Origin of the sequence: Rhodococcus sp. JS3073, assembly GCF_026810085.1 — a bacterium.
In the GTDB taxonomy this organism is placed as follows: domain Bacteria; phylum Actinomycetota; class Actinomycetes; order Mycobacteriales; family Mycobacteriaceae; genus Rhodococcus_F; species Rhodococcus_F wratislaviensis.
Genome location: NZ_CP113951.1, coordinates 6168650 through 6226320, shown reverse-complemented (window position 1 = coordinate 6226320; position 57671 = coordinate 6168650). Strand labels below are relative to the sequence as shown.

General features: G+C 67.5%; 52 protein-coding genes (2 of these 52 running past the window's edge). 31 read left to right on the top strand and 21 right to left on the bottom strand.

Annotated features, from left to right (window positions below):
* The 3 genes from OYT95_RS28115 to OYT95_RS28105 form a co-directional block, all read left to right on the top strand.
* A protein-coding gene (locus tag OYT95_RS28115; RefSeq protein WP_268789701.1) for a DUF2231 domain-containing protein crosses the window boundary here: on the top strand, positions 1-328 show its 3' portion. 230 nt of this gene lie to the left of the window's left edge; only the last 328 of its 558 coding nucleotides appear in the window; the start codon falls outside the window, past its left edge; it ends in the stop codon at positions 326-328.
* A 16-nt stretch (positions 329-344) separates the two neighbouring features.
* Entirely contained in the window at positions 345-500 is a 156-nt protein-coding gene (locus OYT95_RS28110; RefSeq protein WP_005251863.1) for a DUF6131 family protein, read from the top strand.
* A gap of 174 nt (positions 501-674) precedes the next feature.
* On the top strand, positions 675-1889 hold the full coding sequence (locus tag OYT95_RS28105) for a glycosyltransferase (RefSeq protein ID WP_440480788.1): 1215 nt from the start codon (positions 675-677) through the stop codon (positions 1887-1889).
* Between the two features lie 22 nt (positions 1890-1911).
* Here the strand turns inward: OYT95_RS28105 and OYT95_RS28100 are convergent, their stop codons facing one another.
* The gene (locus OYT95_RS28100; protein WP_235214677.1) at positions 1912-2208 is read right to left on the bottom strand and encodes an STAS domain-containing protein; all 297 of its coding nucleotides are present in this window, start codon (positions 2206-2208) and stop codon (positions 1912-1914) included.
* Positions 2209-2578: 370 nt separating this feature from the next.
* Positions 2579-3343, bottom strand: a complete 765-nt coding sequence (locus OYT95_RS28095; protein WP_268789699.1) for a GAF and ANTAR domain-containing protein — start codon at positions 3341-3343, stop codon at positions 2579-2581.
* Positions 3344-3564: 221 nt separating this feature from the next.
* On the opposite strand from OYT95_RS28095, the gene OYT95_RS28090 reads away from it, so the two are divergent.
* Both OYT95_RS28090 and OYT95_RS28085 read left to right on the top strand, forming a co-directional pair.
* Positions 3565-3999, top strand: a complete 435-nt coding sequence (locus tag OYT95_RS28090) for an ATP-binding protein (protein WP_268789698.1) — start codon at positions 3565-3567, stop codon at positions 3997-3999.
* A complete protein-coding gene (locus tag OYT95_RS28085; RefSeq protein ID WP_037237929.1) occupies positions 3996-4793 on the top strand; it encodes an RNA polymerase sigma factor SigF in 798 nt (265 codons plus the stop codon). Before OYT95_RS28090 ends, OYT95_RS28085 begins: the two co-directional genes overlap by 4 nt.
* Position 4794: 1 nt before the next feature.
* On the opposite strand, the gene OYT95_RS28080 is transcribed toward OYT95_RS28085, so the two are convergent.
* From OYT95_RS28080 to aceA, 4 genes are all read right to left on the bottom strand, one after another.
* Complete coding sequence (locus tag OYT95_RS28080) at positions 4795-5835, bottom strand: NAD(P)-dependent alcohol dehydrogenase (RefSeq protein ID WP_268789697.1); 1041 nt, start codon at positions 5833-5835, stop codon at positions 4795-4797.
* Between the two features lie 82 nt (positions 5836-5917).
* Positions 5918-8212 (bottom strand): 5-methyltetrahydropteroyltriglutamate--homocysteine S-methyltransferase, encoded by a 2295-nt coding sequence (metE, locus tag OYT95_RS28075; protein WP_268789696.1) that lies wholly within the window; start codon positions 8210-8212, stop codon positions 5918-5920.
* Between the two features lie 123 nt (positions 8213-8335).
* Positions 8336-9232, bottom strand: a complete 897-nt coding sequence (locus OYT95_RS28070; protein WP_005261077.1) for a 3-hydroxybutyryl-CoA dehydrogenase — start codon at positions 9230-9232, stop codon at positions 8336-8338.
* A 119-nt stretch (positions 9233-9351) separates the two neighbouring features.
* The gene (gene aceA / locus OYT95_RS28065; RefSeq protein ID WP_037237932.1) at positions 9352-10641 is read right to left on the bottom strand and encodes an isocitrate lyase; all 1290 of its coding nucleotides are present in this window, start codon (positions 10639-10641) and stop codon (positions 9352-9354) included.
* 332 nt (positions 10642-10973) lie between these two features.
* Between aceA and OYT95_RS28060 the strand changes: the two genes are divergently transcribed.
* The 14 genes from OYT95_RS28060 (at position 10974) to atzF (ending at position 28391) form a co-directional block, all read left to right on the top strand.
* A complete protein-coding gene (locus OYT95_RS28060) occupies positions 10974-11333 on the top strand; it encodes an FmdB family zinc ribbon protein (RefSeq protein WP_128641538.1) in 360 nt (119 codons plus the stop codon).
* Between the two features lie 21 nt (positions 11334-11354).
* Positions 11355-12614, top strand: coding sequence for a formamidase (fmdA, locus tag OYT95_RS28055; RefSeq protein WP_037237936.1), 1260 nt, complete (start codon positions 11355-11357; stop codon positions 12612-12614).
* A 139-nt stretch (positions 12615-12753) separates the two neighbouring features.
* Positions 12754-14166: an acetate metabolism transcriptional regulator RamB gene (gene ramB / locus OYT95_RS28050; RefSeq protein ID WP_007301354.1), complete on the top strand. Its 1413-nt coding sequence runs from the start codon at positions 12754-12756 to the stop codon at positions 14164-14166.
* 261 nt (positions 14167-14427) lie between these two features.
* The gene (urtA, locus tag OYT95_RS28045) at positions 14428-15681 is read left to right on the top strand and encodes an urea ABC transporter substrate-binding protein (protein WP_005563339.1); all 1254 of its coding nucleotides are present in this window, start codon (positions 14428-14430) and stop codon (positions 15679-15681) included.
* A 44-nt stretch (positions 15682-15725) separates the two neighbouring features.
* Complete coding sequence (gene urtB, locus OYT95_RS28040) at positions 15726-16610, top strand: urea ABC transporter permease subunit UrtB (RefSeq protein WP_268789694.1); 885 nt, start codon at positions 15726-15728, stop codon at positions 16608-16610.
* Positions 16607-17725, top strand: coding sequence for an urea ABC transporter permease subunit UrtC (urtC, locus tag OYT95_RS28035; protein ID WP_037237938.1), 1119 nt, complete (start codon positions 16607-16609; stop codon positions 17723-17725). Before urtB ends, urtC begins: the two co-directional genes overlap by 4 nt.
* Entirely contained in the window at positions 17722-18567 is an 846-nt protein-coding gene (gene urtD / locus OYT95_RS28030) for an urea ABC transporter ATP-binding protein UrtD (protein WP_037237940.1), read from the top strand. The genes urtC and urtD overlap by 4 nt, the downstream gene beginning before the upstream one ends.
* Positions 18554-19267 (top strand): urea ABC transporter ATP-binding subunit UrtE, encoded by a 714-nt coding sequence (urtE, locus tag OYT95_RS28025; RefSeq protein ID WP_268789693.1) that lies wholly within the window; start codon positions 18554-18556, stop codon positions 19265-19267. The genes urtD and urtE overlap by 14 nt, the downstream gene beginning before the upstream one ends.
* Positions 19267-19965 (top strand): GntR family transcriptional regulator, encoded by a 699-nt coding sequence (locus tag OYT95_RS28020; RefSeq protein WP_005251830.1) that lies wholly within the window; start codon positions 19267-19269, stop codon positions 19963-19965. The genes urtE and OYT95_RS28020 overlap by 1 nt, the downstream gene beginning before the upstream one ends.
* 98 nt (positions 19966-20063) lie before the next feature.
* On the top strand, positions 20064-20900 hold the full coding sequence (locus OYT95_RS28015; RefSeq protein WP_037237944.1) for an SDR family NAD(P)-dependent oxidoreductase: 837 nt from the start codon (positions 20064-20066) through the stop codon (positions 20898-20900).
* Complete coding sequence (locus OYT95_RS28010) at positions 20897-21430, top strand: carboxymuconolactone decarboxylase family protein (RefSeq protein WP_037237946.1); 534 nt, start codon at positions 20897-20899, stop codon at positions 21428-21430. Before OYT95_RS28015 ends, OYT95_RS28010 begins: the two co-directional genes overlap by 4 nt.
* 33 nt (positions 21431-21463) lie before the next feature.
* The gene (locus OYT95_RS28005; RefSeq protein ID WP_112301729.1) at positions 21464-22903 is read left to right on the top strand and encodes a short-chain fatty acid transporter; all 1440 of its coding nucleotides are present in this window, start codon (positions 21464-21466) and stop codon (positions 22901-22903) included.
* 92 nt (positions 22904-22995) lie between these two features.
* On the top strand, positions 22996-26646 hold the full coding sequence (uca, locus tag OYT95_RS28000; RefSeq protein ID WP_268789692.1) for an urea carboxylase: 3651 nt from the start codon (positions 22996-22998) through the stop codon (positions 26644-26646).
* Complete coding sequence (gene atzF / locus OYT95_RS27995) at positions 26646-28391, top strand: allophanate hydrolase (protein ID WP_268789691.1); 1746 nt, start codon at positions 26646-26648, stop codon at positions 28389-28391. The genes uca and atzF overlap by 1 nt, the downstream gene beginning before the upstream one ends.
* Here the strand turns inward: atzF and OYT95_RS27990 are convergent.
* The gene (locus OYT95_RS27990) at positions 28388-29245 is read right to left on the bottom strand and encodes an SDR family oxidoreductase (protein WP_268789690.1); all 858 of its coding nucleotides are present in this window, start codon (positions 29243-29245) and stop codon (positions 28388-28390) included. The two genes, atzF and OYT95_RS27990, sit on opposite strands and share 4 nt — an antisense overlap.
* Before the next feature lie 122 nt (positions 29246-29367).
* On the opposite strand from OYT95_RS27990, the gene OYT95_RS27985 reads away from it, so the two are divergent.
* Positions 29368-29778 (top strand): winged helix-turn-helix transcriptional regulator, encoded by a 411-nt coding sequence (locus tag OYT95_RS27985; RefSeq protein ID WP_268789689.1) that lies wholly within the window; start codon positions 29368-29370, stop codon positions 29776-29778.
* On the opposite strand, the gene OYT95_RS27980 is transcribed toward OYT95_RS27985, so the two are convergent.
* Both OYT95_RS27980 and lpdA read right to left on the bottom strand, forming a co-directional pair.
* Positions 29771-30220, bottom strand: coding sequence for a DUF5709 domain-containing protein (locus tag OYT95_RS27980; RefSeq protein WP_268789688.1), 450 nt, complete (start codon positions 30218-30220; stop codon positions 29771-29773). The two genes, OYT95_RS27985 and OYT95_RS27980, sit on opposite strands and share 8 nt — an antisense overlap.
* Positions 30221-30332: 112 nt before the next feature.
* Positions 30333-31733 (bottom strand): dihydrolipoyl dehydrogenase, encoded by a 1401-nt coding sequence (lpdA, locus tag OYT95_RS27975; protein ID WP_011594956.1) that lies wholly within the window; start codon positions 31731-31733, stop codon positions 30333-30335.
* A 124-nt stretch (positions 31734-31857) separates the two neighbouring features.
* Between lpdA and OYT95_RS27970 the strand changes: the two genes are divergently transcribed.
* A complete protein-coding gene (locus OYT95_RS27970; protein ID WP_268789687.1) occupies positions 31858-33879 on the top strand; it encodes a prolyl oligopeptidase family serine peptidase in 2022 nt (673 codons plus the stop codon).
* 39 nt (positions 33880-33918) lie between these two features.
* On the opposite strand, the gene OYT95_RS27965 is transcribed toward OYT95_RS27970, so the two are convergent.
* A complete protein-coding gene (locus OYT95_RS27965; RefSeq protein ID WP_005251814.1) occupies positions 33919-34752 on the bottom strand; it encodes an alpha/beta hydrolase family protein in 834 nt (277 codons plus the stop codon).
* Positions 34753-34825: 73 nt separating this feature from the next.
* On the bottom strand, positions 34826-35869 hold the full coding sequence (locus OYT95_RS27960; RefSeq protein ID WP_268789686.1) for an alpha/beta hydrolase: 1044 nt from the start codon (positions 35867-35869) through the stop codon (positions 34826-34828).
* Positions 35870-36653: 784 nt separating this feature from the next.
* Here OYT95_RS27960 and OYT95_RS27955 point away from each other — a divergent pair.
* The gene (locus tag OYT95_RS27955) at positions 36654-36860 is read left to right on the top strand and encodes a PspC domain-containing protein (protein WP_005251806.1); all 207 of its coding nucleotides are present in this window, start codon (positions 36654-36656) and stop codon (positions 36858-36860) included.
* Positions 36861-37440: 580 nt separating this feature from the next.
* On the opposite strand, the gene OYT95_RS27950 is transcribed toward OYT95_RS27955, so the two are convergent.
* The 6 genes from OYT95_RS27950 to OYT95_RS27925 all read right to left on the bottom strand — a co-directional run bounded on the left by OYT95_RS27950 (position 37441) and on the right by OYT95_RS27925 (position 43915).
* Positions 37441-38433 carry an alpha/beta hydrolase gene (locus OYT95_RS27950; protein WP_442972525.1) on the bottom strand — a complete coding sequence of 331 codons (993 nt, stop codon included), beginning with the start codon at positions 38431-38433 and terminating at the stop codon, positions 37441-37443.
* A 246-nt stretch (positions 38434-38679) separates the two neighbouring features.
* Positions 38680-40305 carry a chaperonin GroEL gene (groL, locus tag OYT95_RS27945; RefSeq protein WP_005251801.1) on the bottom strand — a complete coding sequence of 542 codons (1626 nt, stop codon included), beginning with the start codon at positions 40303-40305 and terminating at the stop codon, positions 38680-38682.
* Positions 40306-40533: 228 nt separating this feature from the next.
* Entirely contained in the window at positions 40534-41088 is a 555-nt protein-coding gene (locus tag OYT95_RS27940; RefSeq protein ID WP_037237967.1) for a DUF6764 family protein, read from the bottom strand.
* An 80-nt stretch (positions 41089-41168) separates the two neighbouring features.
* Complete coding sequence (locus tag OYT95_RS27935) at positions 41169-41948, bottom strand: HAD-IIA family hydrolase (protein ID WP_128641526.1); 780 nt, start codon at positions 41946-41948, stop codon at positions 41169-41171.
* Between the two features lie 59 nt (positions 41949-42007).
* Positions 42008-42901 (bottom strand): universal stress protein, encoded by an 894-nt coding sequence (locus OYT95_RS27930; protein WP_268789685.1) that lies wholly within the window; start codon positions 42899-42901, stop codon positions 42008-42010.
* Between the two features lie 12 nt (positions 42902-42913).
* The gene (locus OYT95_RS27925) at positions 42914-43915 is read right to left on the bottom strand and encodes a zinc-binding alcohol dehydrogenase family protein (RefSeq protein ID WP_268792286.1); all 1002 of its coding nucleotides are present in this window, start codon (positions 43913-43915) and stop codon (positions 42914-42916) included.
* A gap of 147 nt (positions 43916-44062) precedes the next feature.
* On the opposite strand from OYT95_RS27925, the gene OYT95_RS27920 reads away from it, so the two are divergent.
* Both OYT95_RS27920 and OYT95_RS27915 read left to right on the top strand, forming a co-directional pair.
* Positions 44063-45226 (top strand): PucR family transcriptional regulator, encoded by a 1164-nt coding sequence (locus tag OYT95_RS27920; protein ID WP_268789684.1) that lies wholly within the window; start codon positions 44063-44065, stop codon positions 45224-45226.
* Positions 45227-45311: 85 nt separating this feature from the next.
* Entirely contained in the window at positions 45312-46568 is a 1257-nt protein-coding gene (locus OYT95_RS27915; RefSeq protein WP_268789683.1) for an NAD(P)/FAD-dependent oxidoreductase, read from the top strand.
* Positions 46569-46575: 7 nt separating this feature from the next.
* Here the strand turns inward: OYT95_RS27915 and OYT95_RS27910 are convergent, their stop codons facing one another.
* Together OYT95_RS27910 and hutH are read right to left on the bottom strand one after the other, a co-directional pair.
* A complete protein-coding gene (locus OYT95_RS27910; protein WP_268789682.1) occupies positions 46576-47439 on the bottom strand; it encodes an alpha/beta fold hydrolase in 864 nt (287 codons plus the stop codon).
* A gap of 58 nt (positions 47440-47497) precedes the next feature.
* Positions 47498-49045, bottom strand: a complete 1548-nt coding sequence (hutH, locus tag OYT95_RS27905) for a histidine ammonia-lyase (protein WP_268789681.1) — start codon at positions 49043-49045, stop codon at positions 47498-47500.
* A gap of 477 nt (positions 49046-49522) precedes the next feature.
* On the opposite strand from hutH, the gene OYT95_RS27900 reads away from it, so the two are divergent.
* The 6 genes from OYT95_RS27900 to OYT95_RS27875 all read left to right on the top strand — a co-directional run bounded on the left by OYT95_RS27900 (position 49523) and on the right by OYT95_RS27875 (position 55396).
* Positions 49523-49978 (top strand): SRPBCC family protein, encoded by a 456-nt coding sequence (locus tag OYT95_RS27900; protein ID WP_112300894.1) that lies wholly within the window; start codon positions 49523-49525, stop codon positions 49976-49978.
* 34 nt (positions 49979-50012) lie between these two features.
* A complete protein-coding gene (locus OYT95_RS27895) occupies positions 50013-50537 on the top strand; it encodes a hypothetical protein (RefSeq protein ID WP_128641522.1) in 525 nt (174 codons plus the stop codon).
* A complete protein-coding gene (locus tag OYT95_RS27890; RefSeq protein ID WP_268789680.1) occupies positions 50512-51549 on the top strand; it encodes a DNA polymerase III subunit beta family protein in 1038 nt (345 codons plus the stop codon). Before OYT95_RS27895 ends, OYT95_RS27890 begins: the two co-directional genes overlap by 26 nt.
* 62 nt (positions 51550-51611) lie before the next feature.
* Positions 51612-52325 (top strand): phosphatidylserine decarboxylase, encoded by a 714-nt coding sequence (locus tag OYT95_RS27885; protein ID WP_037240659.1) that lies wholly within the window; start codon positions 51612-51614, stop codon positions 52323-52325.
* On the top strand, positions 52322-53185 hold the full coding sequence (gene pssA / locus OYT95_RS27880) for a CDP-diacylglycerol--serine O-phosphatidyltransferase (protein WP_037240657.1): 864 nt from the start codon (positions 52322-52324) through the stop codon (positions 53183-53185). The genes OYT95_RS27885 and pssA overlap by 4 nt, the downstream gene beginning before the upstream one ends.
* A gap of 27 nt (positions 53186-53212) precedes the next feature.
* Positions 53213-55396, top strand: coding sequence for an AAA family ATPase (locus OYT95_RS27875; RefSeq protein ID WP_037240654.1), 2184 nt, complete (start codon positions 53213-53215; stop codon positions 55394-55396).
* Positions 55397-55435: 39 nt separating this feature from the next.
* On the opposite strand, the gene OYT95_RS27870 is transcribed toward OYT95_RS27875, so the two are convergent.
* On the bottom strand, positions 55436-56188 hold the full coding sequence (locus tag OYT95_RS27870) for an isocitrate lyase/PEP mutase family protein (RefSeq protein ID WP_037240651.1): 753 nt from the start codon (positions 56186-56188) through the stop codon (positions 55436-55438).
* Positions 56189-56300: 112 nt separating this feature from the next.
* On the opposite strand from OYT95_RS27870, the gene OYT95_RS27865 reads away from it, so the two are divergent.
* Entirely contained in the window at positions 56301-57641 is a 1341-nt protein-coding gene (locus tag OYT95_RS27865; protein WP_268789679.1) for a hypothetical protein, read from the top strand.
* On the opposite strand, the gene OYT95_RS27860 is transcribed toward OYT95_RS27865, so the two are convergent.
* Positions 57638-57671 carry the final stretch of an NUDIX hydrolase gene (locus OYT95_RS27860; protein WP_005264381.1) on the bottom strand. 383 nt of this gene lie beyond the right edge of the window, so 34 of the gene's 417 nt are visible here — the last part of the coding sequence; the start codon falls outside the window, past its right edge — the gene reads right to left on this strand; its stop codon occupies positions 57638-57640. The genes OYT95_RS27865 and OYT95_RS27860 overlap by 4 nt on opposite strands.

The following is a 57671-nucleotide window of genomic DNA, read 5'->3' as shown; positions in this document are numbered from 1 at the left end:
ACGCAGGCTGATCGGCCTGGGACTGCTCGCCGCTCCCCCGACGTTGGTGACCGGCTGGGCGGACTGGGCCGAACGCGATACGCGTCAGCGCCGCGTCGGCTTGATCCACGCCGAGGCCAACGCCATCGGCATCACGGCCATGCTCGCGTCCTATCTTCGCCGCAGGCACGGAACGGACGCACGCGCTGTCGTCACGAGCACCGCGGGACTACTCGCGATCGGCGTCGGCGGCGCGCTCGGCGGGCATCTGACCTACGCAATGGGCGCAGGAGTCGACGGGGTGCGGGAGGGTCCGGGATCGGACACTCTACTCGCCCCGGTGGGATGAAGAATCGAGGAACGTCATGATCGTGCTCGGACTGATCTTGCTCCTGATCGGATGGCTCACCGGTCTCACCTGGCTGTGGACTATCGGCATCATCCTCCTGGTGATCGGCGCGATCCTGTGGATTCTCGGCGCCACCGGGCGTGCGGTCGGCGGCAGGCGGCGTTGGTATTAGAACGCAACACCGGCCTGCCCGTGCCACCTGTCCTGTGACAGAGTGCTAGCCGGTCGGTTTACAAACCCGAAGTTCGGGAATCCCCGTGGCATGACGGCCACTCATCGCGAACCCAGACCTCCCGTGTGCGGCGGGCAGACGATGAGAACGGCAGCCGTCGGCAACTCGAGACGATTGAGGATTTCGATGGTCTCGGCCAACGCCAGTCCTCTCGACGTATCGGACGGCGCCGACGTCGGGGGGCAGAGCATTCACCTCGCCGAACTGTCGGCCGCCCTCACGCGAGAGGGGCACGACGTCACCGTCTACACCCGGGCGGACAGCGCGGACGCCCCGGAGCGGGTCACCACCCCGGGCGGGTACACCGTCGTGCACGTGCCGGTCGGGCCGGCGCGCCGGATGTCCGAGGCCGAGATCCTGCCGCTGATGGGGGCATTCGGCAGCTTCCTCAAGACCGAATGGGAATCCGAACGGCCCGACATCGTCCACGCCCACTACTGGATGTCCGGGATCGCGACGCAACTCGCCGCCCGCACGCTCGGCATTCCGGTGGTCCAGACGTTCCACGCGCTGGGAGTGGTCGAGCAGCGATTCGAGCGCGCGGATTCGTCGAGCACCCACAACCGAATTCACTTGGAACAGTTGATCGCCCGCGGAGCCACCCGGGTGGTGGCAACCTGCACCGACGAGGTCTTCGAACTCTCCCACCTCGGCCTGCCGCGCTCGCGGACGTCCGTGGTTCCGTCCGGCGTCGACGTCGCCGAGTTCACGCCCGACGGCCGCGCCGACGAGAAGGGCAAACGTCATCGCCTCGTCATGGTCGGCCGGCTGGCGCCGAGCAAGGGGTTCGACACCGCCATCGAGGCGCTCACGCACTTCCCCGACACCGAACTCGTCATCGCGGGCGGGCCGGCCGCAGACGACGTCGCCGACGACCCCGAAGCGTCGCGACTGCTGACACTGGCCCGCGAGGCGAAGGTGCGCAACCGGGTACGGATCGTCGGGCGCGTGCCGAGAAATGCCATGCCCTCGTTGCTGCGCTCGGCGGATGCCGTCGTGTGCACCCCGTGGTACGAGCCGTTCGGCATGGTTCCGCTCGAGGCGATGGCTTGCGGCACCCCGGTGGTGGCGTCCGCCGTCGGGGGTATGCGGGACACGGTGGTCGACGGAATCACCGGACGCCTCATCTCACCGCGCAACCCGGTCCGCCTGGCCGAGGCCCTGCGACAGATCTTCGACGACGACGCCCTGCGCACGGGATACGGCATGGCGGGCTGCGATCGCGCCCGCGCCCGCTACTCGTGGGACCGGGTCGCCACCGACACCCTCCGTGCCTACGGCCGCTGCGTGTCGGCCCCTCCGCGCACGAGTCGAACCGGCGCCCACTGACGTCGGGCGCCGGTTCGGACGGTCAGGCCGTTCGGCCGTGCCAGGCCCCGAGGGCACTGTCCACGGAAGCGAAGCAGGGGTAGCTCGACTCCTGACCCGCGGCTCTGAGCAGCCGATACACCGGCCGGCCGCAGATCATCGCCCACGTCCGCCCGTCCCGGACGTTCGTCGCGTGCACAGTGTCGAGCACCGACAAACCCGCGGTTCCGATGAAATCCACCTTCGACATGTCGAGGATGAACTGCCCCTCGGGCGAGATCCGCGTGCACACGTAGTCGCGGAACTCCGGTGCACTGAACAGGTCGATCTCGCCTCGCACCCCTACCAACATCACCCCGGAACCGAGTCGCTCGGAAGTGAATTCCGCGCTCGCACAGCGTGTCGGAGCGGAACCGACGGCCGAGAGCGTTACCCTCGGCTTGTACGTGGTACCGAACTCCGTGCCCGAACACGCCATTTCAGGTTCTGGGACCCCTGGACCAACAGACATGGCTCACCCCATCTCGAACATTGAGTGGGGAAGCGGAGCACCTGCAGACAGACCCGACCTCGGACACATGACACCGTCTGCTACGGCAGCGCTTCCCGACATCGGCTGTGTGTTCAACCTCGATTCGAGACTACTCCCGCCTGTGATGTGTCACAAGGAAATAACAGATACTCGAGCTCTCATTTGCCCTGGTGAGCGATTACAAACCGTTACGCACGGTTGTACGCGCCGAAACAGCCGCGACGACACGTTCTGCGACGACGCGCAGTTTGACGTTCTCCCGCTGCGAACGCGTGACGAGGACGTCGAACGCGGTCTCGGCGTCGAGACCTCGCAACGCCATCACGATTCCCTTGGCCTGGTCGATGACGGCGCGGGACCGGAGGGCGATACGAAGTTGCTCGATCAGATTCCTCGCCTCGCTGTACCGCCGCGCGGTGCGCACCGCGACCGCCGCCGCCTCGACGTACAGCTCGAGCACGGACTCGTCCATTTGGTGGAAGGCGTGCGGCAGCACTCCGTACAGATTCAGCGCGGCGGACTGCTCCGCGACGGGCAGGGGTATCGACAGATAACTGTGGATGCCGGCCGGTTCGGAGTTCGCGGCGTACGCCGGCCACCTCTCGTGCGCGGCGGCACGGTCGGCCCGCACGGTGTCGCGGGAGCGTACGGCGTCGAGTGCCGGGCCCTCGCCGAAGCGGTACTGCAACTCCTCGAGATCCATGACCTCGTCCGGCGTCGCCGCCACCGTGACGGGGCCCGTCGCCCGGAGAACGGTGATCGAGGCCATCGCCGCGCCCGGGAACGCCTGGACCACCCGGCGGCACAGCGTGTGCAGCACGACGTCGGTCTCGTCCTCCGGCTCGAGCAACTCGAGCACGGAGTCGAGCGACACGGCGACCGCGTCGGCGTCCGCGGTCTCGACGTCACTCGTCAACGTGTGCAGGTGAATCTCGTCAGGCATCCCACTCGTCTCCCGTGACCACCATGACCCTGCCGAGGGCCTCAGGAACGCTGATCGTGCCGCCAACATTACCCGGGCAAACGTACTGATCGGACTGGTTTGATCGGTCCTGTTCTGCGGTATTCCACCTGCGGTGTCGCCGGATCGCTACCCTGACTTCTCAGCAGCGCGAGCCGACCCACCGCCCGCCGACAGCACGGTACGCCCGACCCGGAGGTCTCATGGCCATCGCCAAGACAATCGAACCCGACCAGGATCACACACATCCCGTCGTCGAACTGCGCGTGCGAGCAACGCCCGATCAGCTCTCCGTACTGCGCGCCCTGGCAGCAACCGTTGCCATCCACGAAGATTTCGACCTCGACTCCATCGCCGACATCAAACTGGCCATGGACGAGATCTGTACCCAGCTGATCGTCCGCGCGACACCGGGCGCGGTCCTGGTGTGCCGGCTGCAGTATCTCGACAACACCCTGCGAGTCGACGTATCGAGCACCACCACCTCGGTCGACTCCCTCGGCGAGCGCTCGTTCGCCTGGCACGTCCTCAACGCCCTCACCGATTCGGTCGATCTGAAACAGGAGCCCGACCCCGCCACCGCGGGTTTCGTGACCACCATGGAATTCACCAAGGTGAAGAACGGCCTGAGTCTGTGACGTCCCATACTCACAGTGGGGGGCACACGGCCCGTTGGCCGGACGAGTATCAGGACGTCACAGCACTCTTCGAACAGATGGCCGCCCTCGACCTGCACGATCCCCGGCGCAGCAGACTGCGCGACGCCGTCGTGACGCGCTGCCTTCCCCTCGCCGAGCACATCGCCCGCCGTTTCGACGGCCGCGGCGAGGCGCACGACGATCTGGTTCAAGTCGCGCGCCTCGGGCTGGTCAACTCGGTGGACCGGTTCGACGTCGAGCGGGGATCCGACTTCGTGTCGTTCGCCGTCCCCACCATCATGGGTGAGGTGCGACGCCACTTCCGCGACACCGGGTGGGCCGTTCGAGTACCCCGCCGGATGAAGGAACTGCACCTCGCGCTCAGCCAGGCCGTCGCCGAACTGTCCCAGAGCCTCGGCCACGCCCCCACCGTCAGCGAACTCGCCGAACACCTGGACCTCGAACAGGAGGAGGTGGCGCAGGGACTCCTCGCCGGCAACGCCTATCAGACCGTCTCCGTCGACAACACGTCGTCGGACCGGACCGGCGAGCTGTCCATGGTGGAGACGCTCGGCGACTACGACGCCGCGATGGACGACGTCGAGAATCACGAAACCCTGCGGCCCCTGCTCCAATCGCTGCCCGAACGGGAGCGGACCGTCCTCATGCTGCGGTTCTTCGGCAACATGACACAGACCCAGATCGCCGACCGAGTCGGTATCTCGCAGATGCACGTGTCCCGCCTGCTGGCGAAGACACTGGCATCACTGCGAGATCAACTCGGCGACGCGTAGGTCAGATCGTTGCCGTGTCGATCACGAATCGGTACCGCACGTCGCTGCCGACCACGCGGTCGTACGCGCCGTCGATCTCGTCCGCCGAGATCACCTCGATCTCGGCACCGATGCCGTGCTCGGCGCAGAAGTTCAGCATCTCCTGCGTCTGAGCGATGCCGCCCACCATCGAACCGGCCAGGCTGCGGCGGTTGGCTGCGAGACTGAACGCGCGCACCTCGATGGGCTTCTCCGGCAACCCCAGTTCGACGAGGGTGCCGTTGATCGCGAGCATCGACAGGTACGCGTCGATGTCGAGATTCACCGAGACGGTGTTGACGATGAGGTCGAATTCTCCGCGCAACTGCCTGAACGTGGTCGGATCCGAGGTGGCGTAGTAATGGTCGGCACCGAACTTCAGGCCGTCGTCCTTCTTGCCGAGCGACTGGCTGAGCACCGTGACCTCGGCTCCCATCGCGTGCGCGATCTTCACACCGACGTGTCCGAGGCCGCCCATCCCGATGACGGCGACCTTCTTGCCCGGTCCGGCTCCCCAGTGTGCGAGCGGTGAGTACAGGGTGATCCCCGCGCAGAGCAGCGGCGCCGCGACGTCCAGTTCCAGGCCGTCGGGGATCGACAGGACGAATCGTTCGGTCACGACGATGTGCGTCGAATAGCCGCCCTGCGTCCACTCGCCGTCGCGCCCCTTGGCATTGTACGTGCCGGTCACCCGGTTGGCGCAGTACTGCTCCTCGTCGGCCCGGCAGGCGTCGCAATCGCCGCAGGAGTCGACGAAGCAGCCGACACCGACCCGGTCGCCGACCCGGTGCGTCGTGACGTCGGAACCCACCGCGCTCACCACGCCCGCGATCTCGTGACCGGGCACGACCGGATAGTGCGTGCTGCCCCACTCGTTGCGGGCGGTATGAATGTCGGAGTGGCAGATGCCGGCGTACTTGATCTCGATGAGCACGTCGAGCGGTCCGAGCTCGCGGCGTTCGATGGTGGTTTTCTCGAAGGAGCCTTCGCTGGACGTGACTGCGTATGCGGCTGCGGTAACCATGCTTACATGCCTACATGTTTGCGCGACCGAACGCACGTTCGGGGCCACCGCTGACGCGGTGACCCCGAACACGCCTGAGGAATCAGTCCTCGAATTCTTCCTTCTCGGACCGCCGGCGAAGGCGCCTCGCCGCCGCCACCATATTGCGCAGCGACGGCTCGAGCTGCCAGTAGTGACGCGTCTTCAGACCACCGTCGGGGTTGGCCCACAACCGCTCGAGCGAGACCGACTCGCTGGCCTCCGTGAGCAGTTCGTCCAACTCGTCGATGTCCGGAATCCGGGCCGACCGACTCTCGTACACGCCCGGACCGACGCCGTGGGTCAGCGCCCGCTCCTTGATGGCACCGAGCACCCACGTGATGGAGCGCGTCGCCACGATCGCTGTCACGTCCGCATCGAGCCGTTCGATGGCGTCGACCACCGACGCCCGGCTCGTGTACGTCAGATGCGTGTGGATCTGCGTCTCCGGCTTCGCCCCGCCCGTCGCGAGACGGAAGGCGTCGACCGCCCATTCGAGATAGGCCTCGCGGCCGTTCTCGCGCAACGGCAGCAGTTCCCGTATCGCCGGCTCGTCGACCTGGATGATCGCGATACCCGCAGCCTCGAGGTCGGCGATCTCGTCACGGATCACCAGCGCCAACTGATCAGCCGTCTCGTACAGCGGCTGATCCTGGCGGACGAACGACCGCGCGATCATCGTCACCGGACCCGTGAGCATGCCCTTGACCGGCTTGTCCGTCAGCGACTGCGCGTACGAGATCCACTCGACGGTCATCGGCTTCGGCCGCGACACGTCCCCGTAGAGGATCGGCGGACGTGTACACCGCGAGCCGTAAGCCTGCACCCACCCGTTGTGGGTGAAGGCATACCCCTCGAGAAGCTCCGCGAAGTACTGCACCATGTCGTTGCGTTCGTGCTCACCGTGCACGAAGACGTCGAGACCGATGTCCTCCTGCAACCGGATCGTGCTTTCGATCTCGGCCTGGATCCGCTTGTAGTACTCGTCCCACTCGAGGCGACCCTCACCCAGCTCGTACCTCGCCTGCCGGATCGCGTCCGTCTGCGGGAACGAGCCCAGCGTCGTCGCAGGAACCAGAGGCAGGTTCAGGCGCTCCTGCTGGGCGACCCGCCGCTCCTCGTACGGAACCCGGATGCGGTCACCCGGCTTGATCGCGTTGACCCGTGCGCGCACCGCATGCTTGAGCTTGAAGTGCACCGACGTGGGACGCTTGCGCCACTTGTCGGACGGACCCTCGGTGAGCGCCTTCGCCAGCGACACCACCTCGCCGACCTTCTGCTTCGCGAACGCGAGCCGGTCCGCGACATCACCGGGGATGTCGTACTCGGACAACACGTCGTACGGCACGTGCAGCAACGACGTCGACGTCGAGACCACGAGATCCGGCACGACATCCTTCAGCGTGTTCAGGTACGTCAACGTGTTGTACCGGTCGACGCGCCACACGTTGCGGCCGTCGACGACACCGGCGTAGATGCGCTTGCGCTTCATGCCCGGGATCTTCGCCAGCTCGTCGGCGCTCAGCCGGTGACTGACGAGGTCGAGGCCGAGAGCCTCCACCTTGGTGGCGGCGAGAATGGCAAGGGCCTCCCCGAGATGCCCGTACGGACCGGTGACGAGGATGCGGGGACGCAGCGGTGCGTGCGACAGCGTCTCGTACGCCTTGGCCAGCGCGGCCAGTTCTTCCGGTGTGCGGTCCTCGGTGAACGACGGCTCGTCCAGCTGGACGCACGTGGCGCCGGCCTTCGCGAGCTGCTCGAACAGCCGCTCGTACTCCGGCAGCAGCTTGTCCAGCAGGTCGAGGGTCGAGAAGCCGTGCCGCTTCGACGTCGGGCCGACCTTCGACAGCAGGAGCAGCGACACGGGTCCCAGCACGACGGGACGCAGTTCGATCCCGCGCGCCTTCGCCCGCTCGAACTCGTCCATCACGGTCTCGGACCGCAGCGAGAACTCGGTGTTCTCGTCGAGTTCGGGCTGACGGTAGTGGTAGTTGGTGCCGAAGAACCGCACCAGTTCGAGCGGCGGGAAGTCCGGCCGGCCACGTGCCATCGTGAAGTAGAAGTCCAGCGGATCGAGCTGGCTCTCGAGCGCTGTGAACCGCTCGGGCACGGCACCGAACAGCAGCGCGTTGTCGAGTACGTGGTCGTAGTAGGAGAACGTGTTGCCCGGGACCTGGGTCAGACCGGTCGCGGCGAGCTCACTCCACGTCTCCTCCTGGAGGTCCCGGGCGACGGCGACGAGTTCTTCCTTCGTGCTCGTGCCGTGCCAGTAGGACTCGAGGGCACGCTTGAGTTCGCGGCGAGGTCCGATGCGGGGATACCCCAGGATGCTGGATCCGTATGCTGCGGTGCTGGACATGCGGTCGACCTTTCTGGGCTCAGTCCAGTGGCTGAGAATGCCTCTGGGCTCGATGCACCTGTGCGCCTCTCACAACCGCCAGTGGTCGTGAAAGGCGCACAGGTGTAGTCGCCTACCTACCTACTAGCTGGCCTTCTTGCTGGCACGGCCGTTGTCGCCGTACTCGTAGAAGCCCGCGCCGGACTTCTTGCCGACCAACCCGGCCTCGACCATGCGCAGCAGCAGCGGCGGCGCCGAGTACAGGGGCTCCTTGAACTCTTCGTACATGGAGTCGGCGATCGACTTGACCGTGTCCAGGCCCACCAGGTCGGTCAGCGCGAGCGGACCCATCGGGTGTGCGAGGCCGAGAACCGTTGCCTTGTCGATGTCTTCCTTGGTGGCGAACCCGGACTCCACCATGCGGATCGCGGAGAGCAGGTACGGCACCAGGAGGGCGTTGACGACGAATCCGGAGCGGTCCGCGGAACGGACGACCTGCTTGCCCAGCACATCGCTCGCGAAGGCCTCGGCCCGCTCGGACACCGACTTGCTCGTCTTGAGCGTCGTCACCAACTCGACGAGGGGAAGCACCGGAACGGGGTTGAAGAAGTGCATCCCGATGACCCGTTCCGGGGACTTCGTGGCGATGCCCAGCTTCATGATCGGGATAGACGACGTGTTGGACGCCAGCACGGCGTTCGGATCCGTCACGACCTGGTCGAGTTCGGTGAAGATCTCGCTCTTCACCTTCTCGTCCTCGACGACGGCCTCCACGACGAGCTGCCGATCGGCGAAATCACCGAGATCGGAGGTGAACCGCAACCGCCAGGCAGCCTGCTCACGTTCCCGCTCGGTGATCTTGCCGCTGCTCACTCCGCGGTCGAGCGAACGCAGGATGCGCGAACGTCCCGCCGCCGCAAGTTCGCGGGTCTGCTCGAACACCAGAACGTCGACGTGCGCGCGAGCGCACACCTCTGCGATTCCGGCACCCATGATCCCGGCGCCGATCACGCCGACGCGCTGAATCTTTTCGCTGGTCACGTCAGCTCCTTTTCGTCTAGTGGAGTCGTCGCCCGGGGAGGGGCCCTGTTACAGGCCCCTCCCCGGGGTCGGGTTGATCAGGTGAAACCTTGATCGGTCGAAGCCTTGGAGGACAAGGCTCAGTGGAACTGACCCTCTTCGGTGGAGCCCTTCAGAGCAGCCGTCGAGGTGTTGGGGTCGACCGTGGTGGCGATGCTGTCGAAGTAGCCGGCACCGACCTCACGCTGGTGCTTGATGGCGGTGAAGCCACGCTCCTCGGCGGCCTTGAACTCGCGCTCCTGCAGGTCGACGAAGGCGGTCATGCCCTCGCGGGCGTAGCCGTGCGCCAGGTCGAACATGCCGTAGTTGAGCGAGTGGAAGCCGGCCAGGGTGATGAACTGGAACTTGAAGCCCATCGCGCCGAGTTCCTTCTGGAACTTCGCGATGGTCGAGTCGTCCAGGTGCGCCTTCCAGTTGAAGGACGGCGAGCAGTTGTAGGCGAGCAGCTGGTCCGGGAACTCGCTGCGAACGGACTCGGCGAACTTCTTGGCGACCTCGAGGTCCGGCACGCCGGTCTCCATCCAGATGAGGTCGGCGTACGGGGCGTAGGCCTTGGCGCGAGCGATGCAGGGCTCGATGCCGTTCTTGACACCGAAGAAGCCCTCGGCGGTGCGGGTTCCGTCCAGGAACTGCTGGTCGCGCTCGTCGACGTCGGACGTGATGAGGGTCGCGGCCTCGGCATCGGTGCGGGCGATGACCACGGTGGGAACGTCCGCGACGTCGGCGGCGAGGCGAGCCGAGGTCAGGGTGCGGATGTGCTGCTGCGTGGGGATGAGCACCTTGCCACCGAGGTGGCCGCACTTCTTCTCCGACGCGAGCTGGTCTTCCCAGTGCGAACCGGCGACGCCGGCCGCGATCATGGCCTTCTGCAGCTCGTAGACGTTGAGAGCGCCACCGAAGCCTGCTTCGCCGTCGGCGACGATCGGGGCGAGCCAGTTGTCGACGGAGGTGTCACCCTCGACCTTGGCGATCTCGTCGGCGCGCAGCAGCGCGTTGTTGATGCGGCGCACGACCTGCGGGACCGAGTTGGCCGGGTAGAGGCTCTGGTCCGGGTAGGTGTGTCCGGACAGGTTCGCGTCACCGGCGACCTGCCAACCGGACAGGTAGATGGCCTTGAGGCCTGCACGGACCTGCTGAACGGCCTGGTTACCGGTCAGCGCGCCCAGCGAGTTGATGTAGTCCTCGTTGTTCACGAGGTCCCAGAGGATCTCGGAACCACGGCGTGCGAGGGTCTGCTCTTCGACAACGGTGCCCTGGAGCTTGGTGACCTGCTCCGCCGTGTAGTTGCGGGTTACTCCCTTCCAGCGCGGGTTGGTGTCCCAATCCTGCTGGATTTCAGCTGCGGTCTTCGGGGTGCCGGTGGTCGACATCAAGACTCCACTCTCTTCGATCTGCTGGTCCGGTACGGATGTACTGCTTCACATCCTTGCCAGGCCCTTCGTATGTACTTACCGAGAATGACACAAGCAAAAAGTGCCGTCTACCTGTTGCTACTGCCAATCTTGGCTAGCTTTTCACAGCCGATTGCAAAGACTGTTAATAAAGTTCGGCGCCACACCTGCCCGATCGGAGAGGAAAAATACTCGCCAGTAGCAAAAAGCCGCAGGTGGTGAACCAAATGCACGCAACTCGCCGTACACAGATATTTCCGCCCCTGCGACCCTCGCCTTCCCGCCGCGGCACACCCCTCGACGCGCCCGTTGTGACTGCAATCACCAATCAGGTCGGTTACCGTGACCTCGAATGGTCTCCTCCGGCGAAGGGCACCACGATGCCGCTGTACGAATTCCGATGCGCCGCCGACTGCGGCCCGTTCGAGCGGTCGTTCCCGATGGCCGACGTACCCGGCACCACGCGCTGCCCCCGGTGCGACCGCGACGCCGTCCGGCGCGTGTCCCCGCCGCGACTCGGACACGGGTCGTCGTCCGCGATGAACCTCCTCGACCGCACGAAGAGGTCGGCTCACGAACCGGACGTCGTGACCGGTCCGCCGCCCTCGACCACGGCCGGGCGTTCAGCCGTCACGAGCAATCCGCTGCACCGCCGACTTCCTCGTCCCTGACCGGCTACCGAAGGAGCGCACATGCCCGAACTGCTGTTTCCGCTCGATTCCTCGAAGAAGTTCACCGATCAGGCGATCGTCGGCCACAACCGCTGGCACCCCGACATCCCGGCCGCGGTCACGGTGAAACCGGGCGACTCCTTCCGTGTGCACTGCCGCGAATGGTTCGACGGCGCCATCCACAACGACGACTCCGCCGACGACATCCTGAATGCGCCCCTCACCACGGTCCACACACTGTCGGGACCCTTCGCCGTGGAGGGCGCGAAACCCGGCGACCTGCTGATCGTCGACATCCTGGACGTCGGACCCATCCCCCAGGAGGATTCCGGCCCGCTGGCCGGCCAGGGATGGGGATACACGGGGATCTTCTCCCGCCACAACGGCGGCGGATTCCTCACCGAGCAGTTCCCCGACGCCTACAAGGCGGTCTGGGACTTCTCCGGGCAGACCGCCACGTCGCGGCACGTCCCGCACGTCTCGTTCACCGGCATCGTCCACCCCGGACTGATGGGCACCGCGCCGTCGGCCGCCCTCCTGTCGAAGTGGAACGCGCGGGAGGGCGCGCTCATCGCCACCGACCCGGGCCGGGTTCCCCCGCTCGCCCTGCCGCCCGAACCGCAGGACGCCGTCCTCGGGTCCCTGCCGGACGCCGACTTCGACCGCGTCGCCGGCGAGGCCGCCCGCACCGCGCCTCCACGCGAGAACGGCGGCAACCAGGACATCAAGAACCTCACGAAGGGCAGCCGCGTCTTCTACCCGGTGTTCGTCGACGGCGCGAACCTGTCCGTCGGCGATCTGCACTTCTCCCAGGGCGACGGTGAGATCACGTTCTGCGGAGCCATCGAGATGGGCGGATTCATCGACCTGCGCGTCGACATCATCAAGGGCGGCATGGACACGTACGGCGTGTCCGAGAACGCGATCTTCATGCCCGGCAACACGGACCCGCAGTACTCGGAATGGCTCGCGTTCTCCGGAACGTCCGTCACCCTCGACGGGGAACAGAAGTACCTCGACTCGCACCTGTCGTATCAGCGCGCCTGTCTCCACGCGATCGACTACCTCACCAAGTTCGGGTACAGCCCCGAACAGGCCTACCTCCTGCTCGGCGCCGCACCGATCGAGGGCAGGCTGTCGGGTGTCGTGGACATCCCGAACTCCTGCTCGACGGTGTACCTGCCGACGGCGATGTTCGACTTCCCCGTCGCACCGTCCGCGTCGGGTCCGTTCCAGATCGACCCGGGCGTCGGCGCGCCGCGCTCGGAGAACAAGACCTGAACTGCGGGCGAATGTACCTTTCAGCGCCTCCAATGCGCCCACAGGTACGTTCGCCCCGCGTCACCGCGTCCCGACCCGCGCGAGTAAATCTTGCGAAGGTTCCGTTCGCACATCTGACCTGCGCCGGTACCATTGCCGTATGTCCAAGACCTTCGTCGGCACCCGGTTGCGTCAGCTCCGAACCGAGCGTGGACTGAGCCAGGCGGCGCTGGCGAAGACGCTGGAGATCTCCGCCAGCTACCTCAATCAGATCGAGCACGACGTCCGGCCGCTGACGGTGCCGGTGCTGCTGCGGATCAGCGAGGTGTTCGGCGTCGACACCACGTTCTTCTCCTCCCAGGACGACACGCGCCTGATCGCGGAGATGCGCGAGGTGGCGCTGGACCAGGAGATGGGCATCGACGCGGACGCCCAGGAGATCGCCGAGATGGTGGCGTCGCATCCGGGGCTGGCGAAGGCCATGGTCAACATGCATCGCCGCTTCCGCAACACCACCGCGCAGCTGGCTCTCGCCACGGAGGACCGCTACAGCGACGGCAGCGGCAGCGGCTCGATCACGATGCCGCACGAAGAAGTTCGCGACTACTTCTATCAGCGGCAGAACTATCTACACGAACTGGACACGGCGGCGGAGGAACTGACTGCGCGCATGCGATTCCACCGCGGCGACGTCGGCGGTGAGATCGCCCGCCGGTTGCAGACCGTGCACGACGTGCAGATCGTCAAGCGCATCGACCTCGGCGAGAACGTCCTGCACCGGTACGACCCCGAATCCCGGCTGCTGGAGATCTCGCCGCACCTGTCGGGCGGGCAGCAGGTGTTCAAGTTCGCGACCGAGCTGGCGTTCCTCGAATACGGCGACCTGCTCGACAAGCTGGTGGCGGAGGGCGGCTTCACCAGCGACGAGTCCGTGGCGCTCGCCCGGCTCGGGCTGGCCAACTACTTCGCTGCGGCCACGGTGCTGCCCTACGGACAGTTCCACGACGTGGCCGAGGACTTCCGGTACGACATCGAGCGGCTGTCCGCGTTCTACTCGGTGAGCTACGAGACGATCTGCCACCGCCTCTCGACGCTGCAGCGTCCGAAGCTGCGCGGTGTCCCGTTCATGTTCGTCCGCGTCGACCGGGCCGGGAACATGTCGAAGCGGCAGTCCGCCACCGGGTTCCACTTCTCCACCAGCGGCGGCACGTGCCCGCTGTGGAACGTGTACGAGACGTTCGCGTACCCCGGCAAGATCATGAACCAGATCGCGCAGATGCCGGACGGCCGCCGGTACCTGTGGATCGCCCGCACCGTCGAACGTCGAGCCCAGCGCTACGGTCAGCCTGCGAAGATCTTCGCGATCGGACTCGGCTGCGAGATCCGGCACGCCCACCGCCTCGTCTACGGCGACGGTCTCGACCTCGACGATTCCAACCCGGGCACTCCTATCGGCGCCGGCTGCCGGGTATGCGAACGCGTCAACTGCCCGCAGCGCGCCTTCCCGCCGCTCGGCAAGCAACTCGACATCAGCGAGCACCAGAGTTCGGTCTCCCCGTACCTGATCCGCTGACTCACCAGTGTCACATCGGTTCAATCCGACTGAACCGGTGTGACATTGGCCGCAGCGGAAGCAGTATCCGGACCCGCCGGGAGCACTGTGAGCGCTTGTTCACGCAACCGTAATTCGCGTCACGAACACGTCACCGACAGACATTCAGGCGCAACAACGGCCGCTTAATGTTCGCCCCACGAATACACCTCTGTATACGTGGGGCGGATACATGTCCCGGGTTGCGGAGGTCACCAAGTCCTCCGACGGAAAGGCCCGTACATGCGCACCTTCTCCAAGCGCGCCCTCGCTGCACCGACCGCGCTCGCCGCCATCGGGCTCGTGCTGACCGGTTGCGGCAGCAAGGCGTCCGACACGGCCGGCGAGTCCACCGCGGCGTCCTGTGTGGACACCTCCGGGGACACTATCAAGGTCGGGTCGCTGAACTCGCTGTCCGGCACGATGGCCATCAGCGAGGTGACCGTCCGGGATTCGATCGCACTCGCGGTCGACGAGATCAACAACTCGGGCGGCGTGCTCGGCAAGAAGATCCAGATCGTCGCGGAGGACGGGGCCTCGGAGCCCACCGTGTTCGCCGAGAAGGCGGAGAAGCTGATCAGCAGCGACTGCGTCGCAGCCGTGTTCGGCGGCTGGACGTCGTCGAGCCGCAAGGCGATGCTGCCGGTGTTCGAGGACAACAACTCGCTGCTCTACTACCCCGTGCAGTACGAGGGGCTCGAGGATTCGAAGAACATCTTCTACACCGGGGCCACCACCAACCAGCAGATCGTGCCCGCCCTCGACTACCTGAAGGAGAAGGGCGTCAAGTCGCTGTACCTGGTGGGCAGCGACTACGTGTTCCCCCAGACCGCCAACCGCATCATCAAGGCGTACGCGGAGGCCAACGGCATCGAGATCAAGGGCGAGGACTACACCCCGCTCGGCTCCACCGACTTCTCCACCATCGTCAACAAGGTCCGCTCCGCAGATGCGGACGCCGTCTTCAACACCCTCAACGGCGACTCCAACGTCGCGTTCTTCCGCGAGTACGCGAACGTCGGCCTGAAGCCCGCCGACATGCCCGTCGTCTCCGTGTCGATCGCCGAGGAGGAGGTCGGCGGTATCGGCGTCCAGAACATCGAAGGCCAGCTGACCGCCTGGAACTACTACCAGACCATCGACACGCCGGAGAACAAGAAGTTCGTCGACGCGTACAAGGCCCGGTACGGCGCGAACAAGCCGACGTCCGACCCGATGGAAGCCGCGTACACGTCCGTGTACCTGTGGAAGAACACCGTCGAGAAGGCGAACTCCTTCGCCACCAAGGACATCCAGGACAACGCGGACGGCGTCACGTTCGCCGCGCCGGAGGGACTGGTCACCATCGACGGGTCCAACCACCACATCACCAAGACCGCGCGCATCGGCGAGATCCGGAACGACGGCCTGATCTACACGGTCTGGGATTCGGGCACCCCGATCCAGCCGGACCCGTACCTGAAGTCCTACCCGTGGGCCGAGTCGCTGGGTAGCTAGAACACGGTCCGACGAGCACGAGGGAAGAGAGAGGACATACATCGATGGATGTAGTGATCGGACAGCTGTTCACCGGGTTGAGCATCGGATCGATCCTGTTGCTGGCAGCGCTGGGGCTGTCGTTGACGTTCGGCCAGATGGGCGTCATCAACATGGCCCACGGCGAATTCATCATGGCCGGCTCGTACACGGCATACGTGGTGCAGCAGGTGGTGTCGAGCGCCACCGGTTCTCTGTTCATCTCTCTGCTCGTCGGCTTCGTGGTCGGTGGCGCGATGGGTGTCCTCCTCGAGATCACCCTCGTCAAGCGGATGTACCACCGGCCGCTGGACACACTGCTGGTGACGTTCGGGGTGGGGTTGATCCTGCAGCAGCTGGCGCGGGACGTCTTCGGTGCACCCGCCGTCAACGTCGCCGCACCGGAGTGGCTCTCCGGCGGTGTGGAGATCCTGGGCGCGGTGGTGCCGAAGACGCGCCTGTTCATCCTGGTGCTGGCCGTCGTGGCCGTCGTCGCATTGTCGCTGGCAATGCAGAAGTCCCCGATGGGACGTCGCATCCGCGCCGTCGTGCAGAACCGCGACCTCGCGGAGACCAGCGGGATCTCCAGTCGCCGAACCGATGTGACGACGTTCTTCATCGGTTCCGGCCTGGCGGGCGTCGCGGGTGTGGCGCTCACCCTGATCGGCTCGACGAGCCCGACCATCGGGCAGAGCTACCTCATCGACGCGTTCCTGGTGGTCGTGGTCGGCGGCCTGGGTCAGATGAAGGGCGCGGTGATCGCCGCGTTCGCCCTCGGCATCCTCAATTCGTTCGTCGAGTACTCGACCACGGCGTCGATCGCCAAGGTCATCGTGTTCGTGGTCATCGTGGTGTTCCTCCAGGTTCGGCCGCAGGGCCTGTTCGCCGTCAAGACGAGGAGTCTCGTATGAGCATCCTGACGAGTGGCCGCTACCGCGCGTGGGCGGGATTCGCACTGGCCGCACTGCTTCTGTTCGTCGTCGCCCCCGCGGTTCTCAGCGACTTCCGGCTGAGTCTGCTCGGCAAGTTCCTGTGCTTCGCGATCGTCGCGGTCGGTATCGGCCTGGCGTGGGGCCGCGGCGGCATGCTCACCCTCGGCCAGGGTGTCTTCTTCGGGCTGGGCGCCTACATGATGGCGATGCACCTGAAGATCGCCGACGCCGAACTCCGCGGCGACACCGTGCCCGACTTCATGCAGATCGCGGGCATCCGCGAACTGCCGGGCTACTGGGTGCCGTTCACGTCGCCGATCGTGACGATCCTGGGAATCCTGCTGATCCCGGCGCTGGTGGCGTTCGTCCTCGGGCTCGGCGTGTTCAAGCGCCGCGTCAAGGGCGCCTACTTCGCGATCCTCAGCCAGGCGCTCGCCGCCGCGTTCGCCATTCTGCTGGTGGGTCAGCAGAGCACCGGAGGAAGCAACGGCCTCAACCGGTTCCGCACGTTCTTCGGTTTCAATTTGAACGATCCGGCCAACAAGCAGATGCTGTTCTTCATCGCCGCCGGCGTGCTGCTGGCCGTGGTCGCCGTCACCCGGCAGCTGATGAACAGCCGTTACGGCGAACTGCTCGTCGCCGTCCGGGATCAGGAGGAGCGCGTGCGCTTCCTCGGATACGACCCGGCGAACATCAAACTCGTCGCCTACGTGACGGCCGCGTTCTTCGCGGGCCTTGCCGGCGCGCTGTTCGTGCCGATCGTCGGCATCATCTCCCCCGCCGACGTCGGGATCGTCCCGTCGATCGCGTTCCTGATCGGGGTGGCCATCGGCGGACGTTCCACACTCCTCGGCCCGGTCCTCGGCGCCATCGGGGTGGCGTGGGCGCAAAGCGCGTTCTCGGAGTCGTTCCCGTCCGGCTGGACGTACGCGCAGGGCCTGCTGTTCATCGTGGTCGTCGGCTTCTTCCCGGCCGGTGTCGCAGGACTGTTCGCGCTGCTCAAGCGGAAGAAGAAGGCCTCCGCCGACGAACCTGCCCCGCCCGGACCGGAAGACGAAACCGAGGCGACGGAACGAATGGAGATGGCCCGATGACGATTCCTGCCACGGCCAAGGAGCCCGTCCTCGGCGGCAACGCCGGAATGTCCAGCGAGTACCTCGAGGTCCGGGACCTTCGGGTCAGCTTCGACGGCTTCAAGGCGGTCGACGGCGTCGACCTCACCCTGATGCAGGGTGACCTGCGGTTCCTCATCGGCCCCAACGGCGCCGGCAAGACCACTCTCGTCGACGCCATCACCGGGCTCGTCCCCGCGACGGGTTCGGTCACGAAATCCGGTGTCGAGTTGGTCGGCAAGAAGGTGCACCGCATCGCCCGGCTCGGCGTGGGCCGCACGTTCCAGACCGCGAGCGTGTTCGAGGAATTGACGGTTCTCCAGAACCTCGACATCGCGGCGGGCGCGGGCCGCTCGGCACTCACGCTGCTGCGCCGACGCAAGACGGTGCTCCCCGCCATCGAGGAGGCGCTCGACGTCACGGGTCTCGGCAAGCTCCGCGACACCCCGGCGGGAATCCTCGCGCACGGGCAGAAGCAGTGGCTCGAGATCGGGATGCTGCTGGTGCAGAACTGCTCCGTCCTGCTGCTCGACGAACCGGTGGCAGGCATGAGCCACGACGAACGCGACGAGACGGGAAACCTGCTGCGCCGCATCGGCGGTGAGCGGACCGTCGTGGTGGTCGAGCACGACATGGACTTCATGCGCGCGTTCGCGACGTCGGTGACCGTGCTGCACGCCGGGAAGGTGCTGAGCGAGGGAACCGTGGAGCAGGTGCAGGCCGATCCACGTGTGCAGGAGGTGTACCTCGGGACCGCCGCGGCCGGCGCCGCGCCCGAGTTGCAGCCCGAGGTTTCGAAGGAGGACAGCGATGCTCGAGCTTGACGACATCCGGGCCGGATACGGCCGAACCGAAGTGATCCACGGAGTCTCGCTGACGGTCCCGTCGGACGGTGTGGCCGCGGTGATGGGACACAACGGCGCGGGCAAGACCACGCTTCTCCGGGCCGCGGTCGGACTGATCAAGGTCAACTCGGGGCGGGTGCTGTTCGACGGTGAGGACGTCACGGCGCTTCGGCCGAGTGCCCGGGTGGCGCGCGGACTCGCCTACGTGCCGCAGGGCCAGCAGTCGTTCGGTCAGCTGACCACCGCGGAGAATCTTCAGGTGGTGGCCGACGGCCGCAAGCGCGGAAAGGAACTCGTCGGCGAGGTGCTGGATCTGTTCCCGGCGTTGCGCGGCCTGCTCGACCGTCGTGCGGGTCTCCTCTCCGGCGGGCAGCGTCAGCAACTCGCCATCGCGCGGGCCTTGATCACGGAACCGACGATGCTGATCCTCGACGAACCGACGGAGGGCATTCAGCCGTCCGTCGTGGCCGAGATCGAGCGCACCATCATGGAACTCACCCGCCGCGGCGGTCTGGGAGTTCTGTTGGTGGAGCAGCACATCGGGTTCGCGCTCGAATCCGCCGACAGCTATTTCGTCCTCGAGTCGGGGCGGGTCACCTCCTCCGGCGCCGGTGGCGCCGCACCCGATTCCGACGTCCGTATCGCGGTCTCCGACGTCCGCGCGGCGATGGCCATCTGATGGCACGCCGAGAACCGGCCGGCTCCCTCAGCGATCACGTGTATCTGTCGCTACGCACCGACCTGATGAGCGGCCGGATCCCGCCGGGACAGCGTCTGGGCGAGGAGCGTCTCGCCGACACCTACGGGGTGTCGCGGACGCCGGTGCGGGAGGCCTTGGCCCGGCTCCTCGCCGACGGACTCGTCCAGCGCGACGTGGGCGGGTTGTTTCCGTACCGCCCTCGCATCGACGAGCTGGCCGGACTGTACGAACTGCGCATCACGCTCGAGCTCCAGGGAATCGCCCGGGTCCGCGCCGACGAGTCGCTGTCGCACGACCCGGACGTTCTGGGCCCCGAGCTCGACCGGTGGTACGCGTTGCGGAAGGAGAACCCCGAGCCGGACGCCGGTTTCGTGGCCCTCGACGAGCAGTTCCACACCGTGCTGTTGCGGTCGGCGGGCAACCGGGCGCTGTCCGATGCACTCGTCAACGTGAACGCGAAGGTGCGGCCGGTCCGGATGTTCGACTACCTCACCCCCGACCGCATGAGCGCGACCATCGACGAGCACATCTCGGTGGCCGAGTTCGCCCTCGACGGCAAGCTGGATACCGCGTACGACACGCTGCTCGCGCACATCAGTGAGTCGCGAGAAGTGGTGATCGAGCGCGCTGAACAGGCACTTTCCCTCGCACGGATGGCGTGGGCGATCCGCGATTGAGACAGTTGTCCAACTCGGTTGGACATTTTCCCACCAACGAACCGAGCGGGTGCTAGCGTCTTGCTACCGCTCGGTAACACAGGTTGGGAACTCGCTTCATGTCACGCACTCTCGAAGAGAATCTGGTCGGACGCCGCGTCCTGATCACCGGCGCAGCCCGGGGTATCGGCGCCGGACTCGCCAGACGACTTCACGAGCGGGGCGCCCGTGTCGGGCTGCTCGGCCTCGAACCCGAACTTCTCGAACAGACGGCCACCACGTGCGGCCGGGCGCCGTGGCGTCGATGCGACATCCGCGACCGCCGAGCGGTCGAGGACTCGGTCGACTACCTCGCCGACCGCCTCGGCGGCCTCGACGTCGTCGTCGCGAACGCAGGCGTGACGCCGCCGGCACGCATCGTCGAGGGCGATCCGGACGTGATGCGGTACGCCATCGAGGTGAACGTGATGGGGACGTACCACACGCTGCGGGCCGCGGGACCGTACATCGGACACCGCAACGGGTACGCGCTCGTCGTGGCGTCGTCGACGACGTTCAGCCCCCTGCGCGGTGTGCACGGCGCGACGCGAGGCGGCGCCGAGGAACTCGGCGAGGCCCTGCGGGAAGAGATGAAGCCGCTGGGGACCCGGGTCGGTATCGCCCGGCTCGGCGAGATCGACACGGACCGGACCCTGATCGACTTCGACGGCGTCGCGGTGCCCCCACCCCGCGGCAGCGCACTGGCCCGGACCTCCTCGATCACGGTGGCGGTCGACGCACTCGAACGGGGAATCGCGGGGCGGAAGAATCGGATATACGCGCCGTCCCGGGTACCCGGGACGGATTCTGTGCGTATGCTCGCACTTCGGGCCACGGAGATGACCCGTTCGATCGAACTACGCGCGCACGCAGCCGTTCCCGCGAGGGGACGAGTAGAAGGAGAGGGGGCGGCGTGACCGCACGCATTCCACCCGGACGTCTGAAGGAACTCGGCCCCGTCAACTGGGTGCTGTGGCGAATCATCTCCCGCGTCGCCGGTGTGCCGGATGCACATCTGTTCAGTACGGTGGGCCGCACGAGGGGCCTCTTCCGGGCGTGGCTGCAGTACTCCGGCAAGCTGATGCCGGGCGGGCAGATCTCCCGGTACGAGACCGAACTGATCATCCTCCGGGTGGCACACCTGCGGAAGTGCGGTTACGAGATGGACCACCACGTTCGCCTCGGACGGCGGGCGGGCGTCACCCCGGCGCACCTCGAACAGGTGCTGGAAGGTCCCGCCGCGGAGGGCTGGGACGCGCGACGCCGCGCCATCCTCACCGCCGTCGACCAACTCGTCACCACCGACAACCTCGACGATGCCGCATGGTCGGCGCTGAGCACCCACTTCGACGACCGCCGGATGATCGAATTCTGTTTTCTGGTGACCCAGTACGACGCCCTGGCCACCACCATCGGGACTCTGAGGATCGAACGCGACTATTCGTAGGTTCCGCATCGCGTAGAGAAGAGGAACGGCCGCATGACATCCGCTACCGACGAAGTCCGTTCCGAGAAGGGGCTGGCGCGGGTCGCGCAGTCGCTGGCCGGCTGGACGGAGAAATGGTTTCCGGACGCCTACGTCTTCGCGCTCGTCGGCGTCTTCGTCGTCTCGGTGGCCGCACTGGCCAACGGTTCGTCGCCGCAGACGGTCGTGGACGCATTCGGTGACGGTTTCTGGGATCTGACGGCGTTCACCCTGCAGATGGCCATGGTGGTGCTGACCGGATACGTCGTCGCCACGTCCCCACCGGTCGCCCGGCTGATCGATCGCCTGGCCCTGGTGCCTCAGTCGGCGCGCACCGCAGTCAGTTTCGTCGCATTCCTGTCCATGTCGGTCTCCTTCCTGAACTGGGGGCTCAGTCTGGTGTTCGGCGGGCTGCTCGCCCGGGCGATCGCCCGCCGATCCGACCTGCGAGTGGACTACCGCGCGCTCGGCGCTGCGGCCTTCATGGGTCTGGGCGCCGTGTGGGCGCTCGGCATGTCCTCGTCCGCCGCGCAACTCCAGGCCACAGCCGCATCCCTGCCGCCGGCGCTGCTGGAGATCACCGGCGTCCTCGACTTCGGGACCACCATCTTCACCTGGCAGTCGCTGCTGATGTGCGTGATCATCATCGCCCTGACCGTGGTGATCGCCCACTTCTCCGCGCCGAGAGGCGCGGCCGTCACCACCGCCGAGGATCTGGACGTCGACCTGGACGACCGGCCGAAGGAGGTGGCACCCCGATCGCGACCGGGAGAGTGGCTCGAATACAGCCGGATCCTGCCGGCGCTGGCCGGTCTGATGACGTTGGGATGGCTGATCTCCCAGCTGGTGACCAAACCCGTGCTCACCGTCGTCAGTAGCCTGAACGCCTATCTGCTGGTCTTCCTGATGCTGGGGCTGGTGCTGCACGGGACGCCGCGCAAATTCCTGCAAGCCGTCGCGCTGGCCGTCCCGGCCACGGCCGGCATCCTGGTCCAGTTTCCGCTGTACGCGGCGATGGCCGCGATCCTCACGAAGGCCGAGGGCAGAAATGGCCTCACCATCTCCGAGCATCTGGCCGAGTTCTTCACGAACATCGGCAGTGGCGGCGGCTTCACCGTCGTCATCGCCCTCTACACGGTCGTGCTGGGTCTCTTCGTTCCGTCCGGAGGCGGAAAATGGCTGGTCGAGGCGCCCTACGTCATGCAGTCGGCCACCGATGTCGGGATGAACCTGGGCTGGACGGTCCAGGTGTACAACGTCGCCGAGGCCCTGCCGAACCTGATCAACCCGTTCTTCATGCTGCCCCTGCTCGCAGTGCTGGGGCTCAAGGCGCGCGATCTGGTGGGATTCACGTTCCTGCAGTTCATGTTCCACCTGCCGGTGGTCCTGCTCCTGGTATGGCTGCTCGGAACGACGTTCGACTTCGTGCCCCCGGTGCAGCCGTCCTCACCGTGACCCCGACGCGCGCAGGCCGTGAGAGGTCTTACTAACCCACGCTTTACCTCGAGAAATCTCGGTGAAACACCCCGTCCTTAGCGTATACAACCATGTCCACAGGGATGAATACGCCGCCGATCGAGTACTCCTTCGACACTCTGCTCGTCGCGAACCGGGGCGAAATCGCCTGCCGCATCATGCGATCGGCACACCTCCTCGGACTGAAGACGGTCGCGGTCCACTCGGACGCCGATTCGGCTGCCGCGCACGTCGAGATGGCCGACGTCGCCGTCCGGCTGGGCCCGGCTCCCGCCCACGAGTCGTATCTGCGGGCCGACGCCGTCGTGGAGGCCGCCCTGGCGACGGGCGCGGGCGCGATTCATCCCGGATACGGCTTCCTCTCGGAGAACGACGCGTTCGCCGCGGCAGCCGAATCCGCCGGGATCGCGTTCGTCGGCCCCACCCCCGAACAGCTGCGCACGTTCGGGAACAAGCACACGGCACGCGAAGCAGCCCGCGCCGTCGGCGTCCCGCTCGTCGCGGGCAGCGGGCTCCTCGACTCCGTCGACGCCGCCCTGTCCGCGGCCTCCGACATCGGCTATCCGGTGATGATCAAGGCGGTCGGTGGCGGCGGGGGCATCGGGATGCAGGCGTGCTTCGACGCCGCGGAACTCCGCGAAGCCTACGATCGCGTCCAGCGACTCGCCCAGGCCAACTTCTCCTCGTCCGGGGTGTTCCTGGAGCGCTTCGTCGCCCGTGCCCGGCACATCGAGGTGCAGGTGTTCGGCGACGGTCTCGGCCGCACGCTGAGCCTCGGCACCCGCGACTGCTCACTGCAGCGCCGCAATCAGAAAGTGGTCGAGGAGGCCCCGGCGCCCGGGCTCCCCGACGAGGTGGTGGAGCAACTGCTCAGCTCGTCCCGCAGTCTCGCGTCCTCGGTGAGCTACCGGTCCGCGGGAACCGTCGAGTTCGTCTACGACGTGGACCGCGGCGAGGCGTCGTTCCTCGAGATGAACACGCGACTGCAGGTCGAGCACCCGGTGACCGAGGAGGTCACCGGGGTGGACCTCGTCGAGTGGATGCTGAGGCTCGCCCGTGGGGACGGTTCCATGCTCGACGGGCTGCCCGACTCCGGACCCGAGATCAGGGGAACCGCCGTCGAGGCGCGCATCTACGCCGAGGACCCCGGCCACGACTACCGTCCCAGCGCCGGACGGCTCACAGGCGTGGAGTTCCCAGCCCACACCCGGGTCGAGACGTGGGTCGACACGGGCACCGAAGTGAGCGCCTACTACGACCCGATGCTGGCGAAGGTGATCACCCGCGGGCACCGGCGCACAGCGGCGTTCGCCGCCCTCGCAGAGGCACTCGCCGACACGCACATCTACGGGATCCAGACCAACCTGCCCCAGCTGCGGCGGATCTGCGTCGCCGACACCGTTCTGAGTGCCGAGCACACCACGCAGTCGCTGGCCGATCTGCGGCCGACCGGTCGCCGCGTCGACGTGCTCCGCGCCGGGACGATGACCACCGTGCAGGACCACCCCGGCCGAATCGGATTGTGGGAGGTCGGGATTCCCCCGTCGGGGCCGATGGACGACCTGTCGTTCCAGTTGGCCAATACCGCTGTCGGCAATCCGGTCGGCGCACCGGGGCTCGAATGCACCCTGCAGGGGCCGCGTCTCGTGTTCTCGGACGCCACCGTGATCTGCGTCGGCGGCGCCGACACCCCGGTCACGCTCGACGGCGAACCTCTCGCCCTGTGGGAACCGGTGGAAGTGCCTGCCGGGTCCGTCCTCGACGTCGGCACTCCGGCGGACACGGGCCTGCGGACGTACGTCGCGTTCCGGGGCGGCATCGACGCTCCGCTGTACCACGGCAGTGCGTCCACGTTCACGCTCGGCGGCTTCGGCGGCATCACCGGCAAGGCCGTCACCACCGGTGACGTGCTGGGACTGTTCGACGACTCGCTGTTCGAGAACACCACGGGTCTCGGCGCACCGCATTCCGTCCCGGAGGACTCGCGTCCCGAGTTCACCCACGTGTGGCATCTCGCCGTCACCGAGGGACCGCAACCGGCGCCCGCCTACTTCACCGACTCCGACATGGCGCAGTTCTACGACACCACCTGGAAGGTCCAGACCCACGCGAACCGGACCGGGCTCCGACTCGACGGCCCCAAGCCGGTCTGGTCGAGGACCGACGGCGGCGACGCCGGGCTGCACCCGTCGAACCTGCACGACAACCCGTACAGCGTCGGAGCGCTCAACGTCTCCGGCGACACCCCGATTCTGCTCGGCCCCGACGGCCCGAGCCTCGGCGGCTTCGCGTGCCCCCTCACCGTGGTGAAGGCGCACCGGTGGAAACTCGGGCAGATCCGGCCAGGCGACGAAGTGCGGTTCGTCGCCGTCTCCGACGACGGTGCGCACGTGCTGCGATCGTCGGATTCGTCTCGCAGACTGGATGTTCCGCCCACGGCAACCCGGACGGCCAACAGCGACGGCGGGGTCCTGTGCCGCATCGCGCCCGTACTGAACCGTCCGGAGGTCGCGTACCTCCGCGGCGGCGACGACAACATCCTCGTCGAGTACGGCGACCGGGAACTCGACCTCGGACTCCGCATGCGCGTCCACGCGCTGTCGGAAGCGCTGATCCGGCGCCGGGTTCCGGGCATCATCGACATCACCCCGGGTGTGCGCTCCCTGCACCTGCACTTCGACGCCGACGAACTTCCCGCCTGGCGGTTGCTGGACATCCTCCAGGACATCGAGGAACTGCTGCCCGCGACACACGACCTGGTGGTGCCGAGCCGCACGGTCCGGTTGCCGCTGTCGTTCGACGACCCGTCCATCGCGGAGGCCATCGACCGGTACCGCAACGGTGTCCGCGACGAGGCGCCGTGGCTGCCGTCGAACACCGAGTTCATCCGGCGCATCAACGGTCTGGACAGCGTCGACGACGTCCGCGACGCCGTGTTCGACGCCGAATACCTGGTGCTCGGACTCGGCGACGTCTACCTCGGCGCACCCCTGGCTGTGCCCCTCGACCCGCGGCACCGGCTGGTCACCACCAAGTACAACCCTGCCCGCACGTGGACGCCGTCCGACGCGGTCGGGATCGGCGGCAAGTACCTGTGCGTCTACGGCATGGAGTCGCCGGGAGGCTACCAGCTGATCGGCCGCACCGTCCCGATCTGGTCGGGCTACCGGCAGCACCGCCCGTTCGAGGAGGGCACACCGTGGATGTTCCGGTTCTTCGACCGCATCGTGTGGGAACCCGTCACCCCGGAGCAGCTGCGCGAGTACCGCGAGCAGGCGGCCGCGGGGCGGTTCGACGCGGAGATCGCCGACGGCACGTTCGCGTTCGCCGACCACCTGAAGTTCCTGCGGGACAACGCCGAATCCATCGCCGAATTCGACTCCCGGCAGTCCGCGGCGTTCGAGGCGGAGAAGTCCGCGTGGCGCGCGTCGGGCGAATTCGACCGCGTCGAACAGGCTCCCGCACCCGAACCGTCCGCACGGGTCGACCTCCCGCCCGGGGCTGTCGTCGTCGAGGCTCCCATGGTCGGCAGCGTGTGGCGCGTCGAAGTCGAAGCCGGGCAACGCATCGAACCGGGAGAGAACGCCGTGGTACTCGAGGCGATGAAACTCGAGATGCCGGTCGCGTTCACCACAACCGGAACAGTCCTCGAAGTCCTCGTGTCACCGGGCGTGATCGTCGAACCGGGCACCCCTCTCGTCGTGATTGGAGCAGAAAACTGATGACTGTCGATGCCGTGAACCGCGGACAGACCACCCTCTCCCCCACCGCCCGTGTCGAGGACGCCTTCCGGCGGATCGCCGAGGTGGACCGTCCGGAGGTGTGGATCACCCTCCGGCCCGCCGAGGACGTGCACGCGGACGCCGTTGCCGTGCAGGCGCGTCTCGACGCCGGCGAGCACCTCCCCCTGGCCGGGAAGGTCGTGGCGGTCAAGGACAACATCGACGTCGCGGGACTGCCGACGTCGGCCGCGTGCCCCGAGTTCGCCTACTTCCCCGACGTCACCGCGAGCGCCGTGCGCCGCCTGGTCGAGCAGGGCGCCGTCGTGCTGGGGAAGACGAACCTCGACCAGTTCGCGACCGGGCTGGTCGGGACACGCAGTCCGTACGGCGCCGTCCGGTGCTCGTGGGATCCCGAACGAGTGTCGGGCGGATCCAGTTCGGGTTCCGCCGTAGCCGTCGCCCTCGGCATCGCCGACATCGGAATCGGCACCGACACAGCGGGGTCCGGTCGAGTTCCGGCCGCGTTCAACGGTCTCGTCGGCATCAAGGCGACACTCGGCGTCATCCCGGCCGACGGCGTGGTCCCCGCCTGCGTCGACTACGACTGCGTCACCGTCTTCGCCACCGAACTCGACACGGCCGTGACCGCCGCCCGCATCATGTCGGGCCTGGCGAGTGCGGACCCGCGGAGCCGCCCGTGGCCGTCCGACGTCCGCCTGGCGGCGCCCGCGCAGCCGAGGGTCGCGATTCCCGTTGAAGGGAATCTCGCCCTGCTGGCACCGGAGTACCGCGCGGCCTTCGTCGCCACGGTGGCGTCGTTGACGGACCGAGGTGTCTGCGTCGAGGCGGTCGACATCTCCCCGCTCCTCGACGCCGCCCGGCTGCTGTACGACGGCGCCGTCGTCGCCGAGCGGTACACCGCTGTCGGGAAGTTCCTCGACACCGCACCGGCAGGCGCCGATCCGGTGGTCACCGCCATCGTCGAGTCGGCGAGGAAGCCGGCGGGCCACGAGTTCGCCGCCGACCTCGACACGCTCACCCGCGTCAAGGCGCAGACGCGGGAACTGCTGGCCGGTTTCGACGGCCTCCTGCTGCCCACCACCACCGAACACCCGACCATCGCTGCCGTGCAAGCTGATCCGATCGACATCAACCGGCGGATGGGCACGTACACGAACTTCTGCAACCTGCTCGACATGGCGGCCGTCGCGGTCCCGGGCGCCCCGACCGCCGCCGGCGCACCGTTCGGTGTCATGTTCGTGGTGCCGGCGTTTGCCGATCAGGTGGCCGTGGACCTCGCGGCCCGGCTCGTCGGCGTACCGGCGCCCACCCTCGTCGAGGACGGCGTCGAACTCGCCGTGTTCGGAGCCCACCTGCGCGGACAGCCCCTGCATTTCCAGCTCGAGGACATCGGCGCACGATTCGTCGACACCGTCGCCACCACGGACGCCTACCGGCTCACCGCACTCGCCACGACGCCACCCAAGCCCGGCCTCGTCCGGCGCGGCCCCGGCGCGGGAGCGGCGATCGTCGGGGAACTGTTCCGGGTGTCACCCGCCGGGCTCGGCAACTTCCTCGCCGCCCTGCCCGCCCCGATGGCGCTGACGAGCGTCGAGTTGTCCGACGGCCGCGCCGTGGTGGGCTTCAGCTGCACCCACGACGCGGTCGACGGGGCCACGGACATCACCGAGTTCGGCAGTTGGGTTGCTTACGCCCGTGAGTACTTGTCAACCGCGGGCGGTTAATAAGTACTCACGGCAAGGGCGGTGGCGGCAGGGGTCGAGTTGCGGCCGATCAGCTTCTGCAGGTCGCCGCTCTCGGTGTCGAGGGCGCCGACGGCAACTCCCGCATCGGAGTCGGCGAGCATGCTCGCGATCGGTGCGGGCAGTCCGGCGCCCTCGAGCACCGCGGCGTACTCGGCCTGCGGAAGGTCCTTATACGACACCGGCTTTCCGAGGACGGACGAGATGACCTCCGCCAGTTCGCCGTACGTCAGGCGCTCGTCGCCACCCAGTTCGTACACCCTGCCTGCCTGCCCGTCGGCGAGCAGGACCGCGGCGGCCGCCTCGGCGTAGTCCTTGCGGGCGGCAGCGGCGACGACACCCGTTCCGGCACTGCCGAACAGCGCACCGGTCTCGGCCGCAGCGGGAATGCTGCCGAGGTAGTTCTCCCAGTACCAGCCGTTGCGGAGCAGCGCGAAGTCGATTCCCGACTGCGTCAGCCGGTCCTCCGTGGCGCGGTGTTCCACGGCCAAGCCGATCGGGCTGTTCTGCGCGTCGAGGACGCTGGTGTAGGCGACGAAGCCGACGTCAGCGGCCTTCGCGGCATCGATCACGTTGGCGTGCTGGGCAATCCGCTGACCGACCTCGCTGCCGGAGACGAGCAGCAGCTTGTCGACGCCGGCGAAGGCGGTCTCGAGTGCGGCGCGATCGCTGTAGTTCGCCTGCCTGATCTCGACGCCCTTGGCGGCGAGGTCGGCGGCCTTGGCCGGGGTGCGGACCACGGCGACGATGTCGCCGGCGGGGGTGCCCTGGTCGAGAAGTGCCTCGACGACGAGTCGACCGAGGTGTCCGGTTGCTCCTGTGACGGCGATGGTCATGACGAACTCCTAGCGCGTGAGGTGCGAGTTGACTGTTCAAGCTCACTTCTCATCATGCACTAATTTTTCGTAAGTGCAAATGCTCAAGTAAGCACTTCCTTCGCGTGGGGTAGACTGGACGCATGTCCGAGCTCGCACAGCCAGCACGAGAACACGAAGACGTCACCCTCGAGGCCGACGTCTTCGCGCGCGACTGCACGTCTCGCGAGACCCTGCAGACCATCACCGGTCGCTGGGGCGTGCTCGCGCTCGCGGCGCTGACCGAAGGCAGCTACCGGTTCAGCGCGCTTCGCCGACGCGTCGACGGCGTCAGCGAGCGCATGCTGTCGCAGACATTGCAGGCCCTCGAGCGAGACGGACTCGTAGTCCGTGAGGTGCTCGAAGCCATCCCACCGAAGGTCGAGTACAGCCTGACTCCGCTCGGCGCCGACATCGGTTCACGCCTCGTCGGCCTGATCGAGCTCGTCGAATCGCGCATGCCCGACGTCCGGACGGCACAGGAGAAGTACGAGGCCGGTCGCGGCGTCAGCTGAGTTCGTCGAAGTCGGTTTCCTCGTCGACGATGTGGACCGCGGCCTCCTCGGCCGACGCGGCTCCCCCGTCGATGCCGATGTCGGACGCCACCAGGTCCTTCTCCTGGTCCTCGCCCACTCCCTCGTCCTCTGCGACGAGCCGGCCCGACCGCATCCGCCCGACCTCGTTGTCGTCGAGGATCTCCGCGTTGTCGTCGTCTTCCAGAGCCGGGTCCGGTTCTTCCTCCGCGAGCCGCTGATCGAGGGTCTCGCCCTCACGCTGCTCCGCGGACGTCGTCCCGTACGCGTCCAGCCCGAGCGGCCTCTCCGGAGGCGAATAGCCCTCGTCGAGAACGTCGTCCACACCTCTGTCGACCAACGTGTCCTCCGGCTGCAACTGGTCCTCTTCGTCCAGGCTGTACTCGCCCTCGGATCCTTCTGGCGTGCTGTCCGGCATGGTCATCTTCCCCACGATGCCACCGGAACGGACGCTTCGCCATCGGATCGCGGAAGCAACCCGGTGAGAGACGAAAAGGGCCCGCACAGAGACTGTGCGGGCCCTTGCGGTGTTCGGGTCAGAAGTTGATCATGTGCCCGGCGAGACCGTGGATGGCCTCCTGCAGGGCTTCGCTGAGCGTCGGGTGCGTGTGCACGTTGCGGGCCAGCTCGTTGACCGTGAGGTCCCACTTCTGCGCGAGGGTCAGCTCGGGCAGCAGCTCGGAGACGTCGGGGCCGATGAGGTGCCCGCCGAGCAGTTCGCCGTACTTCTTGTCGGCGATCAGCTTGACGAAACCGGTCGGGTCACCGAGGCCGTGTGCCTTGCCGTTGGCGGTGAACGGGAACGTCGCGACCTTCACGTCGTACCCCTCGTCCTTGGCCTGCTGCTCGGTGAGACCGAAGCTCGCGACCTGCGGCTGGCAGAACGTGGCCCGCGGCATCATCCGGTAGTCCTCGATCGGCAGCGTCTCGACGCCGGCGATCGTCTCGGCGGCCACGACGCCCTGAGCCTCGGCCACGTGGGCGAGCTGCAGCTTCATCGTCACGTCACCGATGGCGTAGATGTGCGGCACCGACGTCTGCATCGTGTCGGTGATGCCGATCGCACCACGATCGAGCTGCACGCCGGTCTTCTCGAGGCCGTAGCCCTCGACGCGGGGCGCGAACCCGACCGACTGCATCACCTTGTCGACCACGACGGTCTCGATGTCGCCGGACTTGTTGTTCTTGATCGAGACGGTGACCTTGCTGCCGTCGTCGTCGATGCTCTGGACGGCGGCACCGGTCTTGATCGTGACGCCGAGCTTCTTGTACTGCTTCTCGATCTCCTTGGAGACGTCCGCGTCCTCGTTGGGCAGCGCACGGTCGAGGAACTCGACGATCGTGACGTCCACTCCGTAGTTCTTCAGGACGTACCCGAACTCCATGCCGATCGCGCCGGCACCGACGATGAGGATCGACTCCGGGAGATCGCGGGTGAGGATCTGCTCCTCGTAGGTGACCACGTTCTCGCTGAGCGAGGTGCCCGGCAGCAGCTTGGTGGTGGAACCGGTGGCGATGATGGCGTTGTCGAACGTCACCGTCTCCGTCCCGCCCTTGGACAGCTCGACCGAGAGGGTGTTGGCGTCGGTGAACGACCCCTTGCCGTCGTACTCGGTGATCTTGTTCTTCTTCATCAAGAAGTGAACGCCCTTGACACGCCCGTCCGCGACCTTGCGGCTGCGGTCGTAGGCTGCGCCGAAATCGAAGGACGCCTCTCCCGAGATGCCGAACGTCTTGGCCTCTTTTGTGAAGAGATGCGCAAGTTCGGCATTGCGGAGAAGTGCCTTGGAGGGGATGCAGCCGACGTTCAGGCAGACACCGCCCCAGTACTTCTGCTCGATGATGGCGGTGCTCAATCCCAGCTGTGCCGCGCGGATAGCAGCGACGTACCCACCGGGACCGGCTCCGAGGACAACGACGTCATAGTGTGAGGTCACGGTTGTTCAGGGTAGTCCCGTCCGAAATCGCTGTCTCCACGCGGTCGTATTACCCGCCGGTAGCCTCATCCGTCACACCTTTGCCGCCGCGACCAGGCACGACACCGCCTGCAAGAATGGCGCCATGACGGATCCCTTCCTCTGGCTCGAAGATGTCACCGCGGAACGGTCGCTCGACTGGGTGCGGGAGCGCAACGCCCGCACGCTCGCCGAGTACACCGAGAACGCCGAGTTCTCCGCGCTCGAGAGCCGGATCCTCGACGTGCTCGACACGGACGACCGGATCCCCTACGCCGGCATGCGCGGTGAGTACCTGTACAACTTCTGGCGCGACGGCGACCACAAGCGCGGCATCTGGCGGCGCACCACCCTCGAGCAGTACCGCACCGACAACCCGGAGTGGGACGTCCTGCTCGACGTCGACGCCCTCGCCGAACGTGAGGGCGAGAACTGGGTGTGGGCAGGGGCCAGCGTGCTGCGACCCGAGCAGTCGCGTGCCCTGCTGTCCTTCTCCCGCGGTGGCGCCGACGCGTCCGTGGTGCGCGAATTCGACCTCGAGACGCGCGAATTCGTCGGCGGCGACCACGCATTCGACGTCCCCGAGGCGAAGACCAGCATCAGCTGGATCGACACGGACACCGTGTACGTCGGGACCGACTTCGGCGACGGCTCGATGACCGATTCCGGCTACCCCAGGATCGCGAAGCGCTGGCACCGCGGCACCCCGCTCACCGAGGCGGTCACCGTCTTCGAGGGCGAGACCACCGACGTGTCCGTCGGCGCGTCGTACGACGACACTCCCGGATACGAGCGGCACTTCGTCGGCCGGTCCATGGACTTCTACAACTCCGAGCGCTACCAGCTGCTCCCGGACGGATCGAAGGTCCGGATCGACACCCCCGACGACGCGGGCTCGTCCGTGTACCGCGACTGGTTGACCATCCGTCCGCGCACCGACTGGGACGTGGACGGCACCGTCTACCCGGCCGGGTCGCTGCTCGCCGCGAACTACGCCGACTTCCTCGCCGGGTCACGGGAGTTGACGCCACTGTTCACCCCGGACGAGCACACGTCCCTCGAGCAGGGGACATGGACCCGGAACCACCTCCTCCTCGTCCGACTGTCGGACGTGCAGACCAAGCTGTCGGTGCTCACGCCGAACGACACCGGGTGGGAGGAGAAGCCCCTGGACGGTGTACCGGAACTCACGGCGAGCGGGATCATCAGCACCGACCCCCGCACCAGCGACAGCTTCTTCGTCAACTCCAGCGGATTCACGACGCCGGCGACGCTGCTGTACGGCACGGTCGGCGGACCGCTCGAACCCGTCAAGCAGGCGCCGTCGTTCTTCGACGCGGACGGCATGTCCGTGACGCAGCACTTCGCGGTGTCCGACGACGGAACCGAGATCCCCTACTTCGTCGTGCGCCGCGACGACGTCACCGGCCCGTGCCCCACCATGCTGTACGGATACGGGGGCTTCGAGAATTCGATGGTCCCGGGGTACAGCGGTTCGGTCGGGTTCGCGTGGCTCGAGCGCGGCGGCGCGTATGTGGTGGCGAACATCCGCGGCGGCGGCGAGTACGGCCCGTCGTGGCACACCCAGGCGGTGCGAGAGGGTCGTCACAAGGCTTTCGAGGACTTCGCCGCCGTCGCTCGCGACCTCGTGGCCCGGGGGATCACGACGTCGAAGCAGCTCGGGATCCAGGGCGGCAGCAACGGCGGACTCCTCATGGGTGTCATGCTCACCCGCTACCCGGAACTGTTCGGGGCGATCGTGTGCCAGGTTCCGCTCCTCGACATGAAGCGGTATCACCTGCTGCTCGCCGGGGCGTCCTGGATGGCCGAGTACGGCGATCCGGACAACCCGGACGACTGGAAGTTCATCAGCGAGTACTCGCCGTATCAGAACACCGACGCGACCGCGGACTACCCGCCGATCCTCGTCACCACGTCCACCCGCGACGATCGCGTCCACCCGGGCCACGCCCGCAAGATGACGGCGCTGCTCGAGGAGCAGGGCCACGAGGTCTGGTACTACGAGAACATCGAGGGCGGGCACGGCGGGGCGGCGGACAACGCGCAGGCCGCATTCAAGTCGGCGCTGACGTTCACGTTCCTGTGGGAGCAGCTCACCCGCCCGTGAGTACTTGTTAACCGCCCGCGGTTAACAAGTACTCACGGGTCAGGTGTGGTCGTGGATCCACTCGACGATCCGGTCGACGGTGCCGGCCGGGTCGCGGATCCAGCCGTTGTGACCCAGCGGCTGCGGCTGGTGCCACAGCGTGACGTCGGCGTTCGGGAGTTTCGCGAGGAGGTTCTTCGCCGAGGATTCCGGAGCCAGATCATCACCCTCGACGGTCACCGACAGCACCGGCAGTTTCAGCCGGGCGATGCGTTCCTCGTAGTCGATGTCGGCGCCGTCGGGTTCGATCCTGCCGGTGCGGGCGAATCGCGACCAATCGGTGATCAGCGCCTTCGACTGCCGCCCGAACCCGCCGATGTCGAGTTTGTCGCCGGGCCAGAACCCCGCAAGGTTGGCCGTCATCGACATCGCCGCGGCGCCCACCAGCATCCGCGGGGCATGGATGCCGGGGAACCCCCGGTGATACGGCGACCCGGACGCGACGAGCACGATCCCGCCGAGCCGGCCGCGAATCCGGGCCGCGTACATCACCCCGAGCTGACCACCCATGCTGTGTCCGAGCAGGAAGGGCGTGGCGGCGGGAAAACGCTCCCGCACCACTTCGAAGATCGCGGGAAAGTCGAGGGCCACCAGTTCGTGGTAGCCGTACGTGCTGGCACTGCTCGGGCGGGGACGACTGTCGCCCTGGCCACGGAGTTCGCCGATCGCCGCGTTGAACCCCCGGGACACGAGCTCCTCGGCGAAGGGTTCGTAGTAGCCGGCGGGAATTCCCAGGCCGGGAAACACCACGATCACGGGGGCTTCGTCCGGGCCGGGAAACAGGCGAACCGGAGTGGTGGTTCCGTCGGGCATCTGGATCGGTACTGTCTCCACTTCGTCAGACTAGACGGCTCGACCCCCGCAGATCCGGGATCTGCGGGGGTCGAGTCTCATCCGAGACCGGTGATTACAGGCCGATCGACGCAGCGAGCATCGGCCACGACTTGTGCAGGTCTTCCTGCCAGTAGGACCACGAGTGCGTGCCGACGGGCCTGAAGTCGAACGTTGCGGGAATCTGCAGTTCGTTCAGCTTGTCCGCGAGCGCGTGGGTGCACTGGTTGGTGGCCGCCTCGATGGCGCCGCCGAGGAGAATCTGGTTGGCGAGCGTTCCGACGTCGCCGTTGATCCCCGGACCGTTCAGCTGATCGCCGGGCCCGGGCAACCCGGAACCGTTGCTGACGTAGATGTCGAGTCCGCGCAACTTCTCCGCGTTGATGTACGGGTCGTTGGCCGTCCAGCCGGGGCCGTCTTCCGGTCCCCACATGTTGGAGGTGTCGCCGCCGCCGCGGCCCTCGACGACCAGCTGTACGTACGTGCGGCCGGGGTCGGTGCTGGTCATCGCGCAGCCGCTGTAGGCGCCGACGCTCTCGTACAGGCCGGGCGCCGACTGTGCCAGGCTCAGCACCGAACTACCCGCCATCGAGATACCGGCGATCGAGTTGACGCCGTTGGTGCCGAGCGCGGAATCGACGATCGGCGGAAGTTCCTGCGTGAGGAACGTCGTCCACTTGTTGTTGCCCAGTTCCGGGTCGGTCTGCTCCCAGTCCGTGTAGTAACTGAACGCGCCCTCCATGGGCGTGACGACGTTGACGTTCTTGTCGGCGAAGAAGTCGACGACATCCGTCCTGGCCTGCCACGTGGCGGAGTCCTCGCCGCCGCCCGCCCCGTTGAGCAGGTACAGCGTGGGCCTCGGTGCGCTCGTATCCGCGGGGGTGATCACCCGCAGCGGGATCTCCCGGTCCATGGAGGCCGAGTACACCTGCATGGTCGACTGCCGGTCGTCGATCTCGTCGGTGCTCACCAGGTGGGAGCCACCGTCCGCGACACTGGTGTCTTCGGTCGGATCGGCAGAAGCGGACGCCTGGACTCCGAGGCACGGAATTGCCGTCGTCAGAGCGACCGCGAGCGCAAACCGCACCCCGTACCTACCCGCTGCAGTGCGGTTGACCATCGTTCTCCTTCGCTGCGACGTCACCTGCCCGACTCCGAAGAGGCGAGAGCTGGAGCCCACATGATGTCATGTGGGCTCCAGCTCTCGTCGAGAAGTGGGGTCGAAACGGGGGTTTCCCTATTCCGCGACAGACCCGATGAAGTCGATCAGTGTGGTGAGCGCTTCGAGCAGAGTCAGAAAGCTGTCGGACATAGTATTACTCCTTTTCGACGCAGTGGATTTCGAACTTCCCCCCGCGATCAGGGGCTCCGTCATTTGTACCCGAGTTTTCTCCCCGAATAAGCACAAAGTGGTAAACATTTGCGATCGTTGACTTAACGACGAACCCGGAAATCAGCACCGGTTACTTCTCAATTACCTTCAGAACATGCCCATCTAACTGGGGTTTCGCGGTGACTGCGATCGCCGGATCCACGTTCTCGTAATCGAAGAGCGACAGAACATACCTCGTTGCATTGTTTCCGGACTTTTTCTTGTCGCTGCCCTTGAATTCTCCTGCGGAGTAACGAGGCGTGGACGAATTCGAACATCTCTTCCTTGCCCCGGTGAACGCATCCGATTTTGTCTCGAAACCATTAATTCGATGGCAAAAGTTTCCATTGTGGCATTTAATTGACCTGAAGTGTGGGATATCGGGTTTCTCGGCGCGGCGCGGACACGGAGAACGATCGACTCGACGCACGAGCAACCGGCGGTACGGAACGGACACTCAGGGTGAAAGACCAGGGTCGAGATCGGGGTACATCCCGATGTGCCGGCAGGCCCCGCCGAACAGAATGGAGGCATGACATTCGACAGCAACACTCCCCGCCAGTTCACCCGTTCCGACAACCAGAAGATGCTCGCAGGCGTCTGCGGCGGCATCGCCGAATACTTCTCGGTGGACGTCAACCTCGTCCGGTTGCTCACCGTGGTTGCCACGCTGGTCACCGGCGGCACCGCGGCACTCGTCTACCTCGCCGCATGGATGCTGATGCCGGCCGGACACTGACACGGGCGACAGCACCGGAAAGCACTGTGGCCGTGGAACGAATCCACGGCCACAGCCGACACGAGATCTACCGACGCGCCACGGTCACAGAGACCCTGTGACGAGGGCCGGAATGATCGCCAGGATGAGCTGAGTGAACTGGCTGATCGCTTCCCAGCCGTTGGTGATGCTTCCCATTCTTCCTCCATCTTCACGGACGCACAGCGCGTCGCTTTCGGTGACGAACTACCCCGGCAGCGCCGAGGGATGACTTGATCAGCTGAAGAACGTGGCGCTTTGCGCGAGCAGATCGAAGACGAAAGTGATGATGTCGGTGAGGGTCGTGCTTCCCATGAATCCTCCTGTTACTTGTTGCGCAGCAACGGAATTCAGCCTCCGTTGCCGTCCCTCACATTAAAGCATCAACCTCTGTCAGCACGCGTGGGTTTCGAAAAGTATTCTTCTACAACAACTCTCGAGCACTTCTGGACGGGCCGGAGCACGGACAGGACGAAACCGGCCCTCCGAAGCGAAGTGCCGGATCAATCGCTTTGTTGCAGCAGAACGGGATTCAACCGGGCTACGCGCGCAAATACTCCCTCTACAACCCCATGGAGGCGGCAAGCATCGGCCACGACTCGTGCAGGTCGTCTTCCCAGTAGCCCCACGAATGTGTCCCCGACGGCCGGAAGTCGAACGTCGCGTCGATGCCGAGCTCGTCGAACCGAGACGCCAGCCGGCGAGTGCAGCTGTCGACCGCCGCCTCGATGATTCCGCCGACGATCACCTGATTGGCCAGCATCGACGGATCGCCGTCGACCGACCTGGCAGTCAGAGTGTCGTGCTCCCCGGGAAGTCCCGAGGACGACGAGATGAACATGGCCGTGCCGCGAAGCTTCTCGGCATTCACCAACGGATCGTTGGCGACCCAGCCGGGGCCACCCGGCGGCCCCCACATGTTTTCCGAGTCGGCTCCGCCACGGCTCTCGACCACGGTCCGGACGTGGAACTGCCCTGCGTCGGTGCTCGTTTCGGCGCATCCGCTGTAGGCGCCGATGCCCCGATACAGCGACGGGGCCGCGATCGCGAGGCTCAGTACCGACGTACCCGCCATGGAGATGCCCGCGATGGCGTTGACGCCCGACGTCCCGAACTCCGTATCGATGATCGGCGGCAACTCCTGCGTGAGGAACGTCGCCCACTTGTTGCGTCCGAGTTCGGGGTCGTCGCGTTCCCAGTCCGTGTAGTAACTGAAGGCGCCGGCGAGCGGCGTCACGACGTTCACGTTCTTGTCGGCGAGGAACGACTCGACGTCGGTCTGGTGTTGCCACGTCGCCTCGTCCTCACCGCCCCCGGCGCCGTTGAGGAGGTACAGCGTGGGACGCGGGACGCTGGTGTCCGCGGGTGTCTGCACCGCCACCGGAACGACCCTCTTCATCGCCGGGGAGTAGACGTGCACCGTCACGGTCTCGGGGTCGGGATCGGGTTCGGCCGACGCCACCGGTAGACCGGCCGTCAACGGCAGCGCGACCAGCGTGCGTAACGCCGCGTTTGCCCACAACGCATTCGTCTCGTCCTTTTCCGTCGTACCCACGCCGCAGCGAACCGGAAAGTCGTTCGGGAGGGTTGCTAAAGGTCCTTTTTACCCGAATTTCCGCGGTCCGAGACCGAAATGCGAAAAACAGTTGAACAACCGACCAGTTCATGGAAAAGGGGAGGTCACAGACAAGAAAGAGCCCGGGACACCAGATGGTGTCCCGGGCTCTTCGAGCACTTCGTGCCCGTGAGTGGTGGGCGAGTCCGAGGACTCCTCACCCACTCACGGGAGGCGTAGCCGCCTTTAGAAGTCCATACCGCCCATGCCGCCGGTCGGGTCGCCCACGGGCGCTCCGGCCTTCTCCGGCTTGTCGGCGACGACGGCCTCGGTGGTCAGGAACAGAGCCGCGATGGACGCTGCGTTCTGCAGCGCGGAGCGGGTGACCTTGACCGGGTCGTTGATGCCGGCTTCGAGCAGGTCGCCGTACTCGTTGGTCGAGGCGTTGAGGCCGTGACCTGCGGGCAGGTTGCGAACCTTCTCGGCAACGACGCCGGGCTCGAGGCCCGCGTTGAAGGCGATCTGCTTCAGCGGTGCTTCGAGGGCGACGCGAACGATGTTCGCACCGGTGGCCTCGTCACCTTCGAGCTTCAGGTCGTCGAGCGCGGGAGCCGACTGCAGCAGAGCCACGCCACCACCGGCGACGATGCCCTCTTCGACGGCAGCCTTGGCGTTACGCACGGCATCTTCGATGCGGTGCTTGCGCTCCTTGAGCTCCACCTCGGTGGCAGCGCCGGCCTTGATGACTGCAACGCCACCGGCCAGCTTGGCCAGGCGCTCCTGCAGCTTCTCGCGGTCGTAGTCGGAGTCGCTGTTCTCGATCTCGGCGCGGATCTGCGACACGCGACCGGCGATGGCCTCGGGGTCTCCCGCGCCTTCGACGATGGTGGTCTCGTCCTTGGTGATGACGACCTTGCGTGCCTGGCCGAGCAGCTCGAGTCCGGCGGTCTCCAGGGAGAGGCCGACCTCTTCGCTGATGACCTCGCCACCGGTGAGGATGGCGATGTCGGCGAGCTGAGCCTTGCGACGGTCACCGAAGCCGGGAGCCTTGACGGCCACGGACTTGAAGGTGCCACGGATCTTGTTGACCACCAGGGTGGACAGGGCTTCGCCCTCGACGTCCTCGGCGATGATGACCAACGGCTTGCCGGACTGGATGACCTTCTCCAGCAGCGGCAGCAGGTCCTTGACCGTGGAGATCTTGGAGCTCACGAGCAGGATGTACGCGTCCTCGAGGACGGCTTCCTGACGCTCGGGATCGGTGGCGAAGTACGCCGAAATGTAGCCCTTGTCGAAGCGCATGCCCTCGGTGAGCTCGAGCTGCAGGCCGAAGGTGTTGGACTCCTCGACCGTGATGACGCCTTCCTTGCCGACCTTGTCCATGGCCTCGGCGATGAGCTCGCCGATGGACGGGTCGCCTGCGGAGATACCAGCGGTAGCAGCGATCTGCTCCTTGGTGTCGATCTCCTTGGCGGTCTCGAGCAGACGCACGGTGACGGCCTCGACGGCCTTCTCGATGCCGCGCTTCAGACCCAGCGGGTTGGCGCCGGCAGCGACGTTGCGGAGACCCTCACGGACGAGAGCCTGGGCGAGAACGGTAGCGGTGGTGGTTCCGTCGCCGGCGACGTCGTCAGTCTTCTTGGCGACCTCCTTGACCAGCTCGGCACCGATCTTCTCGTAGGGGTCCTCGAGCTCGATCTCCTTGGCGATGGAAACACCATCGTTGGTGATCGTGGGGGCGCCCCACTTCTTCTCGAGCACGACGTTGCGACCCTTGGGGCCCAACGTCACCTTGACTGCGTCGGCGAGGGCGTTGAGTCCCCGCTCGAGGCCGCGACGGGCCTCTTCGTCGAACGCGATGATCTTGGCCATTGCGAAGTGATCCTCCGGATTGGGGGTGACACACAAGGCGACCGCTAGTCGGGTCGCCTCATTTACGCCTTCGGCCGAGTTCGGTGCCCGCGACGGACGACCAGGGGTGTCTTTGGTTCCCGGTCTCACCGTCCCGACCTGGCACTCACGCGTCGTGAGTGCCAAGTGCATTTTTAGCACTCGGACAGGGTGAGTGCAAGGTCGGGACGGAACCGGTGCGCCGGGCGATCAGCGCATCGCGCAGACCTGACCGGTGTTCACGTTGAAGGCGAGGGACAGCGCGCCGACGCAGTCGACGCCGTTCGCGTCGGCAGTCGCACCCGAACCCCAGCCTGCGATCGCGACGGTGGTGGTGCCGTCGGCCGCACCGGAACGGGCGATGCCGCCGCCGAGCGCGAGCGCGTACGCCTGACCCGAACCGGTCGACGCACCGAGCGACGTTCCGTATCCGTTGGCGTACGTGGTGGCGCCGCTGTGTCCGTTGGCGACACTCACCGCGGTGCCGCTGTCCGCGGCCATCGCGTGGGCGACGCCGGCCTCGGTCGCCTTGGCGCCGCAGCTCGCGGTGTCCGACACCTGAACGTCGTTCGCCGACGGCGGGGAGACACAGTTGACGGGGGCGGCACCGGCGACGCCTGCGCCGGCCACCGAGATTCCCGCCGCGACGCCCAGACCCACGGCCATCGCCGCTCCCACACGTGCCAGCCGTCGGCCGAACAGAGACGAGATACGAGTACGAGATGCCGAGGCGGTCGAGGTGACGGGGGTGGAGACAGCGAGCATGGAAGCTCCTTCTGGGAACGTCGAATTGGAGGATTCGCCGCGAGAGTACCCGCTCGCGGCCGGTTAGTCCCGGACCGCGGTCAGGCGAGTTCGTCGAGGAGCTTCGGCAGCTGCGCGACCGAATCGACGACGTGGTCCGGTCGCTGCGGGGCGAGGTCCAGAATCGACTGGCGGAACTTGCCCGTCCGCACCAGCACGCCCGTCAGTCCCACCCGCTGCGCGGCCAGGACGTCACCCGTCAGATCGTCACCGACCATCACCGTCACGTCCGGTTCCGTGCCCATCAGATCGGTGGCGGTGAGGAACGCGGCGAGCGACGGCTTGCCCACCGAGACGACGTTGGTTCCCGCGACCTCCTCCATGCCGGGGAGGTAGGTGCCCGTGTCGATGCGCAGCCCGTCGTGGGTGGCCCACGTGGTGCCCCGGTGCATCGCGACGACGGGGACGCCGTCGAGCATCAGCTCGACCACGCGGCTGAGGGCCTCGTGGGTGAATTCCGGCCCCGCCCCACCGAGGATCACCACCTCGGGGTCCTCGTCGTCCAGTTCGATTCCGGACAGATCGGCTGTGATGTCGCCGCTGTTGAGGACCCAGGCCCGCGACCCGGGGTAGGTCGACCGGACGTACTCCGCGGTGAGCCGGGCCGCCGTGACGATCTCGCCGGAGTCCGCCTCGATGCCTGCCGACCGCAGGGCCTCGGCGATCTCGTCGCACGTCCGGGACGTCGTGTTGGTGAGGTAGGCGCACGCGAGTCCGCGCTCGCGCACCTCCCGCACCGCGGCAGCCGCACCGTCGATCGGATGCCACGAAGTAACCAGCACCCCGTCTATATCGAGCAGGACACCCTCGACCCCAGCCATGACAGGAGCCTATCCGCGCGGCTCGGACGGTGTCACTGCCGAGCACGGCTCGGACGGTGTCACTGCCGAGCCCGGCAGACGAGAACGGGGCAGGGGGCGTGGTGGACCAGATTCTGGCTGACGGATCCGAGCAGGGCACCCATCACCTTCCCCCGGCCGTGGCTTCCGACCACCAGCAGTTGCGCCGTCGTCGCGTGCCGCAGGAGGACGTCGGCGGACACCCCCTGTGTCGTCACCTCGTTCACCGGCACGTCCGGATACTCGTCCCGGATGCCGGCGAGGCATTCGGACACGACGGCCTTCTCCCCTTCCTCGTAGGCGGCCCAGTCCACGTACTTCGACGCATGGGCGAGCCCGTGCTGCTTCTCGCCGCTCCACGCGTGCACCACGTCCAGACCGACACCGAACGCGGACGCAAGTGCGAACGCCTCCTCGACGGCTTTCTCGCTGACCTGGCTGCCGTCCACGCCCACCACGATCGGGCGGGTGTCCGGCGACGCCGTCGCGGGCGCTCCCCGGACGACCGCGACCGGGCTGTGCGCGTGATTGACCGTGCGGAGCACCGTGGACCCGAGAAGGTAGTCGGTGACCGCGCCCGCACCCTGCGCGCCGAGCGCCACGACCCGCGCCGCCCTCGACAGCTCGATCAGGTGGGACGCCGCCGTCCCGGATCGGACGTCGCGCTCGACGGCGAGTCCGGGATGGTCCTGCAGGACGGCGGCGGTGGTGGCGTCGAGCATCGCGTTGCCGTCCTCGCGCAGTTCCTGGATGAACTGGGCGTCGATCATCATCGCGGTGCCGTTGTAGAACGTGGCCTCGTCCGGGTAGGTGTGGGCGAGCAGGAGTGGGGCGTCGATCCGGACCGCCGTGCCCGCGGCCCAGAGCGCCGCGTCGAGCGCGGCGCGTGAACCATCGATACCGACGACCACGGGCGGCCCTGCATGTTCGCTCATATTTCTCTCCCTCTACGGCTCGAGAACTGCTGCACCGCTGAACTTTCCGCCGTCCAGGTCGCGCAGGGCCCGGTCGGCGCGGTCGAGTGGGTACGGGTGGATGTCGATACTCAGCCGGTGTTCCGCTGCGATGTGCAGGAATTCGACGGAATCCGAACGGGTGTTGGCGGTGACGCTGCGGATCTGCCGTTCCCGGAACAGATGCCTCTGATACTCGAGCGTGGGAATGTCGGAGAGGTGGATCCCCGCGACTGCGAGGGTGCCGCCGTCGGCGAGCGCCTCCATCGCCACGGGCACCAGATCGCCCACCGGGGCGAACAGAATCGCGGAGTCGAGGGGTTCCGGCGGCACGTCGCGGACGCCCTGCACGGACGCCGCCCCGAGTCGCTGCGCCAGCGCACGGGCCTCCGCCCCACGCGTCATGACGTGCACCCGGGCACCGCGGATCGACGCGACCTGGGCGGTGAGGTGCGCGCTGCCGCCGAACCCGTAGATGCCCAGCGCACCGCCGTCGGGGACGGCAGCACGTTCGAGCGCCCGGTAGCCGATGATCCCGGCGCACAGCAGTGGTGCGAGTTCGGTGTCCGAGTAGCCCGCAGGCAGGTGCAGCGCGTAGTCGGCCGGGACCGTCGCGAATTCGGCGTATCCGCCGTCCGCATCCCAACCCGTGTACCGCGACTGCCTGCACAGGTTCTCCGCGCCGCGCAGGCAGGCCGCGCAATGTCCGCAGGTGTGACGCAGCCAGGCGATACCTACCCGGTCGCCGACTGCGAAGGACCCCGACACCGAATCACCCAGTGCGGCAACCTCCCCCACCACCTCGTGGCCGGGAATCACCCCTGGCCGGTGCACGGGCAGATCCCCTTCGGTCACGTGCAGGTCGGTGCGGCACACTCCGCACGCCAGCACCTTCACGAGAAGTTCGCCCGGCCCCGGCCCGGGGATGGTCTCACGTCCGAATTCCAGAGGGTGGCCCGCGACGGGGCCCGGCGCGACCACGCGCCACGCGGCCATCGTTCCGGTTCCGCCCTGCGCCGCCGCCATACCCCCACAATGCCCGTGCGGGGTGGCCACCGCCAGGACCCGGAGGCCCGTGTCTCGAGGACACGGTGTCGCGGCGAAGACCGGGCCGGACCGGCCCCGGCAACTAGGCTCCCAGACATGGACCTGCGCGGTGAAGACCTGTTCACGGTGGCGGGGTCGCTGGCCGAGCTGATCGGCGCGCCGATCACGATCGAGGACGAGAACTCGACGGTTCTGGCCTATTCGAGCGGCGAGCAGGCCGTGGACCAAGCCCGCATCGAAACCATCCTGGGACGGCAGGTGCCCGGGAAGTACCGGCAGCTCCTCGAGGACGCCGGCATCTTCGAGCGCCTCCATCGCGACACCGACGTCTTCTACGTGGACATGCGAATGCCGAACATGACTCCCCGCGCGGTGATCGCGGTGCGCGACGCGGGACGGTCGGTCGGGTCGATCTGGGCGGCGATGACGTCCGCCCCCACCACGGAACAGGAATCGATCCTGCGGTCCGCGGTCCCCGTCGTCGCCGAACACATCGCGGCGGAGCGGGAACGGGTGGACGTGACACGCCGGATGCAGGTCGATCGGGTGCGTGCACTGATCAACGGCGGCGAGCCCGCCTTCCGCGCCGCCGACGACCTCCGGCTGGAGGGAAGGCTGACCGTCGCGGCGGCCGCCCCGGTCGTGATCGGTCGCTCCCTGCCGTCCGGTTTGCTCGCCTCCCTCGGCCTGTACCTCGACACGCTGGCGGTCGATTCGGTCGCCGCCCAGCTCGACGACGTCATCTACGTCGTCATCGCCGCATCGGAGAAGGATGTCCGTCGCCTCGCCGAGAATTTCCTCGGTCGCGCCCGCAGCGGGGCGGCATTCGTAGTCGCCGTCGGACGCGAAGTGACCACGGCCAGCCAGGCTCACCTGTCGCGGGGGGACGCCGACCGGGTCCTCACCGTCCTGCAGCACGCCCGATCCGGCGGTGTCGTCGGGACGATGCAGGACAGTCTCGCGTCCGTGCTGGCGTTGCGCGTCGCGGACATCTTCGACGGCCTGGGCGAGCTCACCCCGCTCGCCGCGCTCACCCGGCACGACGAGCAGCACGGGACCGATCTCGTGGCCACGGCCCGCGCCTTCCTCGCCCACGGCGGCGACGTCGCCGATGCGGCGGCCGCACTGCACGTGCACCCCAACACCCTCAGGAACCGGCTGCGACGCTGCGTCGATTCGTGCGGCGTGGACCTGGCCGACGCGGACACCCGGCTCATCCTGATGCTGAACCTGAAGCTGACAGGACTGCGGGACATGTGACCCCTGGCCGATTGCACAGGGGTCACTGTCCGGGACTGGCCGAACGGCTACTCCCCCGGCGCCGTCGCCGACCGATGATGGAGTCATGAGCACAGTGCAGCGCCCTGACCATGTCGCGATCGTCGGAGCAGGCGTCGTCGGATTGTCCACGGCGTGGTTCCTCCAGGAGCGTGGCGTGCGTGTCACGGTCGTCGACCGGGACGGTGTCGCGTCGGACGCGTCCTGGGGTAATGCGGGTTGGCTCGCACCGGCATTGACGCTGCCGCTTCCCGAGCCCGCCGTACTGAAGTACGGGCTGCGCGCGATGCTGAATCCGTCGTCGCCGGTCTATGTTCCCTTCACGACCGATCTGCGCCTGGTGCGCTTCCTCGTCGGCTTCGCCCGGCACTGCTCGCCCTCCCGGTGGGAGGACGCGATGAAGGTCTACGCCGAGGTCAACCGGATCTCCCTGGGCGCCTACGACGAACTCGCGGACGGCGGCGTGCGGGAGCACACCCATCTCGCCGACCCGTTCCTCACCGCGTTCAAGTCGGACGAGGACCGGGAAGCGCTCGTCGACGAGTTCCGTCACGTCGAGGCCGCCGGCGGGGAGGTCGAGTACGACCGCGTCGACAGGGACGAGATCCACTCTCTCGAGCCGAGTCTCGGCGACGGCGTGCACTCCGGCCTGAGGCTGCGCAACCAGCGTTTCATCGACCCGCCGCGCTTCGTGCACTCCCTCGCCGACGCCGTCCGGGCCCGTGGCGGTGAGATCAGGTCCGGCTTCGACGTGACGGCTGTGCAGGATCGGGGACAGTCGGGGGTCCGGCTGGTCTCGGCCACCGGCGACGCGGTAGCCGCCGATGCCGTCGTCATCGCCAGCGGCGCACGCCTCAATGCACTGGCCCGCCCGTTCGGTGTCCGCGCCCTCGTGCAGGCCGGCCGCGGCTACAGCTTCAGCGTCCAGCCCCAGCAAATGCCGAAGAACCCGATCTACTTCCCCACCCAGCGAGTGGCGTGCACGCCGTTGCAGGATCGTTTCCGCGTCGCCGGAATGATGGAATTCCGCAGTCCCGACGCACCTCTCGACCCGCGCCGGGTCCAGGCGATCATCGAGGCCGCGACGCCCATGTTCACCGGCATCGACTGGGAATCGCGTCAGGAGGAGTGGGTCGGGTCCCGGCCCTGCACCACCGACGGACTTCCGCTCGTCGGAGCCACCCGCTCCCCCCGCGTGCACGTAGCGGGCGGTCACGGAATGTGGGGCATCGCGCTGGGGCCGCTCACCGGACGCATGCTGGCCGACTCCATGACCGGCGGCGAGGTTCCCGGCGTCATGCGGCATTTCGACCCGCTGCGTTGAGCGCGGCTCAGGACCGGGCCGCCCAGAATCTGCGCAATTCGACGACCAGTTCGCGCGAACGCTCGTCGGGGAAGAACAGCTTGCCACCCCGGATCTCCACGACTTCCCGCGCTCCCGGGATGAGGTCGCGCAGCCAGTAAGCCCACTTCGTCCGGAAGAACACGTCCCCGGTGCCCCACACGACGAGTGTGGGGACCTCGAGTGCCGCGAGGTCCGACTCGACCGCGAGCAGGTCGCGCGGATGGAGCGATGCGATCCAGCGCTGGAAGAGCAACGCTCGGTCGCGGGTGCCGAGCAGCGGCTCGATGTACGACGCCACGACTTCCTCCGGCAATGATCGCACATTCTGATACCCACTGCCGTACAACAGTTTACGAGCCCTCGACACGTTCCTCGCCAGCGGTCGCGCAATCCGCGCGAGCAGCCCCGCCCGGGCGAGCAGCACGGCGGGAAGGAACGCCTTCGGCGGCACGTTGTCATGGGTTTCGCAGTTCGTCAACGTCAGCGACGACAACCTGTCGGGGTGCCGGGCCGCGAAGATCTGCGCGACCGCCCCGCCGGTGTCGTTGGCGACCACGTCGACCTTCGGCAGCCCCAGCGCGTCGCACGTGGCGGCGACGACGTCGGCGAGTGCGCCGAGGGTGAAGTCCTGATCGGGCGCGGCGGGAGTGTGCCCGTGTAGCGGAAGGTCGAGCGCGACGCACCGTCGTTCTCCCTCGAGCTGACGGATCACGTTGCGCCAGAGGTAACCGGAGGTCCCGACGCCGTGAATGAAGAGCGCCGCACGGCCGGTGCCGGAATCGAGATAGCTCACCGGGCCACGGTCGGTGTCGACGGTCTTCCTGCGTGTGTCGAACTCCGCGAGACTCATGAGGACCATCTCCTGCACTCCACGGTAGTTCGCAAGGCTCGAGGGTCGAGCCCCCCGGTCAGTCCAGCTTTCCCACCACCGACTCCGCGCTCGCGACGAGAGCGCCGGACGAGGCGAGGGCGACCGCGGCCTCGATCTCCGGCGCGAGGTGACGGTCGGTCCCCGGTCCGTCCACGTGCTCGCGGATCGTGTCCCGCACCGCACCCGTCGCCGGCGACGGAGCGAGGGGGGCCCGCAGATCGAGCGCACGAGCGGCCGTCAACGCCTCGATCGCCAGCACCCGGGTGAGCCCGTCGACCGCACGGCGCAGCTTCCGGGCCGCCGACCACCCCATCGACACGTGATCCTCCTGCATCGCCGACGACGGAATCGAATCCACACTCGCCGGCGCCGCCAGCCGCTTCAGCTCCGAGACGATCGCCGCCTGGGTGTACTGGGCGATCATGTGGCCGCTGTCCACCCCGGGATCGTCGGCCAGGAACGGCGGCAGCCCGTGATTGCGGGCCACATCGAGGAAACGGTCGGTGCGGCGCTCGCTCATGCTCGCCACATCCGCGACGACGATCGCCAGAAAATCCAGCACGTACCCGACCGGCGCCCCGTGAAAATTGCCGTTCGACTCGACCCGACCGTCCACGGTGACCACCGGATTGTCGATTGCGCTGGCCAGTTCCCACGACGCCACCCGCTCGGCGTGCGCGAGAGTGTCCCGCGCCGCCCCCGCCACCTGCGGGGCGCACCGCAACGAGTAGGCGTCCTGCACCACCGTGCAATCCGGACCCGTATGGCTGGCGACGATGCCTGAACCCGCGAGCAACCGCGTCATGTTGTCCGCAGCCGCTGCCTGCCCGGGATGCGGCCGGAGCGCCTGCAGGTCCGGGGCGAACACCTTGTCGGTGCCGAGCAGCCCCTCCACGCTCATCGCCGCCGTGACGTCGGCCAGACGGAGAAGCCCGTGCAGGTCCTCGCATGCCAGCAGCAGCATGCCGAGCATGCCGTCGGTGCCGTTGATCAGGGCCAGCCCTTCCTTCTCCTCGAGGATCACCGGTGCGATACCGGCAGCGGCCAGCGCCTCCGCGGCCGGCCGCAGTTCGCCGTCCGCGTCCCGCACCGTGCCCTCACCGATCACCGCGAGCGCGACGTGCGCCAGCGGCGCCAGATCCCCCGAGCACCCGAGGCTGCCGTACTCGTGGACCACGGGGGTGATCCCCGCCGACAGGAGCGAGGCGTAGACCTGCGCGACCTCCGGCCGCGCGCCGGTCCTGCCGGTGGCCAGGGTCGACAGTCGCAGCAGCATCAGAGCGCGCACGACCTCGCGTTCCACCTCGGGGCCGTTCCCGGCGGCATGCGAGCGGACCAGACTGCGCTGCAGCTGCGTCCGTCGCGCAGAGGGGATGTGCCGGGTGGCGAGTGCCCCGAACCCCGTCGAGATCCCGTACACGGGCTTCGGGTCCTCGGCCAGCGCCTCGATGCGCTTCCGGGTTTCCGCCATGGCCGACATCGCGTCCCGCGAGATCCGCACCGGCGCGCCGAGACGCGCCACCCGGATCACTTCTTCGGCGGCGACCGCTCCGGTTCCGACCACGACAGACTCTTCGGCTCCCACAACCCCCAGTCTCCCCCGGGGCCGGGCGGAGAGTGAGGAGATTGCGGGAGCGACGACGGCGTCTACAACCGGCCGCGGAGAGCTTCCTCGATTTCGCGTGGCGTCATCAAACGTTCGAGTTTTTCACTCGGCCACGAGGACGGACGTCCTTGCAATCGGGCTGATTCGAGTAGAGGGAGAGGGCTGCGGTCCCACCGCAGGATCGAATGAACATTCACTACCGATCACTTCCGAACACCGACTCGACAACTTTCCATTTGCGCCATTGCATCGGCGACATTTCGTCGCGCTCTTGACTCATCGCCCATCGTGCCCCTTTGGTTACACGGTTTCGATGAGGCGCGCGGAAGTGCTGGAAAACTGCGGTCGGGACGAGAATTCAGTGACCTACCGCACACGGCTCCGGCGCGAGCGCCTACCATGACGGAAAAGTAATTGTTACCTTACGTACCACCTTCCCCTGACTGGAGACAGCCGATGGCAAACACCCTCGAAGCAAGCATCGACATCGACGCGACCCCGCAAGACGTGTGGGCCGTCGTGTCGGATCTGAAGCGGATGGGCGAATGGAGCCCCCAGTGCCGCACGATGCGCGTCCTCGGTGGCGTCGTCGAAGAGGGCACCAAGACCGTCAACATCAACCGCAAGGGCCTCCTCGTGTGGCCGACCACGTCGAAGGTCGTGAAGTTCCAGCCGAACAAGGCCATCGCGTTCCGGATCCTCGAGAACCGCACCATCTGGTCGTACGAACTCGAGCCGACGGCAGGCGGAACCAAGGTCACCGAGCGCCGCGAAGCCCCGACCGGAACGTCGAAGGTGTCGCAGTTCCTGGTCAAGACCGTCCTCGGCGGCAACGAGGACTTCGAGGTCGACCTCGTGAACGGCATGAACACCACCCTCGCCCGCATCAAGTCGGCGGCTGAGCGCACGTAGTCCGGTTGACCCTCGACCTGGTCGAGGCCCCAGCGTGGTCCGCATGGACACATCGGACGCCGTCATGGCGAGGATCGCGCAGGGGCAGGAACTGGCAGTAGCGGGAGACCGGGAGGGCGCCCGACGCATCTTCGAGAAGGTGTGGGACGCCCTCGCGGGTTCCGGCGAGGACACAGCGGACCCGTTGCACGTCGTCACGCTGGCCCACTACATGGCTGACGTCCAGACGGACCCCGCCGAGGAGCTGCGCTGGGATCTGCGGGCCCTCGCCGCCGCCGACTCGCTGACCGACGAGCGAGCTCAGGAACACCACTCCTCGCTGCAGGTCGCGGGGTTCTACCCGTCACTGCATCTCAACGTGGCGGCCTCTCATCACGCACTCGGCCAGTCGTCCGAGGCACGTCATCATCTCGATCGGGCCGCGCAGAGCTGCGAACATCTCGCCGAGGACGGATACGGACGGATGATCCGCGGGGCGGTCGAGCGCCTGCGCGCAGAACTCGGCGCCGCGACTGTCGGACCGTGGGGGCAGAGTGAGTGCCGTGCTCAGCATCGGTGAACTCGCCCGGGCGTCCGGTCTGTCGGTCAGCGCGCTGCGGTTCTACGACAAGGCCGGGGTGGTCACCCCGCACGCGGTCGACCCGCGCACGGGCTATCGCTGGTACGCCGACCGGCACGTGGACGCGGCGATCCTCGTCGCCGCGATGCGCCGGGTGGGTATGCCGGTGAAGGAAATGGCGGCCGTACTGAGGGGGACGGACGCCCACGGACTCCTCGACCGGCATCTCGGCCGGCTCGAGAAGGGGCTGGACGACGCTCGACGCGAACTGGCGAGGATTCACGGACTGCTCGACGCGCGGACGGCACGGGAGTGCACGGCCGTCCTCCGCACCACCGACCTCCTCACCGCGTTCGGCGCGGTGCGGTTCGCCGCCGACGCCGACTCGGAGTTCCCGGTGTTGCGCGGCTGCCTCCTGGAGACGGACCACGGCGTGCTTCGGCTCGTCACCACCGACCGCTACCGGCTGGCGGTCGGCACGGTGACCGTTCTCGAACCACCGGACGAGCCGATCTCCGCCGTCGTCCCGTGCACGTTCCTGGACGACGCGGCCGGTCTGCTGGGACGCCACGACACGGTGACCGTCGTCGTCGGCTCCGACAGCATCACCCTCCGCTGCGGCGCCGAACAGCTCAGCACCCGCCTCGTCGAGGGCGCGTTCCCCGACCATCGCAGCCTGTCGCCGCGCGACCCGGGAATCGAGCACACCTTCTCCTCGGCGGACCTGCGTGCACTTCTCGCGGACGCAGGCGACCGGGTGGTTCTCGGCGTTCTCGAGTCCGGCGAGATCGTCGTCGGCAGCCCGGGGACGGATCAGCCCGTGCGCTTCCATGTGCAGGTGAGCGCCGGTTTTCTCCTCGAAGCCGTCGACGCGCTGCCGGGTGAGCAGCTGACGTTCCAGGTGGGCGGACCCATCACGCCGCTCGCCATCCGGCCACGATCCGTTCACACATCGGACCCCGCGAGTGCGTACTCTCTCCTGATGCCGTTGCAGCCGGTAGCGCTCACGTAATCTGTGAGTGCGGCGCGATGGCGCGCAGGCAGCACGTCCGTCCGACACAGTTAGAGGAGCCCGTGGCACGCAAGCCCACACCCCCCGGAACCCCGCAATCCACGAGCGTCGGCCACATCGTCGACCTCGTCCGCGGAGCAGTTCCGCCCCTGCATCCGGCCGGGCTGCCCTTCGTCCTCGCACCACTCGGTGTGGCCGTCCTCGGCCGCAAGCGCAAGTGGGTCCGGCGTGGAGCGCTGACCTCCGCCGCGGCCTGCGCCGCGTTCTTCCGGCATCCGCACCGCGTTCCGCCGAACCGTGTCGGCGTCGTCGTCGCACCGGCCGACGGCGAGGTCGCACTCGTCGACTCCGCGGTCCCGCCGTCCGAACTCGACATGGGAACCGAGCCGCTCCCCCGGGTCAGCATCTTCCTGTCCGTGCTCGACGTGCACGTCCAGCGCAGTCCTGTCGGTGGTGAGGTCACGAAGGTCGTCCACCGGCCGGGCCAGTTCCTCTCCGCCGATCTCGCCGACGCCAGCGAGGTCAACGAACGCAACAGCATGCTGCTGCACACCCAGGGAGGCCACGACGTCGCCGTCGTGCAGATCGCCGGTCTGCTCGCCCGCCGGATCGTCTGCGACGCCAAGGTCGGCGACACCCTCCCGATCGGTGACACGTACGGCCTGATCCGGTTCGGCTCCCGCGTCGACACGTACTTCCCGGCGGGCACCACGTTGCTCGCCGAGCGTGGCCAGCGGACGATCGGCGCCGAGACCGTCATCGCTCAACTGCCGTGATCGCCAACGCCAAGCAGCAGAGGCGGGGACGACCCCAGCAGGCGGTTCGGCTCCTGCCGAGCGTGGTCACGATCCTCGCCCTGTGCGCGGGGCTGTCCGCCGTCAAGTTCGCGCTCGACGGCGACCTGGGGACGGCGCTGGCGATGATCGGCGCCGCCGCGGTGCTCGACTCGCTCGACGGCCGCATCGCGCGCCTCCTCGACGCCACCAGCAAGATGGGCGCCGAACTGGACTCGCTCGCCGATTCCATCTCGTTCGGTGTCGCACCGGCCCTCGTCCTCTACGTCACACTGCTGGACGGGCAGAGTTTCGGCTGGATCATCGCGCTGATCTATGCGGTGAGCATCGTGCTGCGGCTGGCACGGTTCAACACGCTCCTCGACGAGGACGACGCGCCGGGCTACACCAACGAGTACTTCACCGGGGTGCCTGCGCCGGCGGGTGCGCTGATCGCACTGACCCCGCTGGCCGCCGCCGCGCAGTGGGGTGACGGCTGGTGGTCGTCGTATCCCGTCGTCGTGGCGTGGACCGTGATCTCCGCGGCGCTGATCGTCAGCCGGATTCCCACACTGGCGCTGAAGACGGTGTCCGTGCCCCCGCGGATGGCGGCCGGTCTACTCGTCCTCGTGGCGCTCGCGGCGGCGGCCCTGGTCACCTACCCGTACATCCTGCTGATCGCGCTCGTGGCCGTGTACCTCGTGCACATTCCGTTCGCGGTCCATTCCAAGCGGTGGGTGGCCGCACGCCCCGAGACGTGGGACATCAAGCCGTCCGAGCGGCGGGCCATCCGGCGTCAGCCCGACGCCCGCGGCAGGCGATCCGCCGCACGGCTCGGACTGCGTCGTCCCCGGGCCCGATAGTTCGCTCCCGCACGTAGGCTCGACGGCGTGACCTCACCGGAACTCGCGCTCACAGTCCGACTGAACACCTCGGCCGCCGACGCCCGGCGCGGCGTGGTCCGGCTGCATCCGGAAGCCCTGGCCGCGCTCGGCGTCCGCGAGTGGGACGCGATCGCCCTCGTCGGCGCGCGCCGCACCGCCGCGGTGGCGGGTCGCGCGCCGACCGGAACCCCCACCGGGACTGCACTCCTCGACGACGTGACCCTGTCCAACGCCGGGTTGTCCGAGAACAGCACGGTCGTCGTGACACCGGTGACGGTGTACGGCGGGAAGACGGTGACGGTCAGCGGCTCGAATCTGGCCGTCAACTCCGTCTCCGACGTCACCCTGCGTCACGCCCTGCTCGGCAAGGTCCTCACGGTCGGCGACACGGTGTCGCTGCTCCCCCGCGATCTGGGCCCCGGAACCAGCACCGCCCCCGCGACACAGGCACTGTCCCGGACGTTCGGTGTCGCCTGGACGTCCGAGTTGCTCACCGTCACCGGGGTCGACCCGGCCGGTGGTCCGGTGAGCGTGCAGCCCAACACCGCGGTCGGGTGGGGTGAGGGTGTGCGCGCGACGGTGTCCGCGGCTCCGCCCCGGTTGCCCGCGCCGCCGGTACCGCCCGCCGAGGAGGTTCCCCCGGTCCCCGTCGAGGACCTGGTCGGTGCCCACACCCAGGCAGCCAAACTCACCGAGTGGCTCGGACTGGCACTCGACGAACCCGAACTGCTCCGCAAACTGGGGGCCTCACCCCATCTGGGCGTCCTGGTGACCGGGCCCGCCGGTGTCGGGAAGGCGACGCTGGCCCGTTCGGTGCTCGCCTCCCGTCGGGTGGTCGAACTCGACGGGCCGAGTGCAGGCGCGCTGGAAGCGGACTCGCGGCTACAGCGGGTCACCGCGGCGGTCGACGCGATCCGCAGCGGCGGCGTCCTGCTGATCACCGACATCGACGCCCTGCTGCCTGCCACCCCGGAGCCCGTGTCGGCGCTGATCGTCGAACAGCTCCGCCGCGCAGTCGACACCGTCGGCGTCGCGTTCGTGGCGACGTCGGCGCACCCGGAGTCGGTCGACGCACGGTTGCGCGGGCAGGACCTGTGCGACCGCGAACTCACCCTGACCCTGCCCGACGGCTCCACCCGCCGGGCGCTGCTGGAACTGCTTCTGCGGAAAGTCCCCACCGACGGGATCGCCCTCGACGCGATCGCGGCCCGCACACCGGGGTTCGTCGTCGCCGACCTCGCCGCGCTGTGCCGGGAAGCGGCCCTGCGTGCCGCCTCGCGCGCGACCAGGAAACCCGTCGACCCGGCGCTCACACAGGACGACCTGCTCGGCGCGCTCGACGTCATCCGCCCCCTGTCGCGGTCGGGCAGCGAGGAACTCGCGATCGGCAGCGTCACCCTCGACGACGTCGGGGACATGGTGGAGACCAAGCAGGCGCTGACCGAGGCGGTCCTGTGGCCGTTGCAGCATCCGGATTCGTTCGCCCGGCTGGGTGTCGATCCGCCGCGCGGAGTGCTGCTCTACGGTCCCCCCGGTTGCGGCAAAACCTATCTCGTTCGGGCGCTGGCAAGTTCGGGGCATCTGAGTGTGCACGCCGTCAAGGGCGCCGAACTGATGGACAAGTGGGTGGGCGCGTCCGAGAAGGCGGTCCGCGAACTGTTCCAGCGGGCACGGGATTCGGCTCCGTCGCTGATCTTCCTCGACGAGGTGGACGCCCTCGCTCCGCGGCGCGGTCAGAGCTCCGACTCCGGGGTATCCGATCGGGTGGTGGCCTCGCTGCTCACCGAACTCGACGGCGTCGAACCGCTGCGTGACGTGGTCGTCGTCGGCGCCACCAACCGGCCCGACCTCATCGACCCGGCGTTGCTGCGCCCCGGCCGGCTGGAGCGGCTGGTATTCGTGCCGCCACCGGACGGTGATGCCCGACGCGCGATCCTGCGAACGTCCGGGAAATCGGTGCCCCTCGCCGACGACGTCGACCTCGACGCCCTGGCCGACGACCTCGACGGCTACTCGGCCGCCGACTGTTCGGCGCTGCTGAGGGAAGCCGCGCTGGCCGCCATGCGCCGGAACATCGACGCCGCCGACGTCACCGCGGCCGACGTCGCCGAGGCACGCGAAAAGGTGCGCCCCTCACTCGATCCCGAGCAAGTGGCGCACCTGAAGTCCTATGCGCTGTCGCGCCCGTGAGTACTTGTTAACCGCCCGCGGTTAACAAGTACTCACGGGTCAGGACCAGCGGCCGAGGAGCGTGGCCGCGTGTGCGGCGAGGGCGGCCTGGAAGAACGGGCCGAAGCTCACCCGCGCGACGCCGAGCGGGCCGAAGCTCGCCGGATCGTCCTGATCGGGCAGACCGATGGCGTTGACGGGCAGCGGGAGCTCCGACGTGAGCCGCTTCTGGGTGGCGTCGTCGTGACGACCCACGGGGTACAGCACATCGGCTCCGGCCTCGGCAGCGAGCTTCAGCCGAGCGATCGCGCGATCGACACGGTCGGATTCGTCACCCACCTGCTTCACGAACAGGTCGGTGCGCGCATTCACGACCACGTGGATCCCGGCAGCATCGGCCGCCTGCCGCAATCCTCCGACGAAGTCGGCGTGCTCCTGCGGTTCACGGAGACGCCCACCCTCGCTGTGAACCGTGTCCTCGATGTTCAGGCCGACTGCTCCCGCGCCGATCAGACCCTCGATCAGACGGGCTGGCTCGAGCCCGTAGCCCGATTCGATGTCGACCGACAGCGGCAGATCCACCGCTGCGGTGATCTGGGAGATGCGGTGCAGCAGTTCGTCGAACGTGATCCCCTCGTTGTCGGGCTTGCCGATCGAGTCGGAGACCGGGTGGCTTCCGACCGTCAGCGCCTGAAACCCAGCGGACACAGCCAGATTCGCGGACCACGCATCCCACACGGTGGGCAGGATGACGGGGTTGCCGGGCTGGTGTAGCCCCAGCAGGGTGGTGGCCTTCTCGTTGATCGACGTCATAGGTGGGCTCCTCGCCTCGGTTGTATTCGATCGGAGTCGTTCTCGGGCACGCCTTCGGTGCCAACGCCGGGTTCGCCATTTCCATTCCTACCCGCTCGAGTACCGTGAGCGAATGGACTTCCGGGAACCTCTGTCGGCCGCGGCTGCTCTCGCGTCCGGTGCACTGGCCGGTTTCGTTCTCACCAATCCCCGCAACCGGGCCTGGACGATCAATGCTTCCGACCGGGAGATCGATCGGTGGCTCAGCAGCCAGCCGACGGGTGTGGTGGTGGCTCTCGTTCTCGCCGTCATCGCGGTGGCCGGGCTGCAACGGTCCGGCTCCAGGCGGGTGTCGTGGCTCCTGGCGGCGGCCTGCGCGCTCGCCCTGATCGGCGCGCGCTGGGCGGTGCCGCACGCCGGCGGGGTCGACACGCTGATCGCCCTGCACTTCGCCAAGACCGCGACTGCCGGGTTCCTGCTGGGTGCGGCGGTCGCCGCGGTGTGGGGTCGCTGGGTTTCGCAGCTGGCGCTGACTCTCGGTGTCGCGAGCGCGTTCCTCCTCGCGAGTGTGCAGCGACTGCCGCGCGGCGACACCGCGTACGTCGAACCCGCGAGTATGAGCACCTCCGCGATCGGCGAACCCCCGCAGTGGATGCTGATCGCGGTTCTCGTGCTCGCGCTCGCGTCGGCGGTGGTGGCACGGTCGCAGTTCCGGGTGCAGCGTCCCGACCGGAAGACCCTGCTGACCGCGCTGGTCGGCGCCCTGGCTCTCGCCCTGCTCAACCGGTTGCTCGGGGCGTGGATCGACGATCAGGAATTCGGCGAACCCCTGACGGTCTGGCTGATCGTCGCATTCTCACTGGCCGTGATTCTCACGGTCACGGTGCTGATCGCACGCCGGTTCCCGGGGATCGACGGACGCTTTCTGCTCGCCTCGACCGGTGTCACCGCCGCCGCCGTGCTCGTCCTCGACGATCTCCGCACCCCGCGGGTGACGACGCCCGCGCCGGCGTTGCTGGCGGTCGGCGTCATCACTCTGGTCGCGGGAATCGCGATAGCGGTCAGGGTCCCACCGAAGTGGCGGCGCCCGCAGTGGGGACTCTGCCTGGCCGCCGTCGTTCCGCTCCTCGCCGCCGTCTGGCCCGACTTCGGCGACGACGGCGTCGCACTGTTGATCCGGCTGGCCGTGCTGGGTTGCGGCGCGGGTTTCGCGCTCGCCGCCGCTCTGCCGGGGTCGGCGCCCGTCGCGGTACTCGGTTTCGCGTTGCCGTTCGCGTCGCTGGTGTTCGTGGCGGCGACCACGGTTCCCCGTAGCCGGGTGGTCTACTCGGGTGCGAGCACCGAACACCGCCTGCCGTCGTCGCCTGCCTCGACCGCCGCGTCCGACCACCTCGTCGGCTTCGTGATGCTGCTCGTCGTCGCGTTCTGCGTGTACTCGGTACACGAGCGGCGCAGCACAGCGGAGGTCACCTAGTCGAGGAGGCCGAGCGACTGCAGCCTGCGG

Bases quoted from the DNA above. Each gene is read 5' to 3' on its own strand.
- OYT95_RS27865 (WP_268789679.1), top strand. From the start codon at position 56,301: ATGGACTTCCGGGAACCTCTGTCGGCCGCGGCTGCTCTCGCGTCCGGT.
- OYT95_RS28080 (WP_268789697.1), bottom strand. From the start codon at position 5,835: ATGGTTACCGCAGCCGCATACGCAGTCACGTCCAGCGAAGGCTCCTTC.
- OYT95_RS27960 (WP_268789686.1), bottom strand. From the start codon at position 35,869: ATGGTCAACCGCACTGCAGCGGGTAGGTACGGGGTGCGGTTTGCGCTC.
- OYT95_RS27980 (WP_268789688.1), bottom strand. From the start codon at position 30,220: ATGACCATGCCGGACAGCACGCCAGAAGGATCCGAGGGCGAGTACAGC.
- OYT95_RS28005 (WP_112301729.1), top strand. From the start codon at position 21,464: ATGACATCCGCTACCGACGAAGTCCGTTCCGAGAAGGGGCTGGCGCGG.
- OYT95_RS27910 (WP_268789682.1), bottom strand. From the start codon at position 47,439: ATGAGTCTCGCGGAGTTCGACACACGCAGGAAGACCGTCGACACCGAC.
- OYT95_RS27870 (WP_037240651.1), bottom strand. From the start codon at position 56,188: ATGACGTCGATCAACGAGAAGGCCACCACCCTGCTGGGGCTACACCAG.
- uca (WP_268789692.1), top strand. From the start codon at position 22,996: ATGTCCACAGGGATGAATACGCCGCCGATCGAGTACTCCTTCGACACT.
- OYT95_RS27900 (WP_112300894.1), top strand. From the start codon at position 49,523: ATGGCAAACACCCTCGAAGCAAGCATCGACATCGACGCGACCCCGCAA.
- ramB (WP_007301354.1), top strand. From the start codon at position 12,754: ATGTCCAAGACCTTCGTCGGCACCCGGTTGCGTCAGCTCCGAACCGAG.
- urtE (WP_268789693.1), top strand. From the start codon at position 18,554: ATGCTCGAGCTTGACGACATCCGGGCCGGATACGGCCGAACCGAAGTG.
- OYT95_RS28020 (WP_005251830.1), top strand. From the start codon at position 19,267: ATGGCACGCCGAGAACCGGCCGGCTCCCTCAGCGATCACGTGTATCTG.
- aceA (WP_037237932.1), bottom strand. From the start codon at position 10,641: ATGTCGACCACCGGCACCCCGAAGACCGCAGCTGAAATCCAGCAGGAT.
- OYT95_RS28095 (WP_268789699.1), bottom strand. From the start codon at position 3,343: ATGCCTGACGAGATTCACCTGCACACGTTGACGAGTGACGTCGAGACC.
- metE (WP_268789696.1), bottom strand. From the start codon at position 8,212: ATGTCCAGCACCGCAGCATACGGATCCAGCATCCTGGGGTATCCCCGC.
- OYT95_RS27970 (WP_268789687.1), top strand. From the start codon at position 31,858: ATGACGGATCCCTTCCTCTGGCTCGAAGATGTCACCGCGGAACGGTCG.
- groL (WP_005251801.1), bottom strand. From the start codon at position 40,305: ATGGCCAAGATCATCGCGTTCGACGAAGAGGCCCGTCGCGGCCTCGAG.
- OYT95_RS28110 (WP_005251863.1), top strand. From the start codon at position 345: ATGATCGTGCTCGGACTGATCTTGCTCCTGATCGGATGGCTCACCGGT.
- urtA (WP_005563339.1), top strand. From the start codon at position 14,428: ATGCGCACCTTCTCCAAGCGCGCCCTCGCTGCACCGACCGCGCTCGCC.
- OYT95_RS27925 (WP_268792286.1), bottom strand. From the start codon at position 43,915: ATGGCCGCGTGGCGCGTGGTCGCGCCGGGCCCCGTCGCGGGCCACCCT.
- OYT95_RS28015 (WP_037237944.1), top strand. From the start codon at position 20,064: ATGTCACGCACTCTCGAAGAGAATCTGGTCGGACGCCGCGTCCTGATC.
- atzF (WP_268789691.1), top strand. From the start codon at position 26,646: ATGACTGTCGATGCCGTGAACCGCGGACAGACCACCCTCTCCCCCACC.
- OYT95_RS28090 (WP_268789698.1), top strand. From the start codon at position 3,565: ATGGCCATCGCCAAGACAATCGAACCCGACCAGGATCACACACATCCC.
- OYT95_RS27955 (WP_005251806.1), top strand. From the start codon at position 36,654: ATGACATTCGACAGCAACACTCCCCGCCAGTTCACCCGTTCCGACAAC.
- OYT95_RS27935 (WP_128641526.1), bottom strand. From the start codon at position 41,948: ATGGCTGGGGTCGAGGGTGTCCTGCTCGATATAGACGGGGTGCTGGTT.
- OYT95_RS27920 (WP_268789684.1), top strand. From the start codon at position 44,063: ATGGACCTGCGCGGTGAAGACCTGTTCACGGTGGCGGGGTCGCTGGCC.
- OYT95_RS27940 (WP_037237967.1), bottom strand. From the start codon at position 41,088: ATGCTCGCTGTCTCCACCCCCGTCACCTCGACCGCCTCGGCATCTCGT.
- OYT95_RS27985 (WP_268789689.1), top strand. From the start codon at position 29,368: ATGTCCGAGCTCGCACAGCCAGCACGAGAACACGAAGACGTCACCCTC.
- OYT95_RS27930 (WP_268789685.1), bottom strand. From the start codon at position 42,901: ATGAGCGAACATGCAGGGCCGCCCGTGGTCGTCGGTATCGATGGTTCA.
- urtD (WP_037237940.1), top strand. From the start codon at position 17,722: ATGACGATTCCTGCCACGGCCAAGGAGCCCGTCCTCGGCGGCAACGCC.
- OYT95_RS27915 (WP_268789683.1), top strand. From the start codon at position 45,312: ATGAGCACAGTGCAGCGCCCTGACCATGTCGCGATCGTCGGAGCAGGC.
- fmdA (WP_037237936.1), top strand. From the start codon at position 11,355: ATGCCCGAACTGCTGTTTCCGCTCGATTCCTCGAAGAAGTTCACCGAT.
- urtB (WP_268789694.1), top strand. From the start codon at position 15,726: ATGGATGTAGTGATCGGACAGCTGTTCACCGGGTTGAGCATCGGATCG.
- urtC (WP_037237938.1), top strand. From the start codon at position 16,607: ATGAGCATCCTGACGAGTGGCCGCTACCGCGCGTGGGCGGGATTCGCA.
- OYT95_RS27990 (WP_268789690.1), bottom strand. From the start codon at position 29,245: ATGACCATCGCCGTCACAGGAGCAACCGGACACCTCGGTCGACTCGTC.